51 protein-coding genes and 4 tRNA genes (2 of these 55 running past the window's edge) are annotated in these 55,757 nt (G+C 66.7%); 23 read left to right on the top strand and 32 right to left on the bottom strand.

The window, feature by feature from the left end:
- Nucleotides 1–102 carry the start of a hypothetical protein gene (locus tag AC06FE_RS01900; protein WP_132862716.1) on the bottom strand. The gene continues 150 nt to the left of window position 1, outside the view, so only the first 102 of its 252 coding nucleotides appear in the window; it begins with the start codon at nt 100–102; its stop codon lies beyond the left edge, outside the window.
- A 158-nt stretch (nt 103–260) separates the two neighbouring features.
- Here AC06FE_RS01900 and parE point away from each other — a divergent pair, with 158 nt between their 5' ends.
- A complete protein-coding gene (gene parE, locus AC06FE_RS01905) occupies nt 261–2,150 on the top strand; it encodes a DNA topoisomerase IV subunit B (RefSeq protein ID WP_192288074.1) in 1,890 nt (629 codons plus the stop codon).
- Nucleotides 2,151–2,523: 373 nt separating this feature from the next.
- Here the strand turns inward: parE and AC06FE_RS01910 are convergent, their stop codons facing one another.
- Both AC06FE_RS01910 and AC06FE_RS01915 read right to left on the bottom strand, forming a co-directional pair.
- The gene (locus AC06FE_RS01910) at nt 2,524–3,645 is read right to left on the bottom strand and encodes an inorganic phosphate transporter (RefSeq protein ID WP_132862714.1); all 1,122 of its coding nucleotides are present in this window, start codon (nt 3,643–3,645) and stop codon (nt 2,524–2,526) included.
- A gap of 13 nt (nt 3,646–3,658) precedes the next feature.
- Nucleotides 3,659–4,285, bottom strand: coding sequence for a DUF47 domain-containing protein (locus AC06FE_RS01915; RefSeq protein ID WP_132862713.1), 627 nt, complete (start codon nt 4,283–4,285; stop codon nt 3,659–3,661).
- A gap of 275 nt (nt 4,286–4,560) precedes the next feature.
- Between AC06FE_RS01915 and AC06FE_RS01920 the strand changes: the two genes are divergently transcribed.
- Nucleotides 4,561–5,871, top strand: coding sequence for a hemolysin family protein (locus AC06FE_RS01920; protein WP_132862712.1), 1,311 nt, complete (start codon nt 4,561–4,563; stop codon nt 5,869–5,871).
- Nucleotides 5,849–6,514 (top strand): exopolysaccharide biosynthesis protein, encoded by a 666-nt coding sequence (locus tag AC06FE_RS01925; protein WP_478072086.1) that lies wholly within the window; start codon nt 5,849–5,851, stop codon nt 6,512–6,514. Before AC06FE_RS01920 ends, AC06FE_RS01925 begins: the two co-directional genes overlap by 23 nt.
- A gap of 170 nt (nt 6,515–6,684) precedes the next feature.
- Here AC06FE_RS01925 and AC06FE_RS01930 read toward each other — a convergent pair whose 3' ends face one another.
- The 3 genes from AC06FE_RS01930 to AC06FE_RS01940 form a co-directional block, all read right to left on the bottom strand.
- The gene (locus AC06FE_RS01930; protein ID WP_478072087.1) at nt 6,685–7,677 is read right to left on the bottom strand and encodes an LLM class flavin-dependent oxidoreductase; all 993 of its coding nucleotides are present in this window, start codon (nt 7,675–7,677) and stop codon (nt 6,685–6,687) included.
- A 188-nt stretch (nt 7,678–7,865) separates the two neighbouring features.
- On the bottom strand, nt 7,866–8,621 hold the full coding sequence (locus tag AC06FE_RS01935) for a sulfurtransferase (RefSeq protein ID WP_478072089.1): 756 nt from the start codon (nt 8,619–8,621) through the stop codon (nt 7,866–7,868).
- A gap of 26 nt (nt 8,622–8,647) precedes the next feature.
- Nucleotides 8,648–9,013 (bottom strand): DUF6164 family protein, encoded by a 366-nt coding sequence (locus AC06FE_RS01940; protein WP_478072091.1) that lies wholly within the window; start codon nt 9,011–9,013, stop codon nt 8,648–8,650.
- A gap of 61 nt (nt 9,014–9,074) precedes the next feature.
- Here AC06FE_RS01940 and AC06FE_RS01945 point away from each other — a divergent pair, with 61 nt between their 5' ends.
- Together AC06FE_RS01945 and AC06FE_RS01950 are read left to right on the top strand one after the other, a co-directional pair.
- The gene (locus AC06FE_RS01945) at nt 9,075–9,506 is read left to right on the top strand and encodes an FKBP-type peptidyl-prolyl cis-trans isomerase (RefSeq protein ID WP_478072092.1); all 432 of its coding nucleotides are present in this window, start codon (nt 9,075–9,077) and stop codon (nt 9,504–9,506) included.
- The gene (locus tag AC06FE_RS01950) at nt 9,490–10,728 is read left to right on the top strand and encodes a TIGR03862 family flavoprotein (RefSeq protein ID WP_478072093.1); all 1,239 of its coding nucleotides are present in this window, start codon (nt 9,490–9,492) and stop codon (nt 10,726–10,728) included. The genes AC06FE_RS01945 and AC06FE_RS01950 overlap by 17 nt, the downstream gene beginning before the upstream one ends.
- A 129-nt stretch (nt 10,729–10,857) precedes the next feature.
- Here the strand turns inward: AC06FE_RS01950 and AC06FE_RS01955 are convergent, their stop codons facing one another.
- The 4 genes from AC06FE_RS01955 to hemN form a co-directional block, all read right to left on the bottom strand.
- Nucleotides 10,858–12,480 (bottom strand): FMN-binding glutamate synthase family protein, encoded by a 1,623-nt coding sequence (locus tag AC06FE_RS01955; RefSeq protein ID WP_192288067.1) that lies wholly within the window; start codon nt 12,478–12,480, stop codon nt 10,858–10,860.
- Nucleotides 12,481–12,510: 30 nt separating this feature from the next.
- A complete protein-coding gene (locus AC06FE_RS01960) occupies nt 12,511–13,800 on the bottom strand; it encodes a nucleotide sugar dehydrogenase (RefSeq protein ID WP_313251356.1) in 1,290 nt (429 codons plus the stop codon).
- Nucleotides 13,801–13,822: 22 nt separating this feature from the next.
- Nucleotides 13,823–13,909, bottom strand: a tRNA-Leu gene (locus AC06FE_RS01965).
- A 67-nt stretch (nt 13,910–13,976) separates the two neighbouring features.
- Nucleotides 13,977–15,386, bottom strand: coding sequence for an oxygen-independent coproporphyrinogen III oxidase (gene hemN, locus AC06FE_RS01970; RefSeq protein WP_478072094.1), 1,410 nt, complete (start codon nt 15,384–15,386; stop codon nt 13,977–13,979).
- Nucleotides 15,387–15,582: 196 nt separating this feature from the next.
- Here hemN and AC06FE_RS01975 point away from each other — a divergent pair, with 196 nt between their 5' ends.
- Nucleotides 15,583–15,873 (top strand): hypothetical protein, encoded by a 291-nt coding sequence (locus AC06FE_RS01975; RefSeq protein WP_478072095.1) that lies wholly within the window; start codon nt 15,583–15,585, stop codon nt 15,871–15,873.
- A complete protein-coding gene (locus AC06FE_RS01980; RefSeq protein ID WP_478072096.1) occupies nt 15,870–16,928 on the top strand; it encodes a 4Fe-4S dicluster domain-containing protein in 1,059 nt (352 codons plus the stop codon). The genes AC06FE_RS01975 and AC06FE_RS01980 overlap by 4 nt, the downstream gene beginning before the upstream one ends.
- Before the next feature lie 77 nt (nt 16,929–17,005).
- On the opposite strand, the gene AC06FE_RS01985 is transcribed toward AC06FE_RS01980, so the two are convergent.
- The 3 genes from AC06FE_RS01985 to uvrB all read right to left on the bottom strand — a co-directional run bounded on the left by AC06FE_RS01985 (nt 17,006) and on the right by uvrB (nt 19,383).
- Nucleotides 17,006–17,080, bottom strand: a tRNA-Val gene (locus AC06FE_RS01985).
- A gap of 116 nt (nt 17,081–17,196) precedes the next feature.
- Nucleotides 17,197–17,271 (bottom strand) — tRNA-Val (locus AC06FE_RS01990).
- Between the two features lie 96 nt (nt 17,272–17,367).
- Nucleotides 17,368–19,383 carry an excinuclease ABC subunit UvrB gene (uvrB, locus tag AC06FE_RS01995; RefSeq protein WP_478072097.1) on the bottom strand — a complete coding sequence of 672 codons (2,016 nt, stop codon included), beginning with the start codon at nt 19,381–19,383 and terminating at the stop codon, nt 17,368–17,370.
- 158 nt (nt 19,384–19,541) lie between these two features.
- Here uvrB and AC06FE_RS02000 point away from each other — a divergent pair, with 158 nt between their 5' ends.
- The gene (locus tag AC06FE_RS02000; protein WP_478072098.1) at nt 19,542–20,093 is read left to right on the top strand and encodes a GspH/FimT family pseudopilin; all 552 of its coding nucleotides are present in this window, start codon (nt 19,542–19,544) and stop codon (nt 20,091–20,093) included.
- 47 nt (nt 20,094–20,140) lie between these two features.
- Nucleotides 20,141–20,217: transfer RNA gene (locus tag AC06FE_RS02005), tRNA-Asn, on the top strand.
- Nucleotides 20,218–20,371: 154 nt separating this feature from the next.
- Here the strand turns inward: AC06FE_RS02005 and AC06FE_RS02010 are convergent.
- From AC06FE_RS02010 to AC06FE_RS02035, 6 genes are read right to left on the bottom strand one after another with little or no spacing between them, the layout of a single operon-like run.
- On the bottom strand, nt 20,372–20,803 hold the full coding sequence (locus AC06FE_RS02010; RefSeq protein WP_132866047.1) for a type IV pilin protein: 432 nt from the start codon (nt 20,801–20,803) through the stop codon (nt 20,372–20,374).
- Between the two features lie 13 nt (nt 20,804–20,816).
- The gene (locus tag AC06FE_RS02015) at nt 20,817–24,413 is read right to left on the bottom strand and encodes a pilus assembly protein (RefSeq protein ID WP_478072099.1); all 3,597 of its coding nucleotides are present in this window, start codon (nt 24,411–24,413) and stop codon (nt 20,817–20,819) included.
- Between the two features lie 29 nt (nt 24,414–24,442).
- On the bottom strand, nt 24,443–25,006 hold the full coding sequence (locus tag AC06FE_RS02020) for a pilus assembly PilX family protein (RefSeq protein ID WP_478072100.1): 564 nt from the start codon (nt 25,004–25,006) through the stop codon (nt 24,443–24,445).
- Nucleotides 25,003–25,929, bottom strand: a complete 927-nt coding sequence (locus tag AC06FE_RS02025) for a prepilin-type N-terminal cleavage/methylation domain-containing protein (protein ID WP_478072101.1) — start codon at nt 25,927–25,929, stop codon at nt 25,003–25,005. The genes AC06FE_RS02020 and AC06FE_RS02025 overlap by 4 nt, the downstream gene beginning before the upstream one ends.
- 14 nt (nt 25,930–25,943) lie before the next feature.
- Nucleotides 25,944–26,498, bottom strand: a complete 555-nt coding sequence (pilV, locus tag AC06FE_RS02030) for a type IV pilus modification protein PilV (protein ID WP_478072102.1) — start codon at nt 26,496–26,498, stop codon at nt 25,944–25,946.
- Nucleotides 26,476–26,970: a GspH/FimT family pseudopilin gene (locus AC06FE_RS02035; RefSeq protein WP_313251371.1), complete on the bottom strand. Its 495-nt coding sequence runs from the start codon at nt 26,968–26,970 to the stop codon at nt 26,476–26,478. The genes pilV and AC06FE_RS02035 overlap by 23 nt, the downstream gene beginning before the upstream one ends.
- A gap of 163 nt (nt 26,971–27,133) precedes the next feature.
- On the opposite strand from AC06FE_RS02035, the gene AC06FE_RS02040 reads away from it, so the two are divergent.
- Nucleotides 27,134–28,159 carry a sensor histidine kinase gene (locus AC06FE_RS02040; protein ID WP_478072103.1) on the top strand — a complete coding sequence of 342 codons (1,026 nt, stop codon included), beginning with the start codon at nt 27,134–27,136 and terminating at the stop codon, nt 28,157–28,159.
- Nucleotides 28,160–28,165: 6 nt separating this feature from the next.
- Here the strand turns inward: AC06FE_RS02040 and ppnN are convergent, their stop codons facing one another.
- The 5 genes from ppnN to grxD form a co-directional block, all read right to left on the bottom strand.
- Nucleotides 28,166–29,554: a nucleotide 5'-monophosphate nucleosidase PpnN gene (gene ppnN, locus AC06FE_RS02045; RefSeq protein WP_192288043.1), complete on the bottom strand. Its 1,389-nt coding sequence runs from the start codon at nt 29,552–29,554 to the stop codon at nt 28,166–28,168.
- A 111-nt stretch (nt 29,555–29,665) separates the two neighbouring features.
- Entirely contained in the window at nt 29,666–32,824 is a 3,159-nt protein-coding gene (locus AC06FE_RS02050; protein ID WP_478072104.1) for a TonB-dependent receptor, read from the bottom strand.
- A gap of 239 nt (nt 32,825–33,063) precedes the next feature.
- A complete protein-coding gene (locus tag AC06FE_RS02055; RefSeq protein WP_478072105.1) occupies nt 33,064–33,657 on the bottom strand; it encodes a YhgN family NAAT transporter in 594 nt (197 codons plus the stop codon).
- Complete coding sequence (locus AC06FE_RS02060; protein ID WP_192288041.1) at nt 33,654–34,397, bottom strand: SDR family NAD(P)-dependent oxidoreductase; 744 nt, start codon at nt 34,395–34,397, stop codon at nt 33,654–33,656. Before AC06FE_RS02060 ends, AC06FE_RS02055 begins: the two co-directional genes overlap by 4 nt.
- Nucleotides 34,394–34,714 (bottom strand): Grx4 family monothiol glutaredoxin, encoded by a 321-nt coding sequence (gene grxD, locus AC06FE_RS02065; RefSeq protein WP_132862689.1) that lies wholly within the window; start codon nt 34,712–34,714, stop codon nt 34,394–34,396. The genes AC06FE_RS02060 and grxD overlap by 4 nt, the downstream gene beginning before the upstream one ends.
- 118 nt (nt 34,715–34,832) lie before the next feature.
- Between grxD and AC06FE_RS02070 the strand changes: the two genes are divergently transcribed.
- Nucleotides 34,833–35,411, top strand: coding sequence for a superoxide dismutase (locus AC06FE_RS02070; RefSeq protein WP_132862688.1), 579 nt, complete (start codon nt 34,833–34,835; stop codon nt 35,409–35,411).
- Between the two features lie 157 nt (nt 35,412–35,568).
- Here the strand turns inward: AC06FE_RS02070 and AC06FE_RS02075 are convergent, their stop codons facing one another.
- The 3 genes from AC06FE_RS02075 to purE are packed head-to-tail and all read right to left on the bottom strand — an operon-like array spanning nt 35,569 to nt 37,614.
- A complete protein-coding gene (locus AC06FE_RS02075) occupies nt 35,569–35,907 on the bottom strand; it encodes a carboxymuconolactone decarboxylase family protein (RefSeq protein WP_132862687.1) in 339 nt (112 codons plus the stop codon).
- Between the two features lie 46 nt (nt 35,908–35,953).
- The gene (locus tag AC06FE_RS02080) at nt 35,954–37,114 is read right to left on the bottom strand and encodes a 5-(carboxyamino)imidazole ribonucleotide synthase (RefSeq protein ID WP_192288039.1); all 1,161 of its coding nucleotides are present in this window, start codon (nt 37,112–37,114) and stop codon (nt 35,954–35,956) included.
- Nucleotides 37,111–37,614 carry a 5-(carboxyamino)imidazole ribonucleotide mutase gene (purE, locus tag AC06FE_RS02085; RefSeq protein WP_192288038.1) on the bottom strand — a complete coding sequence of 168 codons (504 nt, stop codon included), beginning with the start codon at nt 37,612–37,614 and terminating at the stop codon, nt 37,111–37,113. Before purE ends, AC06FE_RS02080 begins: the two co-directional genes overlap by 4 nt.
- Before the next feature lie 59 nt (nt 37,615–37,673).
- Here purE and AC06FE_RS02090 point away from each other — a divergent pair, with 59 nt between their 5' ends.
- From AC06FE_RS02090 to rnfB, 10 genes are all read left to right on the top strand, one after another.
- Nucleotides 37,674–37,943: a Trm112 family protein gene (locus AC06FE_RS02090; RefSeq protein WP_132862684.1), complete on the top strand. Its 270-nt coding sequence runs from the start codon at nt 37,674–37,676 to the stop codon at nt 37,941–37,943.
- Nucleotides 37,943–38,800, top strand: a complete 858-nt coding sequence (gene nadC / locus AC06FE_RS02095) for a carboxylating nicotinate-nucleotide diphosphorylase (RefSeq protein ID WP_192288037.1) — start codon at nt 37,943–37,945, stop codon at nt 38,798–38,800. Before AC06FE_RS02090 ends, nadC begins: the two co-directional genes overlap by 1 nt.
- Nucleotides 38,801–38,862: 62 nt before the next feature.
- Nucleotides 38,863–39,846, top strand: coding sequence for a DUF2272 domain-containing protein (locus AC06FE_RS02100; RefSeq protein ID WP_318639554.1), 984 nt, complete (start codon nt 38,863–38,865; stop codon nt 39,844–39,846).
- A gap of 46 nt (nt 39,847–39,892) precedes the next feature.
- Nucleotides 39,893–40,243, top strand: coding sequence for a DUF3301 domain-containing protein (locus AC06FE_RS02105; protein WP_132862681.1), 351 nt, complete (start codon nt 39,893–39,895; stop codon nt 40,241–40,243).
- 227 nt (nt 40,244–40,470) lie between these two features.
- Complete coding sequence (locus AC06FE_RS02110) at nt 40,471–41,364, top strand: ABC transporter ATP-binding protein (protein ID WP_192288036.1); 894 nt, start codon at nt 40,471–40,473, stop codon at nt 41,362–41,364.
- Nucleotides 41,365–41,376: 12 nt separating this feature from the next.
- The gene (locus AC06FE_RS02115; RefSeq protein ID WP_478072106.1) at nt 41,377–44,961 is read left to right on the top strand and encodes a M1 family aminopeptidase; all 3,585 of its coding nucleotides are present in this window, start codon (nt 41,377–41,379) and stop codon (nt 44,959–44,961) included.
- Nucleotides 44,962–45,083: 122 nt separating this feature from the next.
- The gene (locus AC06FE_RS02120) at nt 45,084–45,530 is read left to right on the top strand and encodes a DUF2147 domain-containing protein (protein WP_192288034.1); all 447 of its coding nucleotides are present in this window, start codon (nt 45,084–45,086) and stop codon (nt 45,528–45,530) included.
- 195 nt (nt 45,531–45,725) lie between these two features.
- Nucleotides 45,726–47,804: a methionine--tRNA ligase gene (metG, locus tag AC06FE_RS02125; RefSeq protein WP_478072107.1), complete on the top strand. Its 2,079-nt coding sequence runs from the start codon at nt 45,726–45,728 to the stop codon at nt 47,802–47,804.
- Nucleotides 47,805–47,847: 43 nt separating this feature from the next.
- The gene (locus AC06FE_RS02130; RefSeq protein WP_478072108.1) at nt 47,848–48,438 is read left to right on the top strand and encodes an HAD family hydrolase; all 591 of its coding nucleotides are present in this window, start codon (nt 47,848–47,850) and stop codon (nt 48,436–48,438) included.
- A 37-nt stretch (nt 48,439–48,475) separates the two neighbouring features.
- On the top strand, nt 48,476–48,898 hold the full coding sequence (rnfB, locus tag AC06FE_RS02135) for an Rnf electron transport complex subunit RnfB (RefSeq protein ID WP_478072109.1): 423 nt from the start codon (nt 48,476–48,478) through the stop codon (nt 48,896–48,898).
- 81 nt (nt 48,899–48,979) lie between these two features.
- Here the strand turns inward: rnfB and AC06FE_RS02140 are convergent, their stop codons facing one another.
- The 3 genes from AC06FE_RS02140 to AC06FE_RS02150 form a co-directional block, all read right to left on the bottom strand.
- The gene (locus AC06FE_RS02140) at nt 48,980–49,486 is read right to left on the bottom strand and encodes a hypothetical protein (RefSeq protein WP_478072110.1); all 507 of its coding nucleotides are present in this window, start codon (nt 49,484–49,486) and stop codon (nt 48,980–48,982) included.
- 80 nt (nt 49,487–49,566) lie between these two features.
- Nucleotides 49,567–49,914, bottom strand: coding sequence for a RidA family protein (locus AC06FE_RS02145; RefSeq protein ID WP_192288031.1), 348 nt, complete (start codon nt 49,912–49,914; stop codon nt 49,567–49,569).
- Nucleotides 49,911–50,606, bottom strand: a complete 696-nt coding sequence (locus AC06FE_RS02150) for a DUF998 domain-containing protein (RefSeq protein ID WP_478072111.1) — start codon at nt 50,604–50,606, stop codon at nt 49,911–49,913. Before AC06FE_RS02150 ends, AC06FE_RS02145 begins: the two co-directional genes overlap by 4 nt.
- Nucleotides 50,607–50,759: 153 nt before the next feature.
- On the opposite strand from AC06FE_RS02150, the gene mprF reads away from it, so the two are divergent.
- The gene (mprF, locus tag AC06FE_RS02155; RefSeq protein WP_478072112.1) at nt 50,760–53,309 is read left to right on the top strand and encodes a bifunctional lysylphosphatidylglycerol flippase/synthetase MprF; all 2,550 of its coding nucleotides are present in this window, start codon (nt 50,760–50,762) and stop codon (nt 53,307–53,309) included.
- A 36-nt stretch (nt 53,310–53,345) separates the two neighbouring features.
- On the opposite strand, the gene AC06FE_RS02160 is transcribed toward mprF, so the two are convergent.
- Nucleotides 53,346–54,734, bottom strand: a complete 1,389-nt coding sequence (locus AC06FE_RS02160) for a glutamine synthetase family protein (RefSeq protein ID WP_192288028.1) — start codon at nt 54,732–54,734, stop codon at nt 53,346–53,348.
- Between the two features lie 6 nt (nt 54,735–54,740).
- A complete protein-coding gene (locus tag AC06FE_RS02165) occupies nt 54,741–55,496 on the bottom strand; it encodes a gamma-glutamyl-gamma-aminobutyrate hydrolase family protein (protein WP_478072113.1) in 756 nt (251 codons plus the stop codon).
- 173 nt (nt 55,497–55,669) lie between these two features.
- Here AC06FE_RS02165 and AC06FE_RS02170 point away from each other — a divergent pair, with 173 nt between their 5' ends.
- A protein-coding gene (locus AC06FE_RS02170; RefSeq protein WP_478072115.1) for an NAD(P)/FAD-dependent oxidoreductase crosses the window boundary here: on the top strand, nt 55,670–55,757 show its beginning. Its footprint extends 1,202 nt past the window's final position; 88 of the gene's 1,290 nt are visible here — the first part of the coding sequence; it begins with the start codon at nt 55,670–55,672; its stop codon lies beyond the right edge, outside the window.

The following is a 55,757-nucleotide window of genomic DNA, read 5'->3' on the forward strand; positions in this document are numbered from 1 at the left end:
CTCGCCCGCCTTCGGCTTGCCGGCGTCCTGCGCCATCACGAAGGGAACCGCCACCACTACGGCAGCAACAGCAGCCAGAGCCAGCATTTTCGACGATTTCATCCGATTCCTCCTGGGAACACCCCGTCCGACGGGACCGGGCTCTTCTTGGACCGGGCATAGGATACCCCGATCCGGCTCGCCCGCCCCTGAATGCCCTGCGTGCAAAAATCGCCGGCAGACCGCAAACTCGCACGTCGCTTTGCGCCTTATCGAGATACATGAACGCCCGCTATAACGCCGCCGACATCGAAGTCCTCTCCGGCCTGGACCCGGTCAAACGCCGCCCCGGCATGTACACCGACACCGCGCGCCCGAACCATCTGGCGCAGGAAGTCATCGACAACTCGGTCGACGAAGCCCTGGCCGGCCACGCCAAGACGGTGGAAGTCACCCTGTTCAAGGACGGCAGCTGCGAGGTCAGCGATGACGGCCGCGGCATGCCGGTGGACATCCATCCGGAAGAGAAGATCCCGGGCGTGGAGCTGATCCTGACCCGCCTGCATGCCGGCGGCAAGTTCAGCAACCGCAACTACACCTTCTCCGGCGGCCTGCACGGCGTCGGCGTGTCGGTGGTCAATGCGCTCTCCAACCTGGTGGAGATCCACATCCGCCGCGAAGGCAGCGAGCACCGCATCACCTTCCGCGACGGCGACCGCGCCAGTCCGCTGGAAGTGGTCGGCAGCGTCGGCAAGAAGAACACCGGTACCCGCCTGCGCTTCTGGCCGGACCCGAAGTACTTCGACACCCCCAAGTTCAACGTGCGTGCGTTGCGCCACCTGCTGCGCGCCAAGGCCGTGCTGTGCCCGGGCCTGACCGTCAAGCTGACCGACGAAGCCACCGGCGAAGTCGACACCTGGTATTTCGAGGATGGCCTGCGCGACTACCTGAAGGCCGAGCTGGGCGAGCGCGAGATGCTGCCGGCCGAGCTGTTCACCGGCAGCCTGAAGAAGGAAACCGAGGTGGTCGACTGGGCCGTGGCCTGGCTGCCGGAAGGCGAGCTGGTCCAGGAGAGCTACGTCAACCTGATCCCGACCGCCCAGCACGGCACCCACGCCAACGGCCTGCGCACCGGCCTGACCGAGGCGCTGCGCGAGTTCTGCGACTTCCGCAACCTGCTGCCGCGCGGCGTCAAGCTGGCCCCGGAAGACGTCTGGGACCGTGTGTCGTTCGTGCTGTCGCTGAAGATGACCGACCCGCAGTTCAGCGGCCAGACCAAGGAGCGACTGTCCTCGCGCCAGGCCGCCGGCTTCGTCGAGGGCGCCTCGCATGACGCCTTCAGCCTGCTGCTCAACCAGAACGTGGAGCTGGGCGAGAAGATCGCCCAGATCGCGATCGAGCGCGCCAGCGCGCGATTGAAGACCGAAAAACTGGTCACCCGCAAGAAGGTCACCCAGGGCCCCGCCCTGCCCGGCAAGCTGGCCGACTGCATCAGCCAGGACCTGTCGCGCACCGAGTTGTTCCTGGTGGAAGGTGACTCGGCCGGCGGCAGCGCCAAGCAGGCCCGCGACAAGGACTTCCAGGCCATCCTGCCGCTGCGCGGCAAGATCCTGAACACCTGGGAAGTCGCCTCCGGCAGCGTGCTGGCTTCCGAGGAAGTGCACAACCTGGCCATCGCCATCGGCTGCGACCCGGGCAAGGACGACTTGTCCGGCCTGCGTTACGGCAAGGTGGTGATCCTGGCCGACGCCGATTCCGACGGCCTGCACATCGCAACCCTGCTGGCAGCGCTGTTCCTGAAGCACTTCCCGGCCCTGGTCGATGCCGGCCATGTGTTCGTGGCGATGCCGCCGCTGTTCCGCGTGGACGTGGGCAAGCAGGTGTTCTACGCGCTGGACGAGGAAGAAAAGCGCGCGATGCTGGACAAGATCGAGCGCGAGAAGATCAGGGGCCAGGTCAGCGTGACCCGCTTCAAGGGCCTGGGCGAGATGAACCCCTCGCAGCTGCGCGAATCCACCATCCACCCCGATACCCGCCGGCTGGTGCAGCTGACCGTGGACGACAGCGAAGCGACCCGTTCGTTGATGGACATGCTGCTGGCCAAGAAGCGCGCGGCCGACCGCAAGGGCTGGCTGGAGAGCAAGGGGGATCTGGCTTCACTGGAAGCCTGACGCGCGGCTACTCATTGCCCCCAGCCGTGGCGACGGTGCAAGCATTCCCGCAACGGATGTGACTGCTTGGCACGACTGGAGAGCAAGGGCGACCTGGCCTCGCAGGAAGCCTGATCGCCGGACTCGCCCAAGAGCGCCGGGATTGCATCCCGGCCAACAAAAAGCCCGCCACCATGGCGGGCTTTTTGTTGGCCGCTCCAGCCGCCTGCCGGCAGCGCGGCGCCACGTTCCGCCGCGGGCTTGTCAGGCAAGCCTGATTCCTTCCCCCTTGGCTTCGCCAAGGGGAGGCGCCGGGATCCGGAGCAAATGCCAGAAGCAGAAAGGCCCGCCATTCCTGGCGGGCCTTCGCACTTCTTCGCCGATCAACGACCGATCAATTCCAGCCGATCAACGCGAACAGCTTGAGGATCAGATAGGCGCAGCCGCCGGCGGCCGGGATGGTCAGGATCCAGGCCCAGATGATGCGCTCGATCACGCCGATGCGCAGCGACTTCGGGTTCTTGGCGAAGCCCACACCCATGATCGCGGTGGAGATGCTGTGCGTGGTCGAGACCGGCATGCCGAAGTGGGCAGCCAGGGTCAGGATCGTCGCCGAACTGGTCTCCGCGGCGAAGCCGTGGATCGGGTGCAGCTTGACCATCTTGTGGCCCAGCGTCTTGATGATCTTCCAGCCACCGGAGGCGGTACCGGCAGCCATCACCACCGCACAGGTCAGCACGATCCACATCGCGATGCCGTCACCGGCATGCGCGTCCGGGTGCATGAAGGCCAGCCAGGAAGGCAGGTCGTTCAGCGCACCGGTCGCTTCGGCACCGATCAGGGTCATGGCGATGATGCCCATGGTCTTCTGCGCATCGTTGTGGCCGTGGGCGAAGCCCATGTAAGCCGCCGAGACGATCTGCGCCTTGCCAAAGAAGGCATTGACCCAGCGCGGACGGGCCAGGCGGCCAAGCACGCCACCGGCGCGCGCCATGCCGGCGATGATCGCCCACAGCAGGCACATCACCACGATGCCGAGCAGGAAGCCCGCCACCGGCGAGGTGATCATCGGCACGAACACCTTCCACAACAGGCCCTTGTTCTGCGCCCAGTCGCCGACGTTCTTGGACCAGATCAACGCGTCCCAGTTGTTGTGCGCAGCCGCCAGGCCGGCACCGCACAGACCACCGATCAGCGCGTGCGAGGACGAGGACGGCAGGCCTTTCCACCAGGTGATCAGGTTCCAGACGATGCCGCCGAGCAGCGCGCACAGGATCACCTGCGGGGTCACGTCGACCACGTCGGTATTGAGCAGGCCGTTGGCGATGGTCAGCGCCACCGCGGTGCCGGTCAGCGCACCGATCAGGTTCATGCCTGCAGCCAGCATCACCGCCCAGCCGGGCGAGAGCACCTTGGTCGCCACCACGGTGGCGATGGAGTTGGCGGTGTCGTGGAAGCCGTTGATGAACTCGAAGACGAGCGCTGCCAGGATCACCACCAGTACGAGGGTGAGCATCTACCCGCCCCCGTCAGCTGTTTTTCAGCACGATCTGGTAAACCACCACACCGGCCTCGCGGCAACGGTCGATGGCCTTTTCCAGGATCTCGAAGAATTCCTTCAGCAGGAACATCTGCAGGTTGTCCAGGCGACCGGAATAGATGTCGCGGTACAACTCCAGCATCAGGCGGTCGGCTTCGTTCTCCAGTGCACGCAGCTTCTCGTTGAGCGCGGTCATGCGGTCCAGGTTCATGTGGCGCAGGTCGTTGACCATTTCCACCACCACCCCGGCCGCCTGCTCCAGCATCGCCGCGCGCGGCGCGAAGTCGATCTGGTCCAGGTGCTGCACGGCCAGCGAGTAGCGATCGGCGAACTTCTCGATCTGCTTGGGAATCTTGTACAGCGCCGAACCCAGCGCTTCGATGTCCTCGCGCTCGATCGGGGTCATGAAGCTGTCCACCAGCGCCTGGCTGATCTTGTCCGAGGCGGCGCGCTCGCGCAGACGGGCGAGCTTGAAGGCATCCAATGCCGGCTGACGATCGGCTTCGCGCATCATCCCGTGCAGCGCCTTGGCACTGTCATAGGCGGCCTGCGCGGCCTCGTCGAGGTAGGTGTAGAACTGCTTGCCGGAGCCAAAGATGGTCTGCAACGAAAACATGGGGAACCTATTCGCCGTCGCGGGAGGGACGGCACCGGGGGCGAATTATGACGACTAGATGGCAATCAGGGTATTCCTGCGTCCCACCTGAACGAGAAATGTGAACACGGCGTTGCCGCGAAAGGGGCCCGGTTTGCTACTATTCGCCAGCGCCTTCACGGCGCACCCTATGGACGACGACCCTTATCCCCCGCCGCCGCGCCGGATCCCGCTCCTGAGCGCCCGCCGCCATCGCATGCACCCGCCCTCCCTGCCACCAACCCGGGGAGACGCCCGTGTTTGAACTGATCATCGTACTTGCCCTGATTCTTGTGAACGGGTTCTTCGCCATGTCCGAAATGTCGGTCATGACCTCGCGCAAGAGCCGCCTCAAGCAGCAGGCCGCCACCAGCAAGCGCGCCCAGCGCGCACTGGAACTCTCTGAAAAACCTGAGAATTTCCTATCCACGGTGCAGATCGGCATCACCCTGATCGGCATCCTTACCGGTGTCTACGGTGGTGAATCGATCGGCCTGATGATCGCCGGCTGGCTGCATGAGCTGGCCCCGGGCTTCGCCTATTCCGATTTCACCGGCAAGGCGCTGGCTGTTGCCCTGATCACCTATTTGACACTGATCTTCGGCGAACTGGTCCCCAAACGTCTCGCCCTGACCCGCTCGGAGAACATCGCCGGCTTCGTTGCGGTGCCGATGAGCTGGCTGGCCCGCATTGCGGCCCCCGGCGTGTGGCTGCTGTCGCGTTCCACCCAATTGGTGCTGCGCGTGCTCGGCCTGGGCAAGACCGAGTCGGCGTCGGTCACGGAAGAGGAGATCCGCATGCTGGTGGCCGAGAGCCACGAGGCCGGCGTGATCGACACCCATGAGCGCGACATGATGAACCGCGTGATGCGCCTGGGCGACCGCACCGCCGACAGCCTGATGACCCCGCGCAACCGCATTGCCTGGCTGGACACCACCGCTGCGCCGGAGAAGAACCTGCAGGCGATGCGCGACCATGCGTTCTCGCGCTACCCCGTCTACCGTGGCCACGACCAGGACATCGCCGGCATCCTGGAGGTGAAGTCGCTGGTGACCCGCCTGGACGGCGGCAACGGCTCGCTGTTCGAGAACCTGCGCGAAACGCTGTACGTGTCCGAATCCACGCATGCGATGAAGCTGCTGGAAATCTTCCGCGAGGAACACCAGTCAATGGCGCTGGTCGTCGACGAGTACGGCGAAATCCAGGGCCTGGTGACCATTTCCGACCTGATGGGCGCCGTGGTCGGCCGCCTGCAGGCGGCCGAGAACACCGACGACGACGCGCTGGTGGTGACCCGCGCCGATGGCTCGCTGCTGGTCGACGGTTCGCTGCCGGTGGACGACCTGCAGGAGCTGATGGACGGCGCCAGCCTGCCCGACGCCGAGGATGGTGACTACTACACCCTGGCCGGCATGTGCATGCACTATTTCGGCCGCATCCCGCACGCTGGCGAGTTCTTCGACTGGGCCGGCTGGCGCATCGAGATCGTCGACCTGGACGGCGCCCGCATCGACAAGCTGCTGCTGCACCGCCTGCCGGAAGAAGATGCCGATGACACCACCGGCTGAGCAGGACGACCCGGCACTGGACAACGCCTACCAGAACGAGGGCATCCGCACCCTGCTGGGGATGTTCGAGAAGGGTGACCCCGCCGAGCAGCTGTCGTTGGGGCAGGTGCTGCACGGATTGGAACAGAGCGCCTTCGGCATGTTCCTGTTCATCGCCATCCTGCCCTCCTTCATCCCGATCCCGGGCGTTGGCGGCGCGGTCAGCGGCCCGCTGGTGCTGCTGATCGGGTTGCAGTTGATCATCGGCCTGTCGCGCCCCTGGCTGCCGGGCTTCATCGCCCGGCGCGGCCCCAGGCGCGGCACGATGCACAAGTTCCTCAACCGGATCAGCCGCCCGCTGCAGCGCCTGGACCGGATGCTCAAGCCCCGCCTGCCGCTGCTGATCGACCCGCTGCCGGCACGGATCCTGACGGGCCTGCTGTTGATCCTGACCGGCATCCTGCTGAGCCTGCCGATCCCCTTCACCAACTATCTGTTCGGCTTCCAGCTGCTGTTGTTCGCGCTGGCACTGATCGAGCGCGACGGCGCGTTGATGCTGTTCAACTGGATCGCCGCCATTGCCGGCGGCGTGTTCTTCGGCATGGGGTCCGGGCAACTGGTGAGCAGCATGCTGGAGCTGTTGCAGCGCTGGACCGGCGGCTGAGTGCCCATCTGCAACGCCTGTCAGGGTTTGCCGGCTTCGCGGCCAAGGCCGCCCCTGGCGGCCCACCGTAGGAGCGCCTTCAGGCGCGAAACAGGTACGAGTCCTACGTGCATGGCCCCTGTGACCGGATGATCCGTCAGCTTCGCGGCCGAGGCCGCTCCTGCGCTGCGTCAACGATTGGCTTCGGTCCAGGCCTGCATCGCCAGCTCGAACGAACGCAGCCGTGCGCGGTGCTCGAAGATGTTGGCGGTCACCAGCATCTCGTCCGGGCGATGCCGCTCGGCGAAGGCCTTGAGCCCTTCGGCCACCTGCGCCGGATCACCCAGCACGGTGCAGGCCAACGCCCGCTCCACGCCCGACTTCTCGTGCGGCTCCCAGAACGCCTCGATGTCGTCCAGGGGCGGCGGAATCAGGCCCGGGCGACCGCGACGCAGGTTGACGAAACTCTGCTGCTGGGTGGTGAACAGCCGGCGTGACTCCGCCTCCGACGCACTGGCAACCACGTTCAAGGCGAGGATCACGTAGGGCTGTGACAGGCGTGCGGACGGGCGGAACTCGCGGCGATAGATCGCCACCGCCTCGTCCATGGCGTCCGGCGCGAAATGCGAGGCAAAGGCAAACGGCAGGCCCATGGCCGCCGACAGGCGCGCACTGAACAGGCTGGAACCCAGCAGCCACACCGGCACCTCGACGCCCGCGCCCGGTACCGCGCGCACGCTCTGCCCCGGCTCGGCCAGTTCGAAGTAATGCAGCAGCTCGGTGACATCCTGCGGGAACTGGTCGGCGCTGTCGAAGTAGCGGCGCAGCGCCCGCGCGGTGGCATGATCGGTGCCCGGTGCACGGCCCAGCCCCAGGTCGATGCGGCCGGGATACAACGACGCCAGCGTGCCGAACTGCTCGGCCACCTGCAGCGGGGAGTGGTTGGGCAGCATGATGCCGCCGGCGCCGACACGGATGGTCGAGGTCCCACCGGCCACATGACCGATCAGCACCGAGGTCGCCGCACTGGCGATGCCCGGCATGTTGTGGTGCTCGGCCAGCCAGTAACGGCGATAGCCCCAGCGCTCGGCGTGCTGGGCCAGGTCGAGCATGTTGGCGAAGGCCTGGCGCGGGCCGGCGCCTTCGCAGACCGGCGCGAGATCAAGGATGGAAAGGGGGATCATGGTGCGGCTTCCAAAGACGATGCACGCAACATGGGGGAGCTGGATCGATTAAGGAACAGGCGAAGCCTGAACGCTGTTTTCCGCAGAACTCCCCTGCCCTGCCGCTTCAGGTGTACGCCCGCAGGGAAATGCGCCTGCCCAGAGCCGGCCTCGCCGCGCCGCTACCGGCCAACGGCCGTCGGGACGCCTCAGGCGGCCTGACTGGCGTCGTGGTCGACCAACGGCTGCAGCTGCGGGTCCAGCGCCACGCGTTCGTCGAACACGAAGCAGCGGCCGTCGTAGCCTTCGCCACCCACTTCCTCGAAATAGCCCAGGATGCCGCCATCGAGCTGCAGCACGTTGTGCATGCCATCGTTCTGCATCCACAGCGCGGCCTTCTCGCAGCGGATGCCGCCGGTGCAGAAGCTGACCACGGTGGCGTCGGACAGCGCATCGCGGTGCGGCGCCAGGGCGGCCGGCAGGTCGGTGAACTTGGCGATCGGCAGGGTCAGCGCGCCGGCGAAGGTTCCGTGCGCGAACTCCTGCTCGTTGCGGGTATCGAGCATCACCACGCGCTTGCCATCATCGTCATGGCCCTGCCGCAGCCAGCGCTGCAGCGTGGCCGGGGCCACGCTCGGCGCGCGCGGGTAATCCAGCGGCTGTCCGTCGTCACGGCGGAAGCTGATGATCTCCGGCTTGACCTTGGCCTTGAGCCGCGCGAACGGCTGCATCTGGCTGTAGCTGTACTTCACCCGCATGCCGGCGAAACGCGGCTCGGCGGTGAGCTGCGCATAGAACGCATCGATGCCTTCGCCGCTGCCGGCCAGGAACAGGTTGATGCCCTCTTCCGCCACCAGGATGGTGCCGCGCAGCGCCAGCGCCTCGGCGCGCTCGAGCAGGGTGGCGGTCAACGCCTCGGCATCGGCCAGGGCAACGAAATGGTAGGCGGCGGTATTGACGATCATGGCCGTATTGTAACGGCCGGCCGGGTTCAGCCGCGTAGCAGCATGAATGGCAGCAGCACCAGCGCGGCGGCCGCCAGCATGCCCAGCAGCACCAGGATCACGTACAGCGGGCGCTGCCTGAACAGGGAACCAAAGGTTTCAGCGGTGCCATCGCGCAGCGCTGCCTCACGCTCGCCGCGTACCCGTCGCGAGCGCTCGGCCTGGTAGTCGGCCATCAACGCCTTGGCACGCGGATGGTCGTCGTTCTCGCGCAGCCAGATGCCGCCATGCGAGATCCCCCACGGGCTGGGTTCGGTGCGGTACCAGGCGATGCCGTTGCGGTCGAGCAGCTCGCCGACTTCCTGGCGTTCGTCCTGATCGACATTGCGCAGATTGAGTAGCAGTTTGGCCATCGCGCCATGATACCCGGCAGTGATGCGCTACCCTTGCACGCCCTTTCCGCCGGAGCCCGTCATGCGCCGTCTGTTCATCCCGCTTCTGCTGTCCCTGCTCGCCGCTGGCTGCACGCCTCCGGGGCCGCCACCAGGGGGCAGCATCGCCACGTTCGAGCGCATCGACACCCAGCCGGGTACCGGTGCCGAAGCGGTGCCCGGCACCAAGATCACCGTGCATTACACCGGGTGGCTGTACGACGAACGCACCGCCGACAAGCATGGCGAGAAGTTCGACAGCTCGCTCGACCGCGGCGAACCGTTCACCTTCAACCTGGGCGAGAAGCAGGTCATCCGCGGCTGGGATGAAGGCGTTGCCGGCATGAAGGTCGGCGGCAAGCGCACGCTGATGATCCCGGCCGAGTATGGCTACGGCAACCGTCGCACCGGGCCGATCCCGGCCGGCTCCTCGCTGGTCTTTGATGTTGAACTGCTTGATGTCCAGCCCCGCTGAAAAACACGTCGTGGTGATCGGCGGTGGCCCGGCCGGGCTGTTCGCCGCCGAGCGGCTGCGCGCCGCCGGCCTGCAGGTGGACCTGTACGAGACCAAGGGCTCGCCGGGACGCAAGTTCCTGATCGCCGGCAAGGGGGGGCTCAACCTCACCCATTCCGACCCGCGCCCGCTGTTCGACAGCCGCTATCGCGAACGGCAGGCGCAGGTCGGCCGCTGGCTGGACGGCTTCGATGCCGAGGCACTGCGCCGTTGGGCGCAGGGGTTCGGCGTGGATACCTATGTAGGCAGTTCCGGGCGCGTGTTCCCGGTGGACCGCAAGGCCGCGCCATTGCTGCGGGGCTGGGTGCGCCGCCTGAAGGAACAGGGGGTGCGCTTCCATGTCCAGCACCACTGGCTGGGCTGGAATGGCGACGGCAGCCTGCGCCTGCGCAATGAGGACGGCGAGATCGGCGTGCACGCCGATGCCACCGTCCTGGCGCTGGGCGGCGGCAGCTGGCCGCAGCTCGGCTCCGATGGCGGTTGGACGACGGTGCTGCAGCAGCACGGCGTGGCCGTGGCACCGCTGCAATCGGCCAATTGCGGTTTCGACATCGACTGGAGCACGCATTTCCGGCAGCGCCATGCCGGTGCACCGCTCAAGCCGGTGATCGCGCATTGGCCGGACCTGCAGGGCCAGCCGCAGCAGCTCCAGGGCGAGTGCGTGATCAGCGAGTACGGCATTGAAGGCAGCCTGATCTATGCGCTGGCAGCCGACCTGCGCGAGACGCTCAACCGGCAGGGCCTGGCGCAGCTGGAACTGGACCTGGTCCCGGGCCGCGAGGAAGCACGCCTGCTCGCCGACCTCGGCCGGCCGCGCAAGGGCCGCAGCTTCGGCGAGCACCTGCGCCGTGCGGCGGGGCTGGATGCGGTCAAGGCGGGGCTGCTGTTCGAAGTGCTGGGCAAGGACGCCGGCAATGACCTGCACGCGGTGGCGCGTACGCTCAAGCGCCTGCCGCTGCGCCTGCTGCGCCCGCGCCCGATGGCAGAGACCATCAGCACGGCAGGCGGTGTACGCCTGGAAGCCATGGACGACGGGCTGATGCTGACCGCCCTGCCCGGCGTGTTCTGCGCCGGCGAGATGCTGGACTGGGAAGCCCCGACCGGCGGCTACCTGCTCACCGCCTGCTACGCGAGCGGGCTGCGCGCTGCCGAAGGCGCGATCACCTGGTTGGCGCAGCGGTAAGGCTGCAATACGCGGACGCCACCCCGGCCTGCCGGGAGCACATCGTCGCGAGCGCGCCGAGCCATGCGCGACGCGGCTCTCCCGGTAGTGCCGCGTGCCGCAGCGGAGCACGGCTCCGCGCTGCCGGGGTCAGCGTTCCTTGCTTGCGCGCAGCGCGGCGATGCGCGAGGGCGGGTTGAACGAATCGCTGCGTGCATCGGCCCAGTAGTCGCGGAACACGACATGCTCCGGCACCTTGTTCAGCAGCTCACCCGGGGCCAGATAGCGGTACAAGCTGGAAAGCGAACGGATCTCCACCGGCGACACGCGGCGCAGGATGTGCTCCGGGCCCAGCTCGGACGGATCGTTCAATCCGGCCGCGCCCAGCAGGTCGCGCAGCGCGCGCAGGGTGTTCTCGTGGTAACGGAACACGCGTTGCGCCTTGTCCACCGGCTCCAGGTGCCGCCAGCGGCTGGGATCCTGGGTGGCGATGCCGGTCGGGCACTTGTCGTTGTGGCAACTCAGCGACTGGATGCAGCCCAACGCGAACATGAAGCCACGCCCGGCGTTGCACCAGTCCGCGCCCAGCGCGATGGTGCGCGCGATCTCGAACGCACTGGTCACCTTGCCGGCAGCGCCCAGGCGCACGCGGTCGCGCAGGTTCAGGCCCACCAGCGTGTTGTGCACCAGGATCAGGGCTTCGTTCATCGGCACGCCGACATGGTCGATGAACTCGGCCGGGGCCGCACCGGTACCACCTTCGGCGCCGTCGACGACGATGTAGTCCGGCAGCAACCCGGTTTCCTGCATGGCCTTGGCGATGCCGAACCATTCCCACGGATGGCCGATGGCCAGCTTGAAGCCCACCGGCTTGCCGCCGGACAGCTCGCGCAGCCGCGCCACGAACTGCAGCAGCTCGACCGGCGTGGAGAACGCCGAATGCTTGGATGGCGACACGCAGTCCACGCCCATCGGCACGCCACGCGTCTGCGAGATCTCGGCACTGACCTTGGCCGCCGGCAGCACGCCACCATGGCCCGGCTTGGCGCCCTGCGAGAGCTTGATCTCGATCATCTTGACCTGCTCAAGCCGGGCGTTCTCGACGAAGCGCTCCTCGCTGAAGCGGCCATTCTCGTCACGGCAGCCGAAGTACCCCGAGCCCAGCTCCCATACCAGGTCGCCGCCCTGTTCGCGGTGGTAGGGCGAGATCGAGCCTTCGCCGGTGTCGTGGTAGAAGTTGCCCAGCTGCGCGCCCTTGTTGAGTGCGCGGATCGCATTGGCCGACAGCGAGCCGAAACTCATCGCCGAGATGTTGAACACGCTCGCCGAATACGGCTTGGCGCAATCGGCACCGATGACCACGCGGAAATCATGATGCGGGATGCTGGTCGGCGACAGTGAATGGTTGATCCATTCGTAATCCACCGCATAGGCACTGCGCAGCGTGCCGAACGGCACCACGTCCATCTCGTTGCGTGAACGCTGGTAGATCAACTGGCGCTGCTGGCGCGAGAACGGCACGTCCTCCAGGTCGCTCTGCACGAAATACTGGCGGATCTCCGGCCCGATCGACTCGAAGCCATAGCGGAAATGCGCCAGCACCGGATAGTTGCGCCGCAGGACACTGCGGCGCTGCAGCACATCCCAGGTGCCGAGCACCGACATCAGGCCAAACAGGGCCACGCCCCAGTACCAGGCAGGCCATTGGCTTGCCAGGGCCAGCGATACCGGCAACAGGATCAGTGCCAGCACATAAACCAGATAACGATGCATTACCGTCCTCGCGGTCGGGGATGGCGGATTCTACAACCGGTCGTCCACTGCCTGCCGGGGCCAGGCCGATTTCACGTCGTAGACCACCACGTCCGGCACACCCAAGGCACGGATGGCGTCGACATCCAGTTCACGGAACTGCCGGTGCGCCACCGCCAGCACCACCGCGTCGTATGCGCCGGCCGCGGGTTCATCGGCCAGCGTCACCCCGCCCATGTCGTGCGCGCCGCGCGGATCCGCCCATGGGTCGAAGGCATCGACCGAAGCACCCGCCGCGGACAGCATCTGCACCAGGTCCAGTGCGCGACTGTTGCGCAGGTCCGGACAGTCCTCCTTGAAGGTGACGCCAAGCACCAGCACGCGCGCACCGGACAAGGCCTTGCCCTTGCCTTCGAGCAGCAACCGCACCCGCGTGACCACGTGCGCCACCACGCGGTTGTTGACCTGGCGCGCGGTATGGATCAAGTCCGGGTGATAACCCACGCTCTCGGACTTGTGCAGCAGGTAGTACGGGTCCACGCCGATGCAATGTCCGCCGACCATGCCCGGGCGGAACGGCAGGAAGTTCCACTTGGTGCCCGCCGCCTCGAGGACATCGAGGGTGTCGATCTCCAGCTTGTCGAAGATCAGCGCCAGTTCGTTGACCAGCGCGATGTTCACGTCACGCTGGATGTTCTCCACCACCTTGGCCGCCTCGGCCACGCGGATCGACGGCGCCGGCCAGGTACCGGCGGTGATGATGCGCCGGTACAGCGCATCGACCACGTCGGCCGCTTCAGGGGTGGAACCGGCGGTGATCTTGCGGATGTCCGGCAGGCGCCGCTGGCGGTCGCCCGGGTTGATCCGCTCGGGACTGTAGCCGCAGTAGAAGTCCTCGTTGAAACGCAGCCCCGAACCCTGCTCCAGCAGTGGCACGCAGACTTCCTCGGTGGTCCCCGGGTACACGGTGGACTCGTAGATCACCAGGTCACCGCGCTTGAGCACGCCGGCGATCAACGCGCTGGCGCGCCGCATCGGCTCCAGGTCCGGCTGCTCGTAGGCGTCGATGGGCGTGGGCACGGTGACGATGTAGACGTTGCGTGGTGCCAGCGCGGCGGCGTCGGCCGTGTAGCGGGCATGCACGCCTGCTGCCAGTTCATCGTCTTCCAGTTCCAGCGTGTGATCGTGCCCGGCCTGCAGCTCGGCCACGCGTGCGGCATCGATGTCGTACCCCAGCACGTCCAGCGTCTTGCCGAACTCCACCGCCAGCGGCAGACCGACGTACCCCAGGCCGATGATGGCGATCCGCGGCTCGGCCGCAGCAGTAATCCGGGCGCTCATGCCGCTCCTGACAATACGAAGGTGGTGCCCGGGGCGGGGATCGAACCCGCATAGCCTTTCAGCTGAGGGATTTTAAGTCCCTTGCGTCTACCAGTTTCGCCACCCGGGCATCGCGATAGCGTGCCTGATCCGGCCGCAATTGTGAATTGCAGCCGGCGCGGCGGGCGGCACCGGCATCAGATCGCGCGTGAATAGCGGGCCGGTTGCTGGGGCGCCTTCAGGTAACGGTCAAAGCACATCGCGATCAGGCGCAGCAGGGGGCGCCCCTGCCGCGTGGTGGCCACCACGCCATCCCGGCAACTGGCCAGCCCGTCCTGCTCCAGGCGGCGCAGCGCCTGCAGCTCGTCGGCGAAGTAGTGGTCGAAGTCCACGCCATGGCGACGGCCCAATACACGTCCGTCCACCCGGCCATGGCACATCAGCTCCTGGATCAGCGCCGCGCGCAGCACATCATCGGCATCCAGTTCCAGGCCACGCCAGACCGGCAAGCCACCCGCTTCCAGGCGCGCCTCCCAGTCCTTGAGATCACGCGGGTTCTGGCTGTAGCTGTTGTCGATGCGGCTGATGGCGCTCACCCCGAGCCCCAGCAGGTCAGTGTCGGCGTGCGTGGTGTAGCCCATGAAATTGCGATGCAGGCTGCCCGCCCGCTGGGCGCGCGCGAGATCCTCTTCCGGCAGGGCGAAATGATCCATGCCGATGTACTGGTAACCGGCCGCCGACAGCCGTTCCACCGCCAGCCCCAGCAGGGCCAGCTTCTGGTCCGGATCGGGGAGGTCGGCATCGAGGATCTGGCGCTGCGCCTTGAACATGTGCGGCAGGTGCGCGTAGCCATAGATCGCCAGGCGATCCGGACGCACGGCCATCACGGTGTCGAGCGTGCGCCCGAAGCCGGCCAGCGTCTGCTTCGGCAGGCCGTAGATCAGGTCCACGTTGACCGAGCGCATGCCGCTGTCGCGGCAGGCCTGGAGGATGGCCATCGTGTCATCGACGCCCTGCACGCGGTTGATGGCGTGCTGCACGTCCGGATCGAAGTCCTGCACGCCAAGGCTGGCGCGGTTGAAGCCCAGCGCCGCCAGTCCGGCGATATCGGCCACGCTGACCGAACGGGGGTCCAGTTCGATGGAGAAATCACGCTCGGCGCGCGGGCTGAAACGAAAGCGCCTTCCCAGCCCTTCCAGCAGCCGCCGCAGCTGCGCCGGCTCCAGGAAGTTGGGCGTTCCGCCGCCGAGGTGCAGCTGGATGACTTCGCGGGCCGGGTCGAACAACGGCGCGGCGCGGTCCGCCTCGCGCAGCACCTGGTCCACGTAGTGCTCGCCCTTGCTGCGGTCACGGCTGATCACCCGGTTGCAGCCGCAGTAGAAGCAGGGGCTGGTGCAGTACGGGACATGCACGTAGAGCGAGAGCGGCCGCGCCGAGGTATTGCTGCGCGCGATGGCGGCCTGCAGCTGCGATTGGCCGTAGCCGTCATGAAAGTGCGGCGCCGTGGGATAGGAGGTGTAGCGCGGCCCGGGGCGATCATGCCGGCGCAGCAGCTCCGGGTCGAAGGTCCAGCCCAGCGGGTTCAGCAGTACGGGATTCGTGTCCATGGCGCCAAGGATCTGCCAGCCGGGCTGGCCGCGCCTTGAGCCAGATCAATCCGGCCGCGGCCCATGGCTTGATCCAGATCAAGGCCTTCGGCGCGATCGCCTTCTAGGCTGCGGTCCTCGTCATTGCGCCCATCCATCGCGTACCCGCCTCCCCCACGGGCGCGCGGCACCGGCCCCGCTCCTCCCTCCGGAACCCATGAACGACATCGACCCTGCGCCGTCTTCATTACGCCCCGCCGCACAGCAACTTGGCGCGGTGCTCTGGCCCAGCTTCTTCGCCGCCGTGGTCGCCGCTGCGCTGTTCTTCTCGGTGGTCGACCCCCTGAAACTGGCCGCCATCAGCCTGCCGCAGCACGGCATCAGCCGCGAACTGGGCTACACCATCGGCTTCCTGCTGCTGTGGCTGGCCACCGCCTCGGCCAGCGCCGTCACCGCGTTGTTGCTGCGCCCGCGCAGGGATGCCGACGACGGAAGCGCCTTCGAATGAGCCTGTCGCAAGGCAAGCGCGCCCGCACCGCGCTGCGCACGGCCGTCGCGCTGGCGCTGCTGGCCGCGTTCTACCTGCTGCCGTGGCTGCGGCTGGATGGCCAGCCGATCCTGCTGCTGGACCTGTCGGCGCGGCGGTTCCATCTGTTCGGGTACAGCCTGCAGCCGGAGAACGCCCTGCCCCTGTTCTGGCTGGTCACCGCGGCCGCCGCATTGCTGTGCCTGGTCACGGTGATGTGCGGCCGGCTGTGGTGCAGCCATGTCTGTCCGCAGACCGTGCTGACCCGGGTATTCCGCAAGCTCGACCAGCTCACCGCCTTCGATGGCCCGGCCGCCCGCTTCGGGCCGGCGCTGCGGCACGTGCTATGGGCCGCCATCGCGCTGTGGACCGGCATCAGCTTCGTCGGCTACTTCAGCCCCATCGGCGGCCTGATCCATGACCTGACGCATTTTTCGCTGGGCATGTGGGAAGGCTTCTGGATCGTCTTCTACGCATTGGCCACCTGGGCCAACGTGGTCTACCTGCATGAACAGGTCTGCAGCCACCTGTGCCCCTACAGCCGCGTGCAGCACCTGATCACCGATGCACGCACGCCCACCGTCCGCTACATCGCCGCGCGCGGCGAGCCGCGCGGCCCACGCCCACACGGCGGTCCGAGCGTGCTGCATCGCTCGCGCGGGCTGCTCGACCCGGTCACCGCCAACGACTACGTGTTTCGTGCCGCCCATCCAGCCATTGCCGGCGCCTTGCCCAAGTTCAACCCCGAGCACCTGGGCGACTGCACCGATTGCGGGGCCTGCCTGCAGGCGTGCCCGATCCGGCTGGATATCCGCAATGGCCATTCCAGCCATTGCATCGAATGCGGCGCCTGCGAAGACGCCTGCGACGAGGCGATGGTGCTCCAGCATTTCCCCGAAGGCCTGATCCGACGCATGGCGCCGGAACCGGACGGCGGGCAGCCCCCGCCCGCGCTGCGCATCAAACCCCTGCTGTTCACGGCCGCCATGCTGGTGGCGCTGGTACTGACGATCGTTACCGCCGGGGCGCCGTACTGAGCCCCCCCTCCTGGAGGGCAGACACGAAAAAGCCGGCCCTGGGCCGGCTTTTCTGTTTCCACCCCCGCTGCGGGGAGTGGTGGGCGGTACAGGGTTCGAACCTGTGACCCCTACCATGTCAAGGTAGTGCTCTACCGCTGAGCTAACCGCCCCTGTCGCAACACGCGTGCATTGCGGTGGTGCTGCCCGCACCGGGGTACTACTTCAACAAAAAGGCCGACCCGATGGCCGGCCTTTTTGGATGTCCACTCGACCCGATTCCGGGGAGTGGTGGGCGGTACAGGGTTCGAACCTGTGACCCCTACCATGTCAAGGTAGTGCTCTACCGCTGAGCTAACCGCCCGTCGCTGCAACAATTCACCGTTGCGAGGGCGCGTATCTTAACCAACCCGGCCCGGTTGGACAACCGTTTTCTGCAAAAATCTTCACGCTGGCCACCTCAGCCCAGATTGGCCTCCTTGAGCTTGTGGATCTGGTCGCGCACCCGGGCCGCGTCCTCGAACTCCAGGTCGCGGGCATGCTGGTACATCTTCTGTTCCAGCTCCTTGATCCGCGCCGCCAGTTTGCCCGGGTCCATTGGCAGGTAGTCGGCCTCCGGCTCGGCCACGCGACGCCCCTTGCCCTTGACGCTGGACTTGGCCGACCCCTCCTCGTGCGCCCCTTCCAGGATGTCCACGATGGGCCGCGCCACCGACCGGGGCACGATGCCGTGCAACTCGTTGTACTCCACCTGCTTCTGCCGGCGACGGTCGGTCTCGTCGATGGCCGCCTGCATCGAGCGGGTCATCTTGTCGGCGTACAGGATCGCCTTGCCGCGCACGTTGCGGGCGGCACGGCCGATGGTCTGGATCAACGAACCGGTCGAGCGCAGGAAGCCCTCCTTGTCCGCGTCCAGGATCGCCACCAGCGATACTTCCGGCATGTCCAGGCCCTCGCGCAGCAGGTTGATGCCGACCAGCACGTCGAACTTGCCCAGGCGCAGGTCGCGGATGATCTCCACCCGCTCCACCGTGTCCACGTCCGAGTGCAGGTAGCGTACGCGGATGCCGTGCTCGCCCAGGTACTCGGTGAGGTTCTCGGCCATGCGCTTGGTCAGCGTGGTGACCAGCACGCGGTCGCCCATCTTGATGCGCGCATTGCACTCGGACATCAGGTCATCGACCTGGGTGCCGACCGGGCGGATCTCCACCTGCGGATCGATCAGGCCGGTCGGGCGCACCACCAGCTCGGTGATCTCCTCGCCGGATTCGCGCAGCTCGTACGGACCCGGCGTGGCCGACACGTAGATGCTGCGCGGCGAGCGCGCCTCCCATTCCTCGAACCGCAGCGGGCGGTTGTCCAGCGCCGAGGGTAGGCGGAAGCCGAACTCCACCAGCGTTTCCTTGCGCGAGCGGTCGCCCTTGTACATCGCGCCGATCTGCGGAATGGTGACGTGCGATTCGTCGATGACCAGCAACGCGTCGGCCGGCAGGTAGTCGAACAGGGTCGGCGGCGGCTCGCCGGCAGCCTTGCCGGTGAGGTGGCGGGAGTAGTTCTCGATGCCGTTGCAGTAGCCGACCTCGGCCATCATCTCCAGGTCGAACTGGGTGCGCTGCGCCAGGCGCTGCGCTTCGACCAGCTTGTTCTGCACGTACAGCAGCTCCAGCCGCTCCTTCAGCTCGACCTTGATGGTCTCGATCGCCGCCAGCACGCGCTCGCGCGTGGTCGCGTAATGCGTCTTGGGGTAGATGGTGTAGCGCTGCATCCTGCGCAGGCTTTCCCCGGTGAGCGGGTCGAACATGCTCAGTTGCTCGATCTCGCCGTCGAACAGCTCGATGCGCACCGCCTCGCTGTCCAGTTCGGCCGGGAACACGTCGATCACCTCACCGCGCACGCGGAAGGTACCGCGCTGCAGTTCGTACTCATTGCGGGTGTATTGCAACTGGGTGAGATGCTTGATCAGGTCACGCTGGTCGATGCGCTCGCCCTTGGACAGGATCAGGCGCAAAGACAGGTAGTCCTCGGGCGCACCCAGGCCATAGATCGCCGAAACGGTGGCCACCACGATCGCGTCCGGTCGCGACAGCAGCGTCTTGGTCGCGGCCAGGCGCATCTGCTCGATGTGCTCGTTGATCGAACTGTCCTTCTCGATGAAGGTGTCCGAGGCCGGCACGTAGGCCTCCGGCTGGTAGTAGTCGTAATAGCTGACGAAGTACTCCACCGCGTTGTGCGGGAAGAACGCCTTGAACTCGCCGTACAACTGCGCGGCCAGGGTCTTGTTCGGCGCCATCACCAGCGTCGGCCGCTGGATCTGCTGCACGACGTTGGCGATGGTGTAGGTCTTGCCCGAGCCGGTCACGCCCAGCAGCGTCTGCTTGGCGATGCCCGCTTCGAAATTGGCCACCAGCTTCTCGATGGCGGCAGGCTGGTCACCGGCCGGAGCGTAAGGCGATACGAGCTGGAAGCTGTCGGACATGGGGAGGCCTTGCCTGCGTGGACTGCCCAGTATAGCGAGCGCCGTGATGACGACCCGGCAGGGACTAACCTCAAGTTCAGGGGCCAGCTCCCCCGAGTCCCGGCACACGCACACCCATGCAGCATGGGACGACCCGATCAGCACGGAAGCCCCGCCCCATGATGGGTCAACGACGTGTCAGCCACCCCGCCAGCAGGGGCTTTTCCCAGATCGAAACACTCGCATGCATTGTCGTGGCCTCCTTGTTGGCAGCGCTCGCCGCGCCGGCAATGAGCGGGCAACTTCGTCATTCCCGGGCAACGGCGTTGCAGAATGCCTTGGTGGGGCATCTGCATCTGGCCCGCCAGACTGCGATCTGGCAGCGCAAACCCACCCTGCTATGCCCCTCCGTGAACGGGAAGCAGTGCACGACAACCCGAAACTGGGCGGAGATCTGGCTGGTCTTCACCGATCCTGACGGCAACGGGCAGCCAGACCTTCCCACCGACATCATCCGGACTGGCAGACAGCCCGCGCCAGCAACCCTGAACCTGAGGAGCAGCGCTGGTCGGAGTCGGGTCCGCTACCTCCCCGACGGCGGCAATGCGGGCTCCAACCTGACCCTTTCGATCTGCACCACCAGAGGCCAGCTGCTCAGGCAGGTGGTCGTCAACAACAGTGGGCGCGTCCGCAATGGACGGATCATCGAGGGAGCAACCTGCCCGCCCTGAACGGGGAGTTGCGCGGTCGGGCCGTGCTGAGTAGAATGCGCGTCCCCGCCCGAATAGCTCAGCCGGTTAGAGCACTTGACTGTTAATCAGGGGGTCGTTGGTTCGAGTCCAACTTCGGGCGCCAGATCAAGAAAGCGATAAAGCCCGCCGCAAGGCGGGCTTTATCGTTCCTGCGTCTGCGAGAAATGGACGCCATGCTTCCCGACGCAAGGGCACCGTTTCCTGCAACAAAAAAACCCGCCGGTTCCGGCGGGCTTTTTGGGGAATCGTCCGGCGCATCACCAGCAATCAGCAACCGTCGCCGTTCCGCTCTTCGTGCGCACCCCTTGCGCATTGACCGTCAACGTCCCGCACTTGGGATCCTTCTGGCTCGACGTCGGCACCGCCTGCAGGATGTAGGCACGCGCGGTCGGATCCCCTCCCTGGAAGCCTACCTGGTAGAACGCCGCCAAGTCCGCGTCACAACGCGGAGCCGGTGCACCGACATACGTCAGATTGGTTGTGTAGTAACGCTCCATCGTCTGCGCATGCTGCTGCAGGCAGCCTGCCACGGCCGTACGACGCGCCTTGACCACGTACTCCCGGTAGTTGGGATAGACGATGGCTGACAGGATCGCGATCACCGCGACCACGATCATCAACTCGACCAGCGTGAAACCCGCCGCCCGGCCCCTACCTGCAAGCACCGCCCCCCGTTGTGCACGAACCATCTTGTTCACTCCCTTAGTTCCCGATCAGTTCGCGCCAGGAAACGCGCTTGATGTTGCCGTTGTTGGTATTGGTCTTGGTCTTGTCGTAGGTGCCATCGTCAAGACTGGTATACATGTTGTCACCGATGAAGATCGGATTGTTCGGGCTGCTGCCGTAACCGATGCCCGATACCGGCACGCCATCCAGCGAGTCCTTGCTGTCGATCACGCCATCGCCGTTGGCATCGAAGAAGCCGCCGGACAGGCGCCCACCCGTGAACGGATCGATCGCCATCGTATAGCCCTTGCCGGTCGGGCTGCACACATCCGCTGAATCCGGGATGCGCGTGGTGCCGATCAGGGTCAGGCCCTGGAAGAAGTTCGGCACCACCATGCGCTCACCTGCCGCAGTACCCGAGGACGGAAGCAGGTTCATGTACCAGCCGTCCTCACCCGTCGTGGCCACGCGCTCGATGACACGCACGTCGTAGCCGCCGACCTTGCCTTCGTTGAGGACGCTCACCTGCTTCAGGCCGCCCGCTCCGGAAATGGTCGAACCCTTGTCGATCAGGCCATACCAGGTCTGCACGTTCTTGTTCGCGCGGTCCGCCGAATTCAGGTAACGGCCCGTACCGTAGAACACCCAGGTCTGCAGGGTCTTGGGGTTCACCGCGACCAACGGGGCCGCCGTGATGGGCTTGGTGGCCCCTGCCGCAAACAACAGGCTGGCGGTTCCCGTCGACAGCTTGAAGCGCCACATGTTGCCCTTGAGGTCACCGGCATACACGGTATCGACCAGGCCGTTGCCTGCAGCGGACCAGGCGTTGATGCCGGACAGGCCATTGTCGCTGCCAGTCGCCGTGGAAATGGTGGACATGCTCCCGTTGGACATGTTGATCACCACCAGCTTGGCGATCCCGTCACTGCTGTTCGGGCCGTTGCCCAGCAACACCTTCCACTGTCCGTCAGCCACCTGCGAAACGATCGGCTGGCCCAGGTTGTTGCCCAACGCTGCATCGTTCACTTCCCACATCAGGGTGGGCGACGCCGGGTTGGTCACGTCCAGCGCGAAGACGGTCTTGCCGCCACGCCCCATGGTGCCGACCAGCGCGGTACGCCAGTTCGCACCGTCATACCAGTCCGCCGCGGTCATGGCACCGTCAACCGTATAAGTGTGCTCGTAGGCCGGGTCGGTGTACTTCAACGCACCACTGAGCTTGGCCATGCCTTCGGTGGGAACGAAGGCAAACAGCTCCTTGCCACTGCTCGCATTGAACGCATGCAGCATGCCGTCGTTGGCCCCCACATACACCACCGGAGTACGTGTGGCCTGGACGGAAGCAAACGATGCGTAGTTGCTGGAACCGGCGAAGGTGCTCTTCATGTACAGACGGCTGTTGGGCGCGCCCACATACACCGGCTGCGAATTCACGATGTCGCCCAGCAGGCTCAGGCGGTTACGGAAAGTCCCGCCATTGCTCTTCTCACCGGAACGATCACCGCGCAGATAGTTCACCACCGCCGCGGACAGGCCGTTGACCGAACCTTGGAACGCGGCAAGCGATCCACCATTGTTGTAGAAGATCTTGCGCGCGTTGGTGGTGGCGTTGGTCGGCCCCCAGACCGGGAACTGGTCGGCAGCGGACCAGGCCTGCGTCAGCGCACCAGTGGTGGCATTGACGTCATACGCATACAGGCGCCCCGCCCACTCGCGATTCTGGCCGGTGACGAACTGCGCCTGGAACGTGCGTGCACCGGCATCCAGCTTCGTCGAGTTGCTGGCGAACGAGCTCGCCGAGCCCTCCGCCTTCTTGGCGATCGACTCGAAGGCCTGGCGCAGGCTGGCCACCATCTTGTCGGCCTCGCTGGCCACGTAGAAGTTGTCCGGACGCGGGTAGCTGTTGACGGTGCTCGTCACGCCGCCACCTGAACCACTGGTCAGGTAGTCGGTATTCGTATGCCACCACGACTCCTGCAACGCCTTGGTCGTCAGCGGATCGAAACCCAGCGGCACGTCGAAGCCACCGTATTTGGCAGTCAGCCAGTACTGGTTGGCGGTCTTCGGCTCCAGGATCTGGTTCTCGCGCACGTCCACCCAATAGGTCGAGAGCGTCTGCTTCCCGGTGGTGTTGGGCTTGGCCAGGTCATCCGGACGGATGTCGTTCGTATTGGCGTAGTACGCCAGGCCGGCGATGAAGGCCGAGTTGCCACGACCACTGAAACTGGAGGCATTGGCCTTGGTGGTAATACCTTCCAGGTCAAAGATCTTCTGCGTGTACTTGACTGCCAGGTCGTAGTCCTTGTCCGGCGTATTGGGAATATCGCGGTCTTCGTGGGTGTTCACGTCACCGATGCCCAACGCCGCGTTCACCTGGCAGGAGTACCGGATCGGATCATCCCAATCGGTGATGACCGGGAAACCGTCGGCGTAGGTGTAGTTGATGTTCCGGGTATAGGCATCGATGTTGCCCTGCCCACGGAAGTAACGCAGCGCCGCGTAGTACAGCTCGCTCACCGGGTCATTGCTCTTCGGCGAAGCCGTCGTCATCTGGCCGAACTTGTTCAGATAATTGATGACGCCGCTGTCCTGGATGCCGGTGGTTGCGGTGGCACTTGCATCGTCCGGGTCGGGATTACGGCGCAGCACGCCCGTGGTGGAATCCCATTCGGCGTTCGCGTTCACCAGCGTGCCGACTTCCGGGTAGTAGCTGTTGGGGCCGACGAACTTCTGGCGCGCACGCATCACGCCGCCATTCCGGGTATTCCCCGACTCGTTGAGGAAGCCGAAGATGCTGTAGCGGATGCGCTTGGAGTACTCCTGGATCAGGCCTTCAGGCTTCCAGCCCTGCGAGTACTGGACGCAATTACTCTCCACGCCCACGCTCGCATCGCAGACCTTCACGCGCACACTGACTTCATAGACGGTGCCGGCATCACCATTCTTCCCCGTGGTGAGGGTATGCACCGCCGGGTTGTAAGGCACCGGAGTGGCACCGAGATCGCCGCTGGAAGTGAAGCGCATCTTGTTGCCCAGCCCTGCGATGCGGATCTTCAGGCTGTTCCACTGCGCACCGGTCAGGTTGTTGACCAGGGTGGCATTGGTGGACGACGCGGGGATGGTGCGGTCCGGATACAGACCCGAGCCGTGGTGGCGCGCCTTCTCCAGAACCGTCGTGGTCGGGGTATCCACCACGCGGTACCCACCGGTAAGCCCGGAGCGGAACGGGTCGATGGTCTGGGTGGCCGCCCAGTTCATGTAATTGCCGCTCCACTGCTTTGCAGTGGCGCAATTGAACGAAACCGCCGCACCCACAGGATAGAAGTAGCGGTCCGTCTCGGTGGCACTGTAGTTGTACAGATAGCACTTGGCCGGATCGAAGTAACCCGAATACCGGCGCGACGTGTCGTAGTTGCCGATGTTCGCCTGGCTGATCAGGGTTGGATATTCCACCGACGGCACCAGCACCAGGTTGCCTGGCACGTCGCTGCCCACGTACATCGGTGACTGGGCGATCTCCACGGCCGGCGCCTGGGCCGAGCACAAGGCGGCGAACAGGCCGATGGCGAAAGCGCCAAATCGACTGCTCAACGAACGCGGCTGGACGATTGTTTCGATGGATGTCGTTTTCATGATCTTTCAGAGTCCCAGGACGACGGTACTTACTTGACCGTGATGTTGGATTGCAGGACCACAACCGCGCGATCCGTGACGGCGGCCGGATCATGGCTACGGGCGACGATGCGGTAGAACGACTCGAGCGTCACGCCACCACCGCCACCGTACTGGTTGGCGTTGGCGCTCTGGTTCTGCTGCAGCTCGTCCGTGCTTTCGCGTTGGCCGAGGTATTGGACGTAGTACTGCGGGCGCCCCGCCGCCAGCGTCTGCGTGGCCGTACCGTTGATCCAGCCCGCCCCGCCGCCGCTGTAGGTGTTGGCCGGCGGAATGGGGCACGCCGTGGCCGGACTGCTGCAGTCCACGCCGATCGTGCTGCCCGCCACGACTGCCGCCCGGACGGCGACCTCCGCCTCGCGCAATGCCGATTCGGCGGACTGGAAGGCCAGGCTGCGGTCATACATGTTGCCGCTCATACGCTCGCGCAGCAGCGTGCCGCGGATGCTCGCCAGCCCGATCAGGGTGATGACGATCAGGATGATCAGGACCACCAGCAGGCTTGCCCCCCCCTGCCGCACCGCGTACCCGCGCACGCGCTTGTTGATGTTCATTGCGCACGACTCCTCAGGGTGACCACGTACTCAAGCTGGCGCGACAACGGCGTGTTGCCCGTCCCCACCGCGCTGTCGCTGTTGACGGTGAAAGTGATCCGTATCGACGTCACGTCCTGCCAGCCCGCCACCGCGCCGGCGCCGACGTAGTCGGTCGTCGCCGGATCCTGCAGAAACGCCAACTGCATGTCGTTGACACCTTCAACCATTTCCTCGCGGGCAGCACCATTGAGCACGCGGAACAACGAACGGCCACCGCGGCCGTTGTCAGCCACGAACCAGCGCACGCCATTGAGCCTGCTGATCACGGAATTGCGCGGGTAGATGTACGCAGGTGCGGACGCGTTGCACGGCGCAGGTAGCACATTGAGGCTGTTGCTGCAGTTGCCACCGTTCGAATGGCTCACGCTGGTCGCACCGGTCGCGCCCGCCCGGAACACCGCCAGCTGCTTGGTATCGCAGACCATCAGCACGTCATTGGCCGCAAACCTGCTGCCGTTGTCGACGGTGAAGGTCGTGCCCGCATGTGCGCTGACATTGGCGATATCCGAGCCGACGAGCAGCAGCTGCAGCGCGTCGGTCCCGGCGGTGGAGCCGGACAGCGAACCATTGTCGTAGCCACGCACCGGCTGCGACCAGGTGCTCCACCAGTTCGTCCCGCCAAGGTCAGCCACATTGGCGACCGGCAGATCGATGTCGCACGGGTTGCCGCCGGCCTCGCGGATGTCCCGGGCCATCATCTCGAATCCGAACTGCATGTTCTCCTGCACCTTGCCCAGCCCATCGGTGGTCCGATACGCCTGCTGGCTGGAGAGGAAGATCATTGCCACCGCACCGAGCACGACCAGGCCGATGATCAGCGAGATCATCAGCTCGATCAGCGTCATGCCGGCCATCCCCGACCGCGACTGCATCTTCTTCATTGCACGTATGCCACTCATAGCCTGACCACCGTCTGCACCTGGCGCTCGGCGCCCCCCTCCACGTTGTCGGCGTTGTCAGCCGCCGCATTACCCTTGCTGCCGCGGGTGTCATCCCATTGCACGGTGACCGTGCATACCTCGGCCGCGCAGGCGATCTGCCCGCAGACGGACTCGTCGTCGTCGGAACCGGCCATGCCGTTCTTCAGCGATTCGATCCAGCGACTCACATCGTTCTGCGCCAGGGTCCCGCCGTCGGGCACCGAGCACTCCATGCCACCGGTGTTGTATGCGCCGGCCAAGGCCTCCTGCCGGTTGGCCCGCATTGCATCGATGACCGAGTAGGAATAGGCGACGACCTGGCTGCGCTCCAGCGAACTCTGCCCGTTCCGCAATGCGGTGGCCTGCATGGCAGCGATGCCCAGCAGGGCCACGCCCAGCACCAGGACCGAAACCATTACCTCGATAAGGCTCACGCCCACCTGCCGACGCTTCGAAGAGCCAATCCGCCCGTGGATTGCTGCGGTTCTCATCTGTGGAGCTCCCGTCTCAAGGACATGCGCCGCCACCATCGACCCGGCTGCTGTTGACGCGTGCGGCCGATGTCAGGGTGACGGTACGTTGGTTGTCCGCCGGGCTACCGGTCGGAATACAAAAGGTGACGGCACTGTTGACGGCCGTGCTGGACAGGCCATCGGGACGGAAGGTGAACCGGGCCACATCGGAACTGACCTCGACCGGCGCCTTTGAGGTGCCCACGTGCAGCACGGTGCTGTCGGACTCGATCACGGTCAGCCAACTGTCCCAGCCCCCGCCACATGTCGCACCATCGGCGCTGCCACATACCGAAACCTGGGCATTGCGCTTGATGGCTTCGCTGCGGGCCAACTGCAGCGAGGCCACCAGATCATTGGACTGTGAGGTCAGACGGTTGGCGTTGATCACCGAACGAAATGACGGCACCGCGATGGCCGCCAGGATCGCGGCAATGGCCACGGTGACGATCAACTCGACCAGGCTGAAGCCCCGCGCGCGCAGGCGCATAGGCCTTCGGCCGGTAGCTTGAAGATTGCTGGGCATATCCTTCCCCATTTGGACGACTTACTCTAATGACCGGCCACGCCCCGCTTCAACGTCTGGGGGACGAACGGGCCGATCCATCGCATGAATGGCAACCCCCACCGCCCCTCCTGGAATCTGGCACGGCATGCCCGCATCCCCTCAGGCAGCACTGAACCCGCTGGACCCCCTCTCGCAGGCCCAGACCATCACCCGGATCATGCTGACCGGCGAGGCGCTGGCCGCCCTGCTGACCCTGTCACAGAGCGCGCGGGTGGACCTGCTGACCTACTTCGGGCTGGCCTCGTTCACCATCCAATGGGTCGCCCTCGCCTCTCTGGCGATGTTGTACCTGGCAAGGCGCCACCTGCTCCGCGTCAGCCCGACACGGATCGCGGCGGTCGCCCTGGCAGCCCTGCTATGCAGCACATGGCTGGTTACCGCATTGGCATGGGCGGTACTGCACGACACCTGGCTGGTACCGGCCGAAGGCTGGCCTGTTTTTGCCGTGAAACTCACCACCCTGGCCCTGCTGGTGGGCCTGCTGGCACTCGTCGCCTTCCACAGCCATTGGCGACTGCGCCAACTCGCGGTCCGCGCCAAACAGGCTGAACTGGAAGCGCTGCAGGCCCGCATCCGCCCCCACTTCCTGTTCAACACGCTCAACACGGGCGCGGCACTCGTCCACCAGCGCCCGGAAGACGCCGAACGGCTGCTGCTGGACCTGGCCGACCTGTTCCGCGCGGCCCTCGCCGGCCCCCGGGCCATCCCGCTCAGCGAGGAAATCGCACTGTCCCGGCGCTACGCCGAGATCGAGGGGTTGCGCTTCGGTGACCGCATGCGCATCCACTGGGATCTCCCCGAACCGCTGCCGGGTCGCGCGGTTCCCACGCTGTCGATCCAGCCCCTGATCGAGAACGCGATACGCCATGGCGTCGAGCCCTCCCCGTCCGGAGGCGACATCCACGTCCGCCTGGACGTGGCCAGGGACATGCTGAGCATCCTGATCGAGAACGACCTGCCGCCCGCCGGCAGCACTGCGGCACGCACGGGCCACAAGCTCGGACTGGAGTCCTCGCGGGCTCGCATCCAGGCCCTGACCGGCGGCCTGGGCGACGTGGCGACGCGCATCGAGAACGGCCGCCACATCACCCTGGTCACGCTGCCGACCTGAAACGACTCAGGCCACCACCTGGTAGCACGGCCGGTAATCACCGGAGATCTTCATGCGGCGCTGCTCCACGAAGGCCCGCAGCAGCGCATCCAGCGCCTGCATCATCTCCGGGTCGCCGTGGATCCTGAATGGGCCGAAGTCCTCGATGCGGCGCATGCTTTCCTCCTTCACGTTGCCGGCCACGATGCCGGAGAACGCGCGCCGCAGGTCGGCGGCCAGGTCCGGCGCCGGCCGGCCCTTGTGCAGGTCCAGCGCGGCCATGGCCTCGTGGGTGGGCACGAACGGCTGCTGGTAGGCCAGCGGGATGTCGACCTGCCAGTTGTAGAAGAACGAATCGCGGTGCGCCAGGCGGAACTCGCGCACCCGCTTGATCCCCTGCGACATCTTGCGCGCCACCGCGACCGGGTCGCCAACGATGATCTCGTAGCGCTCGGCGGCGCGATCGCCCAAGGTCAGGCGGATGAAGCGGTCGATCTGCTCGAAGTACGGCGCCGCGATGGCCGGGCCACTGAGGATCAACGGGAACGGCAGCTCGGCGTTCTCCTCGCGCAGCAGGATGCCCAGCAGGTACAGGATCTCCTCGGCGGTGCCCACGCCACCCGGGAACACGATGATGCCGTGCCCCAGCCGGACGAACGCCTCCAGGCGCTTCTCGATGTCCGGCATGATCACCAGGTGGTTGACGATCGGGTTCGGCGACTCGGCGGCGATGATGCCCGGCTCGGTGATGCCGATGTAGCGGGTGTTGGTACGGCGCTGCTTGGCATGGGCGATGGTGGCGCCCTTCATCGGCCCCTTCATCGCGCCCGGTCCGCAGCCGGTGCAGATGTCCAGCCCGCGCAGGCCCAGCTCGTAGCCGACCTGCTTGGTGTAGATGTACTCGTCGCGGGAGATCGAATGGCCGCCCCAGCAGACCACCAGATTGGGCTCGCTCGGCTGCAGGATGCGCGCATTGCGCAGCACGCCGAACACCGCGTTGGTGATGCCGTCGGTGGTCTCCAGGTCCGAGGCGTACTCCGGCCCCAGCTCGATGGCCATGTAGGCCAGGTCGCGCACCACCGAGAACAGCAGCTCGGCGATGCCGCGGATGATCTCGCCGTCGACGAAGGCCGCCGCCGGCGCGTTGCTCAGGTCGATGCGGACGCCGCGGTCCTGCTGGGTCACCTGGATGTCGAAGTCCGGGTACAGGTCGCGCGCGGCGCGCGGGTCGTCCGAAGCGCTGCCGCTGGTCAGCACCGCCAGCGCGCAGCGGCGCAGCAGCTCGTGCATGCCGCCGCTGGAGGCATCGCGCAGACGCGCCACCTCGGTCCGCGACAGCACGTCCAGCCCGCCACGCGGGTAGATGCGCGCGTCCTGTACCGGCAGCGCCCTCGCTGCCCCTTCACTCTTGGTCATTTCCACTGCTGCTCCTTCTCATTGGCGATCGACTTTAGCGCTGCCCCCATGAAAAGGAAAACGGCCGGGTTGCCCCGGCCGTTTTCGGTTTACATCCGATCAATCAACCGATCAGAACTTGTAGCGGAAGCCCAGCTGCAGCGACCACTGCGAAACACCGGTGTTGAAGCCGTCGGCATCCGCGTTGGCGTAGGCACCTTCGGTGACCGTTGCCGACTGGTTGCCCACGCGGGCAGTGCGGAAGTCGTAGATGTACTTGCCGGTGGCCTGGTCGATGCCGATGAAGTTGGCAACGCCCTGGTCAGCATAGAAGCCGTAGTCGTAGATGCGACCCCACTTCTTGTTCAGCATGTTGCCGATGTTCTGGATGTCCAGCCAGATCTCCGACTTGTGGCCCTTCATGAAGCCCGGCAGCTGCTGGGTGATGCGCACGTCAAAGGTGTTGACGAAGCCGGCACGGCCAGCGTTCTGCGGGGTGACCGAACCTGCATAGCGTGCCAGTTCCGGGTTCGACTCCAGCCACTTGAAGAACGCGTCTTCCATGGCCGCGCCGCCCTTGAACATCACGTCGCCACGGCCCTTCGGCACGTAGAACAGATCGTTGAAGGTACGGCCGTCACCGTTCATGTCGTTGGCGTACACCCAGCTGTAGGCGCGACCGGTACGGCCTTCATAGAACAGGCCAACCTGGGTCTCGTAGTCCGAGAAGAACTTGTGCTTCCAGTTCAGGGCACCGGAGATACGGTCACGGACTTCGTAACGCGAACGGGCCAGGGCGTCTTCGTTGGCCTGGAAGATGTAGTTGTTGTTCCAGTTCGAGGTCGCCACCGACGAGGTGTTGCTCGCCACTTCCTTGGCATCGGTGTAGGTGTAGCCCAGGCTCCAGGCCCAGTCGCTCTGCTCGCTGAACGGCTTGGACAGCGAAGCGGTGAACTGGGCGGTACGGCCCTTGTCGGTGTTGTCCAGCAGCACGGCGTCGCTCGCCCAGCTCGGGCCGGTCGACTTGGAGCCGGAGGTGGTGCCGTAGACGCTCTTCCAGAAGAACTCACGACCATCCGGGGCACCGACGAAGCTCGGGTTCTCCAGTTCCAGGCGCTTGAAGAACAAGCCATCCTTGACCTTGGAGTACAGGAACTCGGCCGAACCCACGATGCCGTACCACGGCAGCTCGTGGTCGAACGCCAGGTTGGCCTTCCACACCGACGGGGTCTTGAAGTCGTCGGAGACGAAGTTCACGACCTGCTGTGCGTCCTTCGAGGTGCCCTTGATCGGGTACTCGGTGGTCTGGCTGTAGTTGATGCCGGTGTTGGCGAAGATGTTGCCCAGCCACACCTGCGGCGATTCACCACGGAACAGGCCAACGCCACCGCGCAGCTGGGTCGGACGATCCGAGTCGAAGGTGTAGTTGAAGCCAACGCGCGGCTGGAACAGGAAGCTGTTGTCGCCGATCGAGGTGTTGTTGTAGCCGAAGTACTCCGACGCCTGCTGGTTGTACTGCGGGCGATGGTTGGTGTCGTACTTGTCGGCACGCAGGCCCAGGGTCAGGGTCAGGTTGTTGTTGACGTACCAGGTGTCCTGCACGAACAGGCCCAGGGTTTCGTACTTGTACTTCGCGGCCAGGCTTTCGGCGCCGCCGGTGGCCGGGTCACGCCAGATGGTCTGGACCGGGGTGTCGTTGCGGAACGCATCGATACCCAAATATTCCAGGTAGCCATCAACGTACGGCGCATAGACGTTGTTGATGTCGTTGCTGCTGAAATCGGCACCAAACTTCACGTCGTGGTCGCCCAGGGTCAGGGTGCCCGCGCCGAAGTAGTTCCAGGTCTTGGTGTACAGCTCGTTGTACTGGGTGTTGCTCTCGGTGCCCAGCCACAGGTACGGGCTGTTGCCGTATTCCTGGCTGCTGTGGATGCCGCCGAAGTCGATCTTGATCGCCGGGGTGCCCTTGGCCGACGGATTACGCACGGCCTGGAAATCACGGTAGCTGACCTTGAACTCGGTCGAGAAGTTGTCCGACCAGTCGCTGAACAGCTGGCCGACGTAGGACTCGATTTCCTTGTCGTGCTGGTACCAGTACGAGCTCACCGAGGCAGCGGTGGTCGAGAAGCCGTTCACGCGCAGCTTGCTCTGCTCCAGCTTGCTGTAGCGGAAGCTGGCGCGGTGGTCGTCGTTGATGTTCCAGTCGAGCTTCAGCGCGTACTCTTCCAGGTCCGTGTCCGAAGCCGAGGAGTAGTCGCCAGCGGAGACGCCATAGCGCTCCTGGAAGATCTTCTGCGCTTCAGCGACGTCGCCGAGGCTGATGGTGCCCTTGCCCAGCGGGCTGCCTTCAACGTCGGCGCCCGGAGCAGCCTGCTCGTACTTTTCGTAGTTGGCGAAGAAGAACAGCTTGTCCTTGACGATCGGGCCGCCGAAGGTGACGCCGTAGGTCTTCTCGTCCTCGAAGCCGTCGAACTTGCCGCCGCCCGGGTTGTCGCCGAACCAGGAGCCATCGCGCATGTAGCCATAGACCGAACCATGGAACTCGTTGGTACCGGACTTGGTCACGGCATCAACCACCGCGCCGGTGGCGCCGGTGATGGTGATGTCGTAGCTGGACATGTCGACGTTGATTGCTTCCAGCGCTTCCATCGAGACCGGCTGGCGCTTGGTCGGCATGTTGTTGCCTTCCAGGCCGAAGGTGTCCGAGGCGTTGACGCCGTCGATGCGCACCGCGTTGTAACGCGGGTTCTGGCCACCGGCCGAGATCGAGCCCGAGGCGCGGTCAACGAAGGCCACGCGCGGATCCAGGCGCATGTAGTCCTGGATGTTGCCGTTCATCGACGGCAGCGCTTCGATGGTCTGGCGGCTCACCGAGGTGCCGGTGCCCATCTTGGTCGCGCTGAACACTTCCGAACCACCGGCAACGGCCATGACCTGCACGGCTTCCAGGGTGGTGGCAGCCATGTCGCCGGTCAGGGCGGCGTTGACGGTGCCGTTCTGGTTCACGCCCAGGTAGATGCCGTCTTCGGTCTTGGTGCCTTCACCGGACTTGGTGATGGTGACGCTGTACGGACCACCCACGCGCAGGCCGCGGGCGTTGTAGCGACCAGCCGCGTCGGTGGTCGCACGGCTGACCGTGCCCGACTCGACGTGGGTGATGGTGACTTCCGCACCAGCGACCGGCTGGCCGGCAGTGTTGGTGACCTGGCCGCCGACGCCGGCGGAGGTGCTCTGTGCGAAAGCCGGAGCAGCCGCGAGGGCGGCAATGAGGCCAAGGGTGAGCTTGGACATCCGGATGCGAGGATGATTCATGGGTAGGTAGCCTCGAAACGAGTTGGCGATTGAAAAAAAACGCGATCCATCAGCCCCGGGGTCAACCGGGCGCCTGATCGGCTTGAATCTGGGGGTCCCTTCCGGAGCGGTTTCAGCCGCAACGGTTAAGATAAGGTTAACACGGTAATGACAGTTTATGACTGCAATAAGACAGTCCTGCGGCAACACGATCGGACAAGAACCGACAAATCAATCGGTTATTGGAGTGACCCGAGGTAGGTGGCCAGGCCATCGAGCAGCATTTGCACGGAAATAGCGACCAACAACATGCCCATCAGCCGCTCCAGGGCGGTCAGCGCGCGGGCACCCAGCAGCTTGTACAGCAGGGTGGCCGACATCAGGATGGCGGCGGTCGCGCCCCAGGCCAGCAGCAGGGCCAGGCTCCAGTCACCCAGCCGGTCGGGCTCGTTGCTGCCCATCAGCATCACCGCCGCCATGCCCGAGGGGCCGGCCACCAACGGGATCGCCATCGGCACGATGAACGGCTCGCCGTCCGGCACCGCCCCCATCAGCCCTTCCGGCTTGGGGAAGATCATGCGGATGCCGATCAAGAACAGCACGATGCCCCCGGCGATGGCCACCGATTCCTGGCGCAGGTGCATCAGTTCCAGCGCGTACTTGCCGCCCCACAGGAAGACCATCAGCACGGCCAGGGCGATCAGCAGCTCGCGCACCAGCACGATGCGCTGGCGACGCGGGGCCAGGGGCTTGAGCAGGCTCAGGAATACCGGGATGTTGCCCAGCGGGTCCAGGATCAGGAACAGCAGCAGGGCCGCCGAGAGGATGGTCACCCGGCCGCGTCCAGCACCTGCCCGCGCCAGGCCGAACCGGCGGCCGACAGCAACGTGACGCAGGCCGCGGCATAGGCCGAAGGATCCTGCGCGGCGGTGTCCTCGCCATGGATAAAGGCCCGCGCGCGCAGCGCGGTCCGCATCGGCCCGGGCTGCACGCCACTGATACGCACCGGGCCATTGCGCAGCTCGTGGTGCAGCGTGTCGATCAGGCCACGCAGGCCGTACTGGGCCACGCCGTAGCCGCCCCAGAATGCCTGCCCTACCCGCGCCGGATCATCCAGGCTGAACACCACCGCCGCGTCGTCACGCTGGCGCAGCAGCGGCAGGCAGGCCTGGGTGAGCCAGGCACGTGCGGTCAGGTTGACGTGGATGGCGCGCGAGAACGCCGCCGGGCTGGCCAGGTCGAACGGGGTCAGCCCCGGGAAGTCCGCCGCGCAGTGCAGCAGCCCGTCCAGGCCGCCCAGCTCCGTGGCCAGCCGCTCGGCCAGTACCGCGAAGTCGTCCGGGGTCGCCCCTTCCAGGTCCAGCGGGTAGAGCAGCGGCTCCGGCCCCAATTGGGCCACCGCGTCGTATACACGATTGAGCTTGGGCAACTTGCGGCCGAGCAGCACCACCGTGGCGCCGGCCGTGGCGCACGCCTTGGCGGCCGCCGCGCCCAGGCCACCGGCCGCGCCGGAAACCAGCACGACCCGCCCCGCCAGGTCCGTTTGCGCCCAACCTTCCGGCTGGGCACTCACGCCTGGCCCGCCTCGGCGACGATGCGCTTGAGCTCGCCGGATTCGAGCAGCTCCAGGATGATGTCGCAGCCGCCGATCAGCTCACCGTGGATGAAGAACTGCGGAAAGGTCGGAAGGTTCGAGAAGCGCGGCAGGTTGGCCCGCACTTCGGGGAACTCCAGCACATTGACCGTGCGCAGGTGCGCGGCACCGGCGGCCATCAGCGCCTGCACGGCGCGGCTGGAAAAGCCGCACATCGGGTACTGCGGCGTACCTTTCATGAACAGGACGAGGGGATGCTGCTCCACCTCTGCCTGGATTTGCTCCATCACCGGCATTCGAATTCTCCTGCTGCGAAAGAACGGCCCGTCCTGGTCGGATAGACTTTCCCGTGGCCACGGATTGTAAGCCGAGCCGACGCATTCCCGGCGCCTTTGCCCTGAAAAGAAATATTCCATGCCCGTCCAACTGCCTGACCTGCCCTACTCCCGCACCGCACTGCAACCGCACATTTCGGCGCAGACGCTGGAACTGCACCATGGCCGCCACCACCAGGCCTACGTGGATGCGGTCAATGCCCGCATCGCCGGCACCGAGATGGACGAGATGCCGCTGGAGGAGATCGTCCGCAACAGCCAGGGGGCGCTGTTCGAGGCGGCGGCACAGGCCTGGAACCACGGCTTCCACTGGCAGTGCCTGCACCCCCGGGCCGGCGAGGAACCGCACGGGGTGCTTGCCGACCGCATCAACCGCCAGTTCGGCGACGTGCAGAAGCTGCGGGAAGAGTTCAACCGTGCGGCAATGGCGGTGTTCGGCTCGGGCTGGGCCTGGCTGGTGCAGCATGCCGATGGCCGGTTGGCGGTCGTCACCACCCGCAACGCCAATACCCCGTTGACCGGCGACAGCACCCCGCTGCTGGTCTGCGACCTGTGGGAACACGCGTATTACACCGATTACCAGAACGACCGCCTGCGCTACCTGCAGGCGTTCTGGAAGCTGGTGAACTGGGACTTCGCGGCCAGCCAGCTGCGCTGATCACCGGCTGGAGCGGTCTCGGCCGTGAGGCCTGTAATGGCTGAGCCCCCACGATCAGGTTTGCCGCGGAGGCCGTCCACGGCCCGGAGAGGTCGAGCCGTCGCCTGTGCAGCATTGGGGTGCGTCGGCTTCGCGGCCGAGGCTGCTCCTGCCGAGGTCAGGTGTCGTGGGCGGCGACCGCATCCAGGACGCGGGCCGAATAGACCATCGCCGCGCCGGCGTTGAGGGCCACCGCCACACCCAGCGCCTCGGCGATCTCCTCGCGGCTGGCGCCCTGCTTCAGGGCTGCATCCACGTGCGTGGTGATGCAGCCGTCGCAGCGGGTGGTGACGGCCACGGCCAGCGCGATCAGTTCGCGGGTCTTGCCGTCGAGGTGGTTGGTCTGGGCGCCGGCACCACTGAGGGTCAGGTAGCCCTTGAGGGTGTCGGGCGAAAGCTTGCCCAATTCGCCGATGCGGCCCTTCAGTTCACGGCGGTACGCATTCCAGTCGAGCATGGTGGTTCTCCGGGGATGGACCCGGAGAACCTTACGCCCGCCCGGCTTACGCCGGCGTTACGCCGCCGTCCCGAAGGGACTGGACCACCGGTGCCACCTGTGCCTGCCGGCCCAATGCGGCCCCGATGCGCTCCAGCGCACCGGCCAGCGCCGCGGTCGAATCCTCGCGCAGGTTGGCGTGGCCGACCTTGCGCCCGTCGCGCGGCTGCTTGCCGTAGTCATGCCAGTGCCCGGCGGGCTCGGCCAGCACCGGCGCCGGGTCGGGCATCCGGCCGATCCAGTTGAGCATGCAGGCATGGCCCAGCACCCGGGTGTCGCCCAACGGCAGGCCGAGCACGGCCCGGACATGGTTCTGGAACTGCGAGGTCTCTGCGCCATCGCTGGTCCAGTGGCCGGAATTGTGCACGCGCGGGGCCATCTCGTTGGCCAGCAGCTCCTCGCCACGACAGAACAGTTCCAGCGCGAACACGCCGACATAGTCCAGCCGCTCGGCGACACGGCGCGCATAGCTGATCGCCGTCTGTTGCTGGGCCGCGGACACGGTGGCCGGCGCCAGGCTGGCCGACAGCACGCCATCCACATGCCAGTTGCCGGTCAACGGCCAGGCACGGAATTCGCCGTCGCGGCCGCGCACCGCCACCACGCTGACCTCGCGATCGAAGGCGACGAAGCCTTCCAGGATCAGGCCGGTCTTGTCCGCCTGCGCGCCCAGCGCCTGCCAGGCGGCATCGATGTCCGCCTCGCTGCGCAGGCGGAACTGACCCTTGCCGTCGTAGCCCAGTCGGCGGGTCTTGAGGATGCATGGCAGGCCGAACTCGGCGACCTTGGCCGCCAGTTGCTCACGGCTGCCAATGTCGGCAAACGGCGGCAGCGGGATGCCCAGTTCCCGGAACAGGGTCTTCTCGCTCAGCCGGTCCTGCGCCACCGCCAGCGCGGCGGGGTTGGGGAACACCGGCTTGCGCTGGGCCAACCAGCGCGCGCTTGCGGCAGGCACGTTCTCGAAATCGAAGGTGACCACGTCCACGCGGCCGGCAAATTCCTCCAGCGCGGCCAGGTCATCGAACGCACCGACCTGCAGCGGCGCCACCTGGCCGGCGCAGGCATCGGCGGCCGGGTCGAACACCACGAAGCGGATGCCCAGCGGCGCAGCTTCCAGCACCATCATGCGGGCCAGCTGCCCGCCCCCCAGAATGCCGACCGTGATCATTGACGCGGATCGTCCGCGGCCATCACGTCGTGGGTCTGGCGCTCGCGGAACGCGTCCAGCGCCGCGCCGATCTGCGGCTGTGCCGGGGCCAGCATGGCCGCGGCGAACAGCGCCGCATTGGACGCCCCCGCATTGCCGATGGCGAAGGTCGCCACCGGGATGCCGGCCGGCATCTGCACGATCGACAGCAACGAGTCCATGCCGTTCAGCGCCTTGGACTGCACCGGCACGCCAAGCACCGGCACGACCGTCTTGGCGGCCAGCATGCCCGGCAGGTGGGCCGCGCCACCGGCACCGGCGATGATCGCGCGCAGGCCGCGCGCTCCGGCCTGTTCGGCATAGCTGAACAGGACATCCGGCGTGCGATGCGCCGAAACAACCTTCACTTCATACGGAACACCCAGGGCATCAAGCTTCTGGGCTGCGTGCTGCATGGTTTCCCAGTCGGAACGGGAACCCATGACGATGCCGACAAGCGGCTCGGAGGGGTTGGGGGTCATTGGCCGTCACCTGCTGCAAAGACGTATTCTAGCCGTCTTCCCCGCAAGACCACGACCTGATGGACCGCAAACTGCTCGACCTGCTCGTCTCCCCCGACACCCGCCAGCCGCTGGCCCAGCTGGAAAGCGCCGGCCTGGATGCCCTGAACCGCGCGATCGGCGCCGGCGGCGTCACCCGGGCCGATGGCAGCGCCCAGGCCCAGCCGCTGCGCGAGGCACTGGTCACCCGCGACCGCAAGCAGGTGTTCCGGGTGGAGGACGGCATCCCGGTGCTGCTGGCCGACGAGGCCATCGCCACCGCCCAGATCACCGACTTCCCGGCCAAGTAATGCTGCCGCATCCGCCGCTTGCCCCGCCGCAGGAACAGATCGACGCCGATGTCGCCCGCGCCCTGGCCGAGGACATCGGCAGTGGCGACGTCACCGCCGCCCTGCTCCCCGACAGCGCCGACATCGCCTACCTGCTGTGCAAGCAGGACGCGGTGATCGCCGGCCGCCCCTGGTTCGACGCCACCCATCGCGCGCTCGACCAGGAGGTGAAGATCCACTGGCGGGTACTGGAAGGCGACCGGGTCAGCGCCGGCACCGTGCTGGCCACGCTGGAAGGCCGCAGCCGCAGCCTGGTCAGCGCCGAGCGCACCTCGCTCAACTTCCTGCAGACGCTGTCCGGGACCGCCACGATCACCGCCCGCCACGTCGAAGCGGTAGCCGGCACCGGCGCGCGCATCCTCGACACCCGCAAGACCCTGCCCGGGCTGCGCCTGGCGCAGAAGTACGCGGTGCGCTGCGGCGGTGGCGACAACCACCGCATCGGCCTGTTCGACACGGTGATGCTCAAGGAAAACCACATCCGCGCCGCCGGCTCGCTGGGCGCGGCGGTGCGCGCCGCCCGGGCGCAGCAACCCACGCTGCCGCTGGTGGTGGAGGTGGAGGACCTGCAGCAGCTGGAGCAGGCCCTGGCCGCCGGCTGCGAACGCATCCTCATCGATGACTTCAGCCCGGCGATGCGCCGCGAGGCGGTGCGCATCGCCGCCGGCCGCATCCCGCTGGAGGTGTCCGGCAGCGTCGACCTGTCCATGCTGCGCTCCATTGCCGAAGATGGCGTGGACTGCATCTCCATCGGCGGGTTGACCAAACACGTGCAGGCGATCGACCTGTCGTTGAAGCTCGGCCCGCCGCCGGCCTGACTCACGCCGCCCACACGGCCTCGCCTGCAACACTGGCTTCCTCCACCCCCACGGAGTTCGATGTGGTCTACCGGTACCTGCTGTGCGGCGTTGCCCTGCTTGCCCCCGCCTTTGCCGCGCACGCGGTGGAGGCCTGTGACATCCCGCCCCGCTTCGGCGTGAGCGAAACCGCCAAGGCGGTGGTGCGCGCGGCCTGCGACGAGCACCGGCTCTGGTACCGCCCCTTCATCGACCGCGATGGCCGCATCGCCAGCCTCGGGGTCACCGAGGCCGAAGCCGAGCACCTGGCCGACAACGGCCTGATCGCCTGGCAGCGCGTGGCCGGCTACTGGCGCGAGAGCGGGACGCTGTCGCCGATGGGGGCCATCCCCGGTGCCACCAGCTGCATGCAGCCGGCCGGCAACCGCTATACCGACAGCGACTGCCGCGCCTTCCTGATCGACAACCCGTGGTCGGCGGCCTTCATCTCCTGGGTGATGACGCGTGCGGGCGTGCCCGGCTTCAACCGTTCACCGCGCCACATCGACTACATCCGCGCGGCCTACCAGGGAGGCGCCAACGCCTCGCCGTACCGGCTGGCCGACCCGGCCAACGAAAAGCCCGGCCCCGGCGACATGCTGTGTTTCCTGCGCGATCGCAGCACGTCACTGAACCATGCGGGGCTGATACAGGCGCTGGGCAGCGGCCGTGCCGGCAACTGGAAGTCCCATTGCGAGGTGGTGATCGGCGCCAATGTCGGCGGTGACCGCACGCTGTACCTGGTCGGTGGTAACGTCGCCAACACCGTGGCGATGCGCAAGCTCACCCTGGACCGCACCGGCATGATCGAGCTGCCCAAGCCGTCACAGGCCGCCGCGGACGCGGTCGTCGAAGCGGGCTGCTCGCCGGGCCATGAAGAAGAATGCAACCTCAACCGCCAGGACTGGGCGGCCTTGTTGAAGCTCACCGCCAACGTGCCGATGCAGGGCCCGACGCCGGTGTTCGACGGCAATGCGCCGCTGCCACCGCCACCGGATGAACCGGTCCCGGCGCCACCAACGCGTTGACCGGGCCAGGCTGCGCCGGGCACGGCGAATCGCCTAAAGTGTCGGCATGCCTACCCTGCTCATCCTGATGATCGTCGGCGCGATCGGTTTCGCGTTCTGGGACCGTTCCCGCGCCGCCGCCGACCGCGCCACCGAACTGGGCCGCAATGCCTGCCGCGCCGCCGACGTGCAATGGCTGGACCAGAGCGTGCATGCCACCGGCATGCGCCCCTGCCGCCTGCCCAATGGCTGGATCGGTTTCGAGCGCAGCTTCCGCTTCGACTATTCCTACGACGGCATTGATCGCCACACCGGGCGCATGGTGCTGCGCGGCGGCCAGCTGGTGTCCTTCACCGGCCCGGCCGCCGCCCAGATCGGGCGCCTGCGGCAGAGCACGGAAGACGCCGAGGACGTTTGAGCGTCCGGGTTGGCGGGCGCCGCTACGGACTGATTCCCTCCCTGCTTCGCGGCCGTGGCCGCTCCTGCCGTCGGCGCCGCCCCTGAGTGCGCGCATCCCTGTGTCTTGGGCCGTGGTCACATCCGCCGCGACGGCGCGTCCTGTTGACCTAGTGACTTCCGGCGCATTGCCGTCAGCCCGACGGCAAACGGAAAGTGTCCTCATCCGTCCATACAGGGGCTTGGTCCATGCTGCAGATCCGCGGTTTGTCGAAAACCTACGCCAATGGCGTCCATGCACTGAAGAACATCGACCTGGACATCCCGCGCGGCATGTTCGGCCTGCTCGGCCCCAACGGCGCCGGCAAGTCGTCGTTGATGCGTACGCTGTCCACCCTGCAGGAGGTCGACAGCGGCAGCGCCACGCTGACCACCGCCGATGGCACCCGGATCGACGTGCTCAAGGACAAGGACGCTCTGCGCCGCCGGCTGGGTTACCTGCCGCAGGACTTCGGTGTCTACCCCAAGGTCAGCGCACTCGACCTGCTGGATCATTTCGCCGTGCTCAAGGGCCTGACCGCGCGCAGGCAACGCAAGGAAGTGGTCGAGGGCCTGCTCCAGCAGGTCAACCTGTGGGACGCGCGCAAGCGCAAGCTCGGCACCTATTCGGGCGGCATGCGCCAGCGCTTCGGCATCGCCCAGGCACTGCTCGGCGACCCGCAGCTGGTGATCGTCGATGAACCCACCGCCGGCCTTGACCCGGAGGAGCGCAACCGTTTCCTCAACCTGCTGGCCGAGATCGGCGAGAACGTGGTGGTGATCCTGTCCACGCACATCGTCGAGGACGTGACCGACCTGTGCCCGAACATGGCCATCATGAACAAGGGTCAGGTACTGCTGACCGGCCGGCCGGTCGATGCGATCGGCGCGCTGCAGGCCCAGGTCTGGCGCAAGCAGGTCGGCAAGGCCGAGCTGGCCGACTACGAATCCCGTTTCACCGTGCTGTCCACGCGCCTGGTGGGTGGCCACCCGGTGATCCACGTGTTCAGCGCCACCCAGCCGGACCAGGGCTTCGTGCCCGTCGAGCCCGGGCTTGAGGACGTCTACTTCCAGCGCCTGCGCCTGCAGGCGCTGGCCGCCTGACGGAGACGGCCCATGACCCTGAACTTCCTGCGCTTCGAGCTGCGCGAGCAGCTCCGTTCCCCGCTGTTGTGGCTGCTGGCATTGTTCCTGGCGCTGATGGCCTTCGCCGCGGCCTCCAGCGATGCGGTCCAGATCGGCGGCGGCATCGGCAACGTGCATCGCAATGCGCCGTCGGTGATCACCTCGCTGATGACCGCCTTCACCCTGCTTGGCCTGCTGGTCACCACCTTGTTCGTCAGCAACGCGCTGCTGCGTGACTTCGAGCTGGGCACGGCCGAGCTGGTGTTCTCCAGCCCGATCAAGCGCCGCGACTACCTGCTCGGCCGCCTCGGCGCGGCGCTGCTGGCCTGCCTGGTGATGTACGTCATCGTCGCCGCCGGCCTGTTCATCGCGCAGTTCATGCCGTGGATCGACGCCGCGCGGCTCGGCCCGGTGTCACTGCAGCCCTACCTGTGGGCATTCGTGGTGATGGTGCTGCCCAACGTGCTGTTCACCACCGCGCTGCTGTCGCTGCTGGCGGCCACCACCCGCAGCATCCTGTGGGTGTACATCGGCGTGATCGTGTTCTTCGTGCTGTATGGCGTCAGCCGCGTGATCCTGGCCGACATCGACAACCAGCAGATCTCCGCCCTGCTCGACCCGCTGGGCATCCGCGCGATCAACCTCGTCACGCGCTACTGGTCGGCCGAGGAACGCAACACCGCCGTGCCGGCGCTGGCCGGGTTCCTGCTGCAGAACCGCCTGTTGTGGCTGGCGATCAGTGCCGCCTTGTTTGCCGCCACCTTCGCCCTGTTCCGCACCCAGCGTGCCGGCACCGGCCGCGCCAGCCGCCGCCAGCGCGGCAGGCAGGATACCGCGCCGGCAGCAGTTGCACGCCCGGCCGCCACCGCGCCGCGGGTGACGCCGACGTTCGCCACCGCCACCCACCTGCGCCAGCTGCTGCGCCAGGTCCGCTTCGACACCTTCGGCATCTTCCGCAGCATTCCCTTCATCGTGCTGCTGTTGCTGGGCCTGGCCAACTTCATCCCGTCGTCGCTGTTCCGCCAGAACATGTACGGCACGCCGACCTGGCCGGTCACCTCGCAGATGCTGGAGGCGCTGCAGGGCAGCTACAGCTGGCTGCTGGTGCTGATCGTGCTGTTCTACGCCGGCGAGCTGGTGTGGAAGGAACGCACCGCGCGCATCGCCGGCATCACCGATGCCACGCCGGTCCCGAACTGGGTGCCGCTGGCGGGCAAGTTCCTGGCGCTGGTGGCCGTGGTGCTGAGCTTCCAGGCCATTGGCGGTGCGGCTTCGGTGCTGGTGCAGCTGTCCAAGGGTTACACCCACATCGAACCGCTGCTGTACGTGAAGACCCTGCTGCTGAACTCCACCGTGTTCGTGCTGATGGGCGGGCTGGCGCTGGTGCTGCAGGTATTGAGCAACAACAAGTTCCTCGGTTATGCACTGCTGATCCTGGTGCTGATCGGGCAATCGGTGCTGGGGCTGCTGGACTACGCGCAGGACATCTACAACTACGCCAGCGCGCCGAATGCGCCCTATTCGGACATGAACGGTTACGGCCACTTCCTGACCGCGCAGTTCGCCTTCCAGGGCTATTGGGCCCTGTTCCTGGGGGTGCTGTTGCTGCTGTGCGCGGCCCTGTGGGTGCGTGGCGTGGACGGCGGCCTGCGCACCCGCCTGCGGCTGGCACGCCAGCGCCTGCACGGCGGCCTGGGGGTTGCACTGGCCCTGGCCGTGCTGGCCTTCGTCGGCTGCGGCGGCTGGCTGTACTGGAACACCAACATCCGCAACGAGTACCTCTCGCCCGATGCCGAACTGGACCGTCTGGCGTACTACGAGAAGACCTACCGCCAGTTCAAGGACCTGCCGCAGCCGCGCATCATCGCCGTGGACAACACCGTCGACCTGCACCCGGAAACCCAGTCGGTGCGCATCGACGGCCACTACCGTGTGCGCAACACGCATGCCGTGGCGATCCCGCAGCTGCACATCTCCATCGCCGACGACAAGACGCTGACCGCACTGGACCTGGGCGCCGCCAGGCTGGACAAGAATGACGCCGACGTCGGCTATCGCATCTACACGCTGGATACGCCGATGCAACCCGGCGAGGAACGCGACATCCGCTTCACCGTCGACATCCACCCGGACGGCATCCCCGCCGGCCAGGCCCAGACCCGGATCGTCGACAACGGCAGCTTCTTCAACAGCGGCATCCTGCCGGGCTTCGGCTACAACGCCGGCGCCGAGATCGATGACCGCAACGAGCGTCGCAAGCGTGGCCTGGGCGAGCCCACGCGCATGCCCAAGCTGGAGGACGAGGCGGCACGCGCCAACACCTACATTTCCAACGACGCCGACTGGCTGGACTTCCGCAGCACCGTCTGCACCGCGCCGGACCAGATCGCGCTGGCCCCGGGCTACCTGCAGCAGGAGTACACCCGCGACGGCAGGCGCTGCTTCGACTACGCCATGGACCGGCCGATGCTGAACTTCTACGCCTACCTGTCGGCACGCTGGGCGGTGCGGAAGGCGGCCTACAAGGACATCCCGATCGAGATCTACTACGACCCCAAGCATCCCTACAACGTGGACCGGATGATCGAGGGCGTGCAGAAGTCGCTGGCCTACTACGAGGCCAACTTCAGCCCGTACCAGCACAAGCAGGTGCGCATCCTGGAGTTCCCGGGCTACCAGTCATTCGCGCAGAGCTTCGCCAACACCATCCCGTACTCGGAATCGATCGGCTTCATCGCCGACCTGCGCAAGCCGGACAACATCGACTACGTGTTCTACGTGACCGCGCATGAAGTCGCCCACCAGTGGTGGGCGCACCAGGTGATCGGTGCCAACGTGCAGGGCGCGACCGTGCTGTCCGAGTCGCTGTCGCAGTATTCGGCGCTGATGGTGATGGAGAAGGAGTATGGCCGCGCGCACATGCGCCAGTTCCTGAAGACCGAGCTGGACCGCTACCTGTCCGGCCGCGGCGGCGAGGACGTGGAGGAACTGCCGCTGTACCGGGTGGAGAACCAGCAGTACATCCACTATCGCAAGGGTTCGGTGGTGTTCTACCGCCTGCGCGAGGAGATCGGCGAGGAGGCATTGAACCGCGCGCTGCACCGCTTCCTGCAGGCCAAGGCCTTCCAGCAACCGCCGTACACCACCTCGGCCGAACTGCTGGAATTCATCCGCGCCGAGGCCAAGCCGGAGCAGCAGGCATTGATCACCGACCTGTTCGAGAAGATCAGCTTCTACGACAACCGGGTGGTCGAGGCCACCGCGAGCAAGCGCACCGACGGGCGCTACGACGTGACCCTGCAGCTGCACGCCGACAAGCGCTACGCCGATGGGCTGGGCAAGGAAACGGCCGGCACGCTGGACGACTGGATCGAGGTCGGCGTGTTCGCCAGCGGCGCCTCGGGCAAGGAGCGCGACGAGAAGGTGCTGTACCTGCAGCGCCACCACATCACTGCCGGTAATCCGACCCTCACCGTGACCGTGGACCAGAAACCGGACGAAGCCGGGTTTGACCCCTACAACAAGCTGATCGACCGGGTTTCGGCCGACAACCGGAAGCGGATCAGCCTGCGATGAGACAAGAGCCCGCAGCGCCGCGTGATCTGCTGCGCTGCGGATTCCGTACGGCGGCGAATGCGGGTACATTCGGCACCGTACCGGCGCCGCCGGAAGCCGAAACACACCCTGGGAGGGGATACATGCGCACCACCTTCAAAACCCTGTTGCTGGCCCTGCCGCTGCTGGCCGCCGGCTTCTCCGCCAGCGCCTCGGACAGTGCCGCCGGCCGCTGGCGGACCATCGACGACGAAACCGGCCGGGTGAAGTCCATCGTCGAGATCACCCAGGCCGCCAACGGCACCCTGAGCGGCCGCGTGCTGCAGGTGCTGCAGTCCGCCCAGGGCCCGAACCCGGTCTGCAGCAAGTGCGAAGGCACCAACAAGGACAAGCCGATCCAGGGCATGACCATCCTCTGGAACCTGCGCCCGGACGGCACCAACAAGTGGGCCAACGGCACCATCCTGGACCCGGCCAAGGGCAAGACCTACAGCTCCAAGGTCGCCCTGATCGAGAACGGCAGCAAGCTGGAAGTGTCCGGCTGCATCGCCTTCATCTGCCGCTCGCAGACCTGGCTGCGCGACCAGTAATCCGCTGTGAAGCCCCTCTTCCGTCGGGAGAGGGGTTGGGGAGAGGGTGCGTCCGCCCATCCCTCACCCTCATCCGCCCCTTCGGGGCACCTTCTCCCGCTGGGAGAAGGAAACACAGCCAGCCCCGGGCCTTCCCGGGGCTGGCTGTTTTCCGACATGCGATAATCCCGCGTTCCCCTGCACCAAATGATGGCCATGACCCGTACCGCGCTCGTCACCAATGCCCTGCCCTATGCCAACGGCCCGCTCCACCTGGGCCACCTGGTCGGCTACATCCAGGCCGATATCTGGGTGCGCGCCCGCCGCTTGATGGGCGAGAAGGTCTGGTACGTCTGCGCCGACGACACCCATGGCACGCCGATCATGCTGGCCGCCGAGAAGGCCGGGGTGAGCCCGGAAACCTTCATCGCCAACATCCAGGCCGGCCATGAGCGCGACTTCGCTGCCTTCGGCGTGGATTTCGATCACTACGACTCGACCAACTCGGCCGCCAACCGCGAGCTGACCGAGGCGCTGTACACCCGGCTCGACGCCGCCGGCCACATCAGCCGTCGCTCGGTGGCCCAGTTCTATGACCCGGCCAAGGGCATGTTCCTGCCGGACCGCTACATCAAGGGCACCTGCCCGAAGTGCAAGTCCCCGGACCAGTACGGCGACAACTGCGAGGTCTGCGGCGCCACCTACGGCCCGACCGACCTGATCGACCCCAAGTCGGTGGTGTCCGGCGCTACCCCGGAGATCCGCGATTCGGAGCATTACTTCTTCGAAGTGGGCCGCTTCCAGGACTTCCTGCGCCAGTGGCTGGCCGGTGACGTCGCCCTGCCGGGCGTGAAGGCCAAGCTGTCCGAGTGGCTGGACGCCGAGGGCGGCCTGCGCGCCTGGGACATCTCCCGCGACGCGCCCTACTTCGGGTTCGAGATCCCCGGCGCGCCGGGCAAGTACTTCTACGTGTGGCTGGACGCACCGATCGGCTACCTGTCCAGCTTCAGGAACCTGTGCGCCAAGACCGGCGACGACTTCGATGCCGTGCTGGCCGCCGACAGCAGCACCGAGCTGCACCACTTCATCGGCAAGGACATCGTCAACTTCCACGGCCTGTTCTGGCCGTCGGTGCTGCACGGCACCCGCCTGCGCGCGCCGACCCGCCTGCATGTCAATGGCTACCTGACCGTGGACGGCGCCAAGATGAGCAAGTCGCGCGGCACCTTCGTGATGGCCCGCACCTACCTGGACGCGGGACTGGCGCCGGAAGCGCTGCGCTATTACTTCGCCGCCAAGTCCTCCGGCGGCGTGGACGACCTGGACCTGAACCTGGCCGACTTCACCGCCCGCGTGAATGCCGACCTGGTCGGCAAGTTCGTCAACCTGGCCAGCCGCTGCGCCGGTTTCATCTCCAAGCGCTTCGACGGCCGGCTGGCCGACGCGCTGCCCGACCCGGCCCAGTACAACCGTTTCGTGGCCGCGCTGGCCGCGGTACGCGAAGCGTACGAGCGCAACGACCCGGCCGCGGCGATCCGCCTGACCATGGCGCTGGCCGATGAAGCCAACAAGTACATCGACGACACCAAGCCATGGGTGATCGCCAAGCAGGAAGGTGCCGACGCCGAACTGCAGGCGGTCTGTACCCAGGGCCTGAACCTGTTCCGCGTGCTGGTTGCCGCGCTCAAGCCGGTGCTGCCGGCCACAGCGCTGCAGGCCGAGGGCTTCCTCAATGCACCGATGACCGGCTGGGACGATATCGCCGCCCCGCTCACCGCCCACACCATCGCGCCCTACGTGGCGCTGTTCACCCGTATCGACCCCAAGATGATCGACGCAATGACCGACGCCTCCAAGGACACCCTGACCTCCCAGCCCGCCGCCGAGGCCAAGCCGGCCAAGGCCGAGAAGCCCGCCAAGGTGGAAGCCAAAGCCGAGCCCAAGGCTGATGGCGAGGCGACCGCCTACATCGGCATCGACGATTTCGCCAAGCTCGACCTGCGCATCGGCAAGGTCATCGAGTGCGGCTTCGTCGAGGGCTCGGACAAGCTGCTGCGCTTCCTGCTCGATGCCGGCGACCTCGGCCAGCGCCAGATCTTCTCCGGCATCCGCGGCAGCTACGCCGAGCCGGAAACGCTGGTCGGCCGCAACGTGGTGTTCATCGCCAACCTGGCCCCGCGCAAGATGCGCTTCGGCCTGAGCGAAGGCATGATCCTGTCGGCCGGCTTCGACGGCGGCGCCCTGGCGCTGCTCGATGCCGACGGCGGCGCCCTGCCGGGCATGCCGGTGCGTTGATGCAGTGGGCGCGCCTTGGCGCGCCCTTCTCCCGGAGCGGACCATGCAACTGGCCCTGTTCGATTTCGACCACACCATCACCACCCAGGACACCTACAGCCGGTTCCTGCAGCGGGTGGCCACGCCGGAACAACGTGCGCAGGCGTGGTGGCGGATCGGCCCCTGGGTGCTGGCCTACCGGTTGAAGCTGATCTCGGCCGAGCGCATCCGCCGCCGCGTCACCACGCAGGTGTTCACCGGCCGCCATGCCGGCGAGGTCAGCCAGCTTGCGCGCGACTACGCACGCGAGCACCTGGCGGGCATGATGCGTCCGGAGATGCTGGAACAGATCCAGTGGCACAAGGCGCAGGGGCATACCGTCGTGGTCGTGTCCGGCTCGCTCGACCTGTACCTGCGCCACTGGTGCGAGCAGATGGGCCTGCAGATGATCTGCAACACCCTCGAAGTGCAGGACAACCGCCTCACCGGCCGCTATGCCGGCGGCGACTGTGGTCCGCGCAAGGTGGCCCTGATCCGCAAGCGTTTCGACCTGGGCACCTACCAGCGCATCCACGCCTACGGCGACAGCCGCGAAGACAAGCCCATGCTGGCGCTGGCGCACGAGCGCTGGTATCGCGGCAAACCGGTTTCCTGATCGCTGCCCCTCCTTTCCGCGCAGCCCGACGCCACGCATGCCAGACATCTCCGACATTTCCCTGGTCGAGCGCCTCGACCGCCTGCTGCCGCAGACCCAGTGCGGCCAGTGCGGCTTTGACGGCTGCCACCCCTACGCCGAGGCGATGGCCCGCGGCGAGGCCGGCGTGGATCACTGCCCCCCCGGCGGCGACGCCGGCGCACGCGCCCTGGCGCATGTACTGGGCGTGGCCGCCGTGCCATTCGACCGCAGCCGTGGCGAACACAAGCCCGCGCAGGTCGCCGTCATCGTCGAGGCCGACTGCATCGGCTGCACCAAGTGCATCCAGGCCTGCCCGGTGGATGCCATCGTCGGCGGCGCCAAGTACATGCATACCGTGCTGGCTGACCTGTGCACCGGCTGCGAGTTGTGCATTCCACCGTGCCCGGTGGATTGCATCGAGCTCCGCCCGCTCCCGTAGGAGCGGGCCTCGGTCGCGAAGCCATTGAACGCCCGGATTGCGGGCATCGCCTTCGGCTTCATTGGCGGGCAAAGCCCGCTCCTAGGGTGACGGCGGCACCATGTATTGCCGGCCAAACCGCCGGCAATCGGCGATCAATGCCTCCACGTCGCTACGCATGACAGCGCGCGTACCCAATGGAAAGCTACCGTCCTCGACGACGTCGCTGCGCAGGTCGGTCACCGGCGAGAACGAGGCCGATTCGGCATCCTCCTCTGCCACGCCGGCCGGGTCCCCGCCCTGCCACCGGATCAGCGATTGCGCGTTGTCCCACAGCAGCACCGTTTCCAGTGTCCCGCTCTTCAAGCGGTAGCCCACCGCGCAGAACCGGTTGGGAACGCTGCGATCACCGTGGCGGCGCACGGTGTTGCGCAGCTCCGCCTCGAGCTGCATGAACTGCGGGTATGCCAGCGGATCGATCCGCTCCTGCGGCGGATGCGCGTAGATCATCGACGGTATCGATGCGCGTGCGGTGGACGCCGCCCGCGCGGGCATCCCCATTCCCAGCAACAGGCTGGCAGTCACGACAGACAACAGGCAACGCTTCATTCCCTTTCCCGTTACCAAGGCGGCGACCATGTCGCCGTTGCCCCGGATGCTTCACGCAGCCGGGGCGGCCAGCCTGCGCCTTACGGCACCACGGCAGTGATGACGATCTCGATCTTCCATTCCGGATTGGCCAGCTTGGCCTGCACGGTCGCACGCGCCGGGGTGGCACCGGCCGGCACCCACTTGTCCCAGGCCTGGTTCATGCCGGCGAAGTCGGCCATGTCGGCCAGGAAGATCTCCGCACGCAGGATGTGGGTCTTGTCGGTGGGCGCCAGCCGCAGCAGGTCGTCGATGGCCTGCAGCACCTGCTCGGTCTGGCCGACGATGTCGGCGCTGGTGTCTTCCGGCACCTGGCCGGCGAGATAGGCCACGCCGTGGTGGACGGTCATTTCCGACATGCGCGGGCCGGTATCGAAGCGTTCGATCATGGGGAGGTATCCCTGTTGTGGAGGTGTGCCCCATTGTGACCCGATCCGTCGGTTTCAGCTGTGCCTTTGTGCAGGCGCCGCCACAACGCCCAGCCCACCCAGAACAGCCAGCCCACCACCAGCGCGATCACCAGCTTCTGGCCCAGCCCGCGCGGGCTGCCACGCCAGAGCACGTGCAGCCACAGCGCGATGAAGGCCAGCCATGCCCAGCCCCAGGCCAGGGCGTACTGCGCACGCCAGCGCGGATCACGGCCAAAACACCACGCCTGGACCAGCATCGCCACGCTCGCGCACAGGAATGCGGTCTGCGCGGCCAGGCCGTGCACCAGCGGTGCCAGCAACGGTGCGTAGCCGGGCAGCCAACTGTCACCGATCGCCACCACCGCCAGCCCCAGGCCGGCCATGCCGAACAAGCCCACCGGCAAGCCGCGGCGCCCTGGTCCCGGCCGCATCTGCGCATGCAGGCCAATCGCCAGCAGCGTGATCGCCACCGCCAGCAGGCAGTACGCGGCCCGCAGGAGCACCCCGTAAGGCCCATGCAGGTACAGGCTCAGGGTCGCCCGCACCCAGTCCAGGTCGGCGCGCTCGAACTGCAGCCACATCGCGCAGCCACTGAACCCCAGCAGGGCCGCCAATACCAGCAGCACCGCGCCGCGTTGTCGGCGGACCGATGTCAGCGCCGTGTCCTGCATGCTGTTCTCCCTCCCGCCATGGCAAGCGCCGAGTCTAAGGCGCCGGCCGTCGACACGCGCGGCTGAAGGCCACTGCAATCCCCGCCACCGCCCTGCTGCCGTCCTCCCGCGGTGGCGCTACTCTTTGCAGCCTCCTCCCCTGCCCCGCCTTCCATGCGCTCACCCGCCGCGATACCGGACCCCAAGGCCGCCCGCTGGCGCAGGCTGGCCGCCATCGCGGCGACCGTGCTCATCATGGTCATGGCGCTGCGCGCCCTGGCCGGTGAGTTCGACGACCACGGCTACCACCAGATCCGCATCGCCCTGCACGCCGTGTCCTGGCCACAGCTGGTGTTGGCGACCGTGCTCGGCATGGCCAGCTATGCCTGCCTGATCGGCTTCGATGCGATCGGCCTGCGTCGTGCACGACGCAACCTGCCCGCCAGTCGCGTGGGCATCACTGCGTTCCTTGCGCACGCAGCAGGCCAGACCCTGGGGTTTGCCGCCCTGACCGGCGGCGCCATCCGCATGCGCAGCTACGGCCGCGCCGGCCTGAGCCTGGCCGAGATCGGCCAGGTGGTATTGATGAGCACGCTGGGCTTCGTGTTCGGCGCCTGGCTGCTGCTGGCGCTGGCGTTGTGGCTGGAGCCGGCCGCCGCCGCGCGCGCCCTGCCGCTTTCGAGCGATGCGGTCCGCCTCATCGGCGTCGCACTGCTGGCTGCCTTCGCCGTGATGCTGGTCGCCGTCGGACGCGAAGGGCGCAGCATTGGCTGGCGCACCCACCGGGTGTGGCTGCCGGACCGCCGCACCACGCTGGAAGTCACCGCGCTGAGCGTGGTCGAGCTGTGCCTGGCCTCGGCGGCGTTCTACGTGTTGTTGCCCGGCCAGGCCGACGTTGGATTCATCGGCTTTGTCGGCCTGTACCTGGTCGCGGTGGTCGCCGGCCTGGTATCCACCGTACCGGCCGGGCTGGGCGTGTTCGAATGGAGCCTGCTCAAGCTGCTGCCGCAGGTGGTGCCGGCGGCGGTGCTGGCCGCGGCGGTAGCCTATCGGGTGACCTACTACCTGCTGCCACTGCTCGCCTCCGCGGTGCTGGCGGCGCTGGCCAGCGTGCGCCAGCCGTTGCGTAGCGGCGCCGGCGTGGTCTGGGGCACGCTGCGCCCCTGGTTGCCGCAGATCATCGCCCTGGCGGTCTTCGCCGCCGGCACCCTGCTGCTGATCGACGGCACGCTGCCGTCACCACGCCATCGCCTTCTCACCGCGCCGCTGCCGATCATCGAGACCTCGCACCTGCTGGGCAGCCTCGGCGGCGTGGTGTTGCTGCTGATCGGCCAGGGGTTGCAACGCCGCAGCCGCGTGGCGTGGTGGATCGCATTGGCGTTGTGCGTGCTGCTGCCGTTGCCGGTGTGGCTGCGCGGTGGCCACGCACTGGTCGCGCTGGCCCTGCCGGTGATCGCCATTGCCTTGTGGGCGGCACGGCGCGAGTTCTACCGCGAGGGCGCCCTGCTCGACGAGGCATGGTCCTGGCCCTGGCTGCGCAACGTGGCGCTGGTGCTGCTGGGAACGCTCTGGCTGTTGTTCTTCGTGTACAGCCACGTCGAGTACCAGAGCGAGCTGTGGTGGCAGTTCGCCATTTCCGGCAATGCCCCGCGTGCGCTGCGCGCGTTGCTGCTGGTCAGCCTGGTGGTGGTGGTGTTCGGGGTGGCGCGCCTGCTGCACAGCACCCGCACGCCGTTGCCGGCACCGGACGCGGCCACCCTGGCACTGCTGCGCCCGGTGCTCGCGCAGGCCCAGGACACCCAGGCCAGCCTGGCCATGACCGGCGACAAGGCGATCCTGCGCAGCGAGGCCGGCGATGGCTTCGTGATGATGCAGCGTTACGGCGGCTCGCTGATCTCCATGGGCGACCCGGTGGGACCGCCCGACGTGGCCCGCACCCTGATCTGGAAGTTCCGCGAGGAAGCCGACCGGCTCGGCCTGCGCCCGGTCTTCTACCAGACCAGCGGGAACTACTGGCAGACCTACCTCGACCTCGGGCTGACCCTGGTCAAGCTCGGCGAGGAAGCACTGGTGCCGCTGCAGGGCTTCAGCCTGGAAGGCAGCGCGCGGGCCGACCTGCGCCAGGCCTGGAACCGCGGCAAGCGCGGCGGGCTGTCGTTCCGCATCGTCGATGCGGACCAGGTTGCCGCGCTGCTGCCGGCACTGAAGGCCATCTCCGACGCCTGGCTCGATGAGAAGGCCGGCGAGGAAAAGGGGTTTTCACTGGGCAGCTTCGACCCGGCTTACCTGTGCAGTTTCCCGATGGCGCTGGTGGAAGCCGACGACGGCGTGGTCGCCTTCGCCAACCTCTGGCAGGCGCCGGCCGGGCACGAGTTGTCGGTGGACCTGATGCGCCACCGCCCCGACGCACCGAAGGGCACGATGGATTTCCTGTTCATCGAACTGTTCCTGTGGGGCGCGGCCAACGGCTTCACCCGCTTCTCGCTGGGCATGGCGCCGTTGACCGGGCTGGCCGAACACCGCCTGGCCGGCCGCTGGAACCGCTTCGCCAACCTGATCGCCCGCCACGGCGAGCGCTTCTATGGCTTCAGCGGCCTGCGCCGCTTCAAGTCCAAGTTCTCGCCGGAATGGCGCCCGCGCTACTTGGCCGCGCCCGGCGGCGTGCACCTGCCGGCGGCGCTGCTGGACGTCACCCGGCTGATCTCGCTGGACCCGCAGCGCTGACCCATACCCGCCAGCTCTGGCGGGTAACGGTCCGGCTCAGACGTTGAGCAGCAGGAACTCGCGCTCCCAGGAGCTGATCACGCGGAAGAAGGTCTCGTATTCCTTGCGCTTGACCGAGATGTAGGCACGGCAGAAGCGCCGGCCCAGCAGTTCCTGCAGCGCTTCGCACGCCTCCAGGCCATCGAGTGCTTCGCCCAGCGAGCGCGGCAGTTCGTAGCCCAGCTCCTTGGCGTTGCCGGTGATCGGCGGGGTCGGGCTGAGCCCTTCGCGGATGCCGAGCAGGCCGCACGCCAGCGTCGCCGCCACCGCCAGGTAGGGATTGGCGTCGGAGCCGGCGAAGCGGCTTTCCACGCGGCTGTTCTCCAGGCTGTCCATCGGCACGCGCAGGCCGCAGGTGCGGTTGTCGAAGCCCCACTCCACGTTGCTCGGCGACACCTCGCCGAACACCAGCCGGCGGTAGGAGTTCACGTTCGGCGCGAAGAAGCCCATCGCCATCGGCACGTACTTCTGCAGGCCGCCCAGGTAATTGCCGAACAACGGGCTGTACTCGCCCTCGTTGTCGCCGGCGAACACGTTGACCCCGTCCGACGGCCGCACCAGGCTCTGGTGGATGTGCATGGCACTGCCCGGCTCGGTCTCCATCGGCTTGGCCAGGAAGGTGGCGTACACGCCGTGGCGCATCGCCGCCTCGCGCATGGTGCGCTTGAACAGGAACACCTGGTCGGCCAGCGCCATCGCATCGGAATGGGTGAAGTTCACTTCCAGCTGGGCCGCGCCGGATTCGTGGATCAGGGTGTCCACGTCCAGCTTCATCGCGTCGCAGTAGTCGTACATCAGGTCGAGGATGGGGTCGAACTCGTTGACCGCGTCGATCGAATACGACTGCCGCGCCGTCTCCGGGCGGCCGGAGCGGCCGGCCGGCGGCAGCAGCGGGAAGTCCGGGTCGGTGTTCTTCTGCACCAGGAAGAATTCCACTTCCGGCGCCACCACCGGCTTCAGGCCGAGCGCATCGTAGGCGGCCAGCACCCGCCGCAGCACGTTGCGCGGCGCCAGCTCGTGCGGCTGGCCGTTCTTGGTGTAGCAGTCGTGGATGATCTGCGCGGTCGGGTCGGTGGCCCACGGCACCATGCGCACGGTGTCCGGGTCCGGGCGCAGGATCATGTCCGCGTCGGCCGGCGAGGTCAGCTCGTAGTAGTCGTCCGGGAAGTCGCCGGTGACGGTGGTGGCGAACACGCCCTCGGGCAGGCGCGTGCCGTAATCGTGGCGAAACTTGTCGGCGGGGATGATCTTGCCGCGGGCGTTGCCGGTGATGTCAGGCACCAGGCATTCGACCTCGGTGATCTGCCGCTCCTTGAGCCAACGCAGCAGGGAGCTTTCTTCCTGCACGCTGGCGGCGGTCTTGCGGGTACGGGGACGCGATGTCATGGCGGATCAACTTTGCTTCTGTTTCTGGTAACGGCGACAGGCCTCGCCGAAGGCTTTGAAGATGCCCAGGTGGAACGGGTTTTCCAGCACCCGCCACTCCGGATGGAACTGCACGCCGAGCAGGAAACCCGGCCCGGGCCCGCGGAAGGCCTCGACCAGGCCATCCGGCGCGCGTGCCTCGACCTGCAGGCCCGTGCCCAGCCGGGACACGCCCTGGCCGTGCACCGAGTTGACCTGCACCGGGCCTGCGCCAGCGATGCCGGCCAGCAGCCCACCGGGGCTCAGTGCCAGCGCATGTGCCGGCCCATACTGCACGTCCAGCGGTGAATCCGGGTCTTCACGATGATCAGCCAGGCCGGGCACTTCATGCACCCGGGGATGCAGGCTGCCCCCGAAGGCCACGTTGACCTCCTGGAAGCCCCGGCAGATCGCCAGCACCGGCACGCCCATCGCCAGCGCCTGCGGGAGCAGCCCGAACACGTTGGCATCACGGGCCGGATCATGCGGGTTGCCGGCCCAGCTCGGGCCACCGTCGTAATGATGCGGCTCGATGTTGCTGGTGGCACCGGTCAACAGCAGACCATCCAATTGTTGCAGCCATGCCTGCGCGGGAAGCGGCGGCTGCAGCAGTGGCAGTATCAGCGGCATGGCCTGTGCCCCATCGACCACGGCACGCACGTATTTCTCACCGACGACGAGGAAAGGATGGGAGCCGATCGGTTTGCGGTCGGTAGGCAAGCCGACCAGCGGCAGGCTGGCCATGCGTCAGGCTCTGGTGACGTGCAGGCACGCTACCCCTGCCCCGCCGATTAGGCAACCACGCATGCCGTTCAAGCAGCGCGCGGCACAATGCAGGGCATCGTCCGCCGCCTGCGCCAAACCGACACACCGTGGCCGTTACACTGCCCGCCCCGACACAATCGCCATCCATCCCGATGTCCGTGGACGCCCCGTCCGACTACCCGCCCAGCTGGTACGCCGCCAGCCAGCCCTTGCCGCCGCCCCGCGCCGCGCTGCAGGGCA

The sequence above is a fragment of the Stenotrophomonas sp. Steno-C18 genome (genome assembly GCF_056393195.1).

Excerpts from the sequence above, each read along its gene's own strand:
- parE (WP_192288074.1), top strand. The coding sequence starts at position 261 with ATGAACGCCCGCTATAACGCCGCCGACATCGAAGTCCTCTCCGGCCTG.
- AC06FE_RS01910 (WP_132862714.1), bottom strand. The coding sequence starts at position 3,645 with ATGCTCACCCTCGTACTGGTGGTGATCCTGGCAGCGCTCGTCTTCGAG.
- AC06FE_RS01915 (WP_132862713.1), bottom strand. The coding sequence starts at position 4,285 with ATGTTTTCGTTGCAGACCATCTTTGGCTCCGGCAAGCAGTTCTACACC.
- AC06FE_RS01925 (WP_478072086.1), top strand. The coding sequence starts at position 5,849 with ATGCCGATGACACCACCGGCTGAGCAGGACGACCCGGCACTGGACAAC.
- AC06FE_RS01930 (WP_478072087.1), bottom strand. The coding sequence starts at position 7,677 with ATGATCCCCCTTTCCATCCTTGATCTCGCGCCGGTCTGCGAAGGCGCC.
- AC06FE_RS01935 (WP_478072089.1), bottom strand. The coding sequence starts at position 8,621 with ATGATCGTCAATACCGCCGCCTACCATTTCGTTGCCCTGGCCGATGCC.
- AC06FE_RS01940 (WP_478072091.1), bottom strand. The coding sequence starts at position 9,013 with ATGGCCAAACTGCTACTCAATCTGCGCAATGTCGATCAGGACGAACGC.
- AC06FE_RS01945 (WP_478072092.1), top strand. The coding sequence starts at position 9,075 with ATGCGCCGTCTGTTCATCCCGCTTCTGCTGTCCCTGCTCGCCGCTGGC.
- AC06FE_RS01950 (WP_478072093.1), top strand. The coding sequence starts at position 9,490 with ATGTCCAGCCCCGCTGAAAAACACGTCGTGGTGATCGGCGGTGGCCCG.
- AC06FE_RS01955 (WP_192288067.1), bottom strand. The coding sequence starts at position 12,480 with ATGCATCGTTATCTGGTTTATGTGCTGGCACTGATCCTGTTGCCGGTA.
- AC06FE_RS01960 (WP_313251356.1), bottom strand. The coding sequence starts at position 13,800 with ATGAGCGCCCGGATTACTGCTGCGGCCGAGCCGCGGATCGCCATCATC.
- hemN (WP_478072094.1), bottom strand. The coding sequence starts at position 15,386 with ATGGACACGAATCCCGTACTGCTGAACCCGCTGGGCTGGACCTTCGAC.
- AC06FE_RS01975 (WP_478072095.1), top strand. The coding sequence starts at position 15,583 with ATGAACGACATCGACCCTGCGCCGTCTTCATTACGCCCCGCCGCACAG.
- AC06FE_RS01980 (WP_478072096.1), top strand. The coding sequence starts at position 15,870 with ATGAGCCTGTCGCAAGGCAAGCGCGCCCGCACCGCGCTGCGCACGGCC.
- uvrB (WP_478072097.1), bottom strand. The coding sequence starts at position 19,383 with ATGTCCGACAGCTTCCAGCTCGTATCGCCTTACGCTCCGGCCGGTGAC.
- AC06FE_RS02000 (WP_478072098.1), top strand. The coding sequence starts at position 19,542 with ATGATGGGTCAACGACGTGTCAGCCACCCCGCCAGCAGGGGCTTTTCC.
- AC06FE_RS02010 (WP_132866047.1), bottom strand. The coding sequence starts at position 20,803 with ATGGTTCGTGCACAACGGGGGGCGGTGCTTGCAGGTAGGGGCCGGGCG.
- AC06FE_RS02015 (WP_478072099.1), bottom strand. The coding sequence starts at position 24,413 with ATGAAAACGACATCCATCGAAACAATCGTCCAGCCGCGTTCGTTGAGC.
- AC06FE_RS02020 (WP_478072100.1), bottom strand. The coding sequence starts at position 25,006 with ATGAACATCAACAAGCGCGTGCGCGGGTACGCGGTGCGGCAGGGGGGG.
- AC06FE_RS02025 (WP_478072101.1), bottom strand. The coding sequence starts at position 25,929 with ATGAAGAAGATGCAGTCGCGGTCGGGGATGGCCGGCATGACGCTGATC.
- pilV (WP_478072102.1), bottom strand. The coding sequence starts at position 26,498 with ATGGTGGCGGCGCATGTCCTTGAGACGGGAGCTCCACAGATGAGAACC.
- AC06FE_RS02035 (WP_313251371.1), bottom strand. The coding sequence starts at position 26,970 with ATGCGCCTGCGCGCGCGGGGCTTCAGCCTGGTCGAGTTGATCGTCACC.
- AC06FE_RS02040 (WP_478072103.1), top strand. The coding sequence starts at position 27,134 with ATGCCCGCATCCCCTCAGGCAGCACTGAACCCGCTGGACCCCCTCTCG.
- ppnN (WP_192288043.1), bottom strand. The coding sequence starts at position 29,554 with ATGACCAAGAGTGAAGGGGCAGCGAGGGCGCTGCCGGTACAGGACGCG.
- AC06FE_RS02050 (WP_478072104.1), bottom strand. The coding sequence starts at position 32,824 with ATGTCCAAGCTCACCCTTGGCCTCATTGCCGCCCTCGCGGCTGCTCCG.
- grxD (WP_132862689.1), bottom strand. The coding sequence starts at position 34,714 with ATGCCGGTGATGGAGCAAATCCAGGCAGAGGTGGAGCAGCATCCCCTC.
- AC06FE_RS02070 (WP_132862688.1), top strand. The coding sequence starts at position 34,833 with ATGCCCGTCCAACTGCCTGACCTGCCCTACTCCCGCACCGCACTGCAA.
- AC06FE_RS02075 (WP_132862687.1), bottom strand. The coding sequence starts at position 35,907 with ATGCTCGACTGGAATGCGTACCGCCGTGAACTGAAGGGCCGCATCGGC.
- AC06FE_RS02080 (WP_192288039.1), bottom strand. The coding sequence starts at position 37,114 with ATGATCACGGTCGGCATTCTGGGGGGCGGGCAGCTGGCCCGCATGATG.
- purE (WP_192288038.1), bottom strand. The coding sequence starts at position 37,614 with ATGACCCCCAACCCCTCCGAGCCGCTTGTCGGCATCGTCATGGGTTCC.
- AC06FE_RS02090 (WP_132862684.1), top strand. The coding sequence starts at position 37,674 with ATGGACCGCAAACTGCTCGACCTGCTCGTCTCCCCCGACACCCGCCAG.
- nadC (WP_192288037.1), top strand. The coding sequence starts at position 37,943 with ATGCTGCCGCATCCGCCGCTTGCCCCGCCGCAGGAACAGATCGACGCC.
- AC06FE_RS02105 (WP_132862681.1), top strand. The coding sequence starts at position 39,893 with ATGCCTACCCTGCTCATCCTGATGATCGTCGGCGCGATCGGTTTCGCG.
- AC06FE_RS02110 (WP_192288036.1), top strand. The coding sequence starts at position 40,471 with ATGCTGCAGATCCGCGGTTTGTCGAAAACCTACGCCAATGGCGTCCAT.
- AC06FE_RS02115 (WP_478072106.1), top strand. The coding sequence starts at position 41,377 with ATGACCCTGAACTTCCTGCGCTTCGAGCTGCGCGAGCAGCTCCGTTCC.
- AC06FE_RS02120 (WP_192288034.1), top strand. The coding sequence starts at position 45,084 with ATGCGCACCACCTTCAAAACCCTGTTGCTGGCCCTGCCGCTGCTGGCC.
- metG (WP_478072107.1), top strand. The coding sequence starts at position 45,726 with ATGACCCGTACCGCGCTCGTCACCAATGCCCTGCCCTATGCCAACGGC.
- AC06FE_RS02130 (WP_478072108.1), top strand. The coding sequence starts at position 47,848 with ATGCAACTGGCCCTGTTCGATTTCGACCACACCATCACCACCCAGGAC.
- rnfB (WP_478072109.1), top strand. The coding sequence starts at position 48,476 with ATGCCAGACATCTCCGACATTTCCCTGGTCGAGCGCCTCGACCGCCTG.
- AC06FE_RS02140 (WP_478072110.1), bottom strand. The coding sequence starts at position 49,486 with ATGAAGCGTTGCCTGTTGTCTGTCGTGACTGCCAGCCTGTTGCTGGGA.
- AC06FE_RS02145 (WP_192288031.1), bottom strand. The coding sequence starts at position 49,914 with ATGATCGAACGCTTCGATACCGGCCCGCGCATGTCGGAAATGACCGTC.
- AC06FE_RS02150 (WP_478072111.1), bottom strand. The coding sequence starts at position 50,606 with ATGCAGGACACGGCGCTGACATCGGTCCGCCGACAACGCGGCGCGGTG.
- mprF (WP_478072112.1), top strand. The coding sequence starts at position 50,760 with ATGCGCTCACCCGCCGCGATACCGGACCCCAAGGCCGCCCGCTGGCGC.
- AC06FE_RS02160 (WP_192288028.1), bottom strand. The coding sequence starts at position 54,734 with ATGACATCGCGTCCCCGTACCCGCAAGACCGCCGCCAGCGTGCAGGAA.
- AC06FE_RS02165 (WP_478072113.1), bottom strand. The coding sequence starts at position 55,496 with ATGGCCAGCCTGCCGCTGGTCGGCTTGCCTACCGACCGCAAACCGATC.